At 48.0% G+C, this 57,671-nt stretch carries 47 protein-coding genes and 2 pseudogenes; 44 read left to right on the forward strand and 5 right to left on the reverse strand.

Features of this window, described 5'->3' with window-relative positions; all coding sequences use genetic code 11:
• The 14 genes and pseudogenes from DHL47_RS03645 to DHL47_RS03710 all read left to right on the forward strand — a co-directional run.
• A pseudogene (locus DHL47_RS03645) lies at nt 1-96 on the forward strand (TOBE domain-containing protein); the annotation flags it as partial.
• A 231-nt stretch (nt 97-327) separates the two neighbouring features.
• Nucleotides 328-507 carry a hypothetical protein gene (locus DHL47_RS03650; protein ID WP_209550935.1) on the forward strand — a complete coding sequence of 60 codons (180 nt, stop codon included), beginning with the start codon at nt 328-330 and terminating at the stop codon, nt 505-507.
• A gap of 726 nt (nt 508-1,233) precedes the next feature.
• On the forward strand, nt 1,234-2,445 hold the full coding sequence (locus tag DHL47_RS03655; RefSeq protein ID WP_209550936.1) for a hypothetical protein: 1,212 nt from the start codon (nt 1,234-1,236) through the stop codon (nt 2,443-2,445).
• Nucleotides 2,446-2,797: 352 nt separating this feature from the next.
• Entirely contained in the window at nt 2,798-3,262 is a 465-nt protein-coding gene (locus DHL47_RS03660) for a hypothetical protein (protein ID WP_245335535.1), read from the forward strand.
• A gap of 7 nt (nt 3,263-3,269) precedes the next feature.
• Nucleotides 3,270-6,137 carry a TraM recognition domain-containing protein gene (locus tag DHL47_RS03665; RefSeq protein WP_209550937.1) on the forward strand — a complete coding sequence of 956 codons (2,868 nt, stop codon included), beginning with the start codon at nt 3,270-3,272 and terminating at the stop codon, nt 6,135-6,137.
• A gap of 24 nt (nt 6,138-6,161) precedes the next feature.
• Nucleotides 6,162-6,914 (forward strand): hypothetical protein, encoded by a 753-nt coding sequence (locus DHL47_RS03670; protein ID WP_209550938.1) that lies wholly within the window; start codon nt 6,162-6,164, stop codon nt 6,912-6,914.
• A gap of 312 nt (nt 6,915-7,226) precedes the next feature.
• Nucleotides 7,227-8,258, forward strand: a complete 1,032-nt coding sequence (locus DHL47_RS03675; protein ID WP_209550939.1) for a coiled-coil domain-containing protein — start codon at nt 7,227-7,229, stop codon at nt 8,256-8,258.
• A gap of 35 nt (nt 8,259-8,293) precedes the next feature.
• On the forward strand, nt 8,294-8,668 hold the full coding sequence (locus DHL47_RS03680) for a DUF5592 family protein (protein WP_209550940.1): 375 nt from the start codon (nt 8,294-8,296) through the stop codon (nt 8,666-8,668).
• Nucleotides 8,665-10,602, forward strand: a complete 1,938-nt coding sequence (locus DHL47_RS03685; protein WP_209550941.1) for an AAA family ATPase — start codon at nt 8,665-8,667, stop codon at nt 10,600-10,602. Before DHL47_RS03680 ends, DHL47_RS03685 begins: the two co-directional genes overlap by 4 nt.
• A 107-nt stretch (nt 10,603-10,709) precedes the next feature.
• Nucleotides 10,710-11,033 (forward strand): TrbC/VirB2 family protein, encoded by a 324-nt coding sequence (locus tag DHL47_RS03690; RefSeq protein WP_128836812.1) that lies wholly within the window; start codon nt 10,710-10,712, stop codon nt 11,031-11,033.
• Nucleotides 11,034-11,036: 3 nt separating this feature from the next.
• The gene (locus DHL47_RS03695) at nt 11,037-12,212 is read left to right on the forward strand and encodes a hypothetical protein (protein ID WP_209550942.1); all 1,176 of its coding nucleotides are present in this window, start codon (nt 11,037-11,039) and stop codon (nt 12,210-12,212) included.
• 16 nt (nt 12,213-12,228) lie between these two features.
• Nucleotides 12,229-14,262, forward strand: a complete 2,034-nt coding sequence (locus tag DHL47_RS03700) for a pLS20_p028 family conjugation system transmembrane protein (protein WP_128836810.1) — start codon at nt 12,229-12,231, stop codon at nt 14,260-14,262.
• Between the two features lie 44 nt (nt 14,263-14,306).
• Nucleotides 14,307-15,065: a hypothetical protein gene (locus DHL47_RS03705; protein ID WP_128836809.1), complete on the forward strand. Its 759-nt coding sequence runs from the start codon at nt 14,307-14,309 to the stop codon at nt 15,063-15,065.
• A gap of 638 nt (nt 15,066-15,703) precedes the next feature.
• Nucleotides 15,704-15,862, forward strand: coding sequence for a hypothetical protein (locus DHL47_RS03710; protein WP_209550943.1), 159 nt, complete (start codon nt 15,704-15,706; stop codon nt 15,860-15,862).
• A 182-nt stretch (nt 15,863-16,044) separates the two neighbouring features.
• Here the strand turns inward: DHL47_RS03710 and DHL47_RS03715 are convergent, their stop codons facing one another.
• Nucleotides 16,045-16,353, reverse strand: a complete 309-nt coding sequence (locus DHL47_RS03715; RefSeq protein WP_209550944.1) for a hypothetical protein — start codon at nt 16,351-16,353, stop codon at nt 16,045-16,047.
• Nucleotides 16,354-17,442: 1,089 nt separating this feature from the next.
• Here DHL47_RS03715 and DHL47_RS03720 point away from each other — a divergent pair.
• From DHL47_RS03720 to DHL47_RS03765, 9 genes are all read left to right on the forward strand, one after another.
• On the forward strand, nt 17,443-18,147 hold the full coding sequence (locus DHL47_RS03720; protein WP_128836807.1) for a hypothetical protein: 705 nt from the start codon (nt 17,443-17,445) through the stop codon (nt 18,145-18,147).
• Nucleotides 18,148-18,152: 5 nt separating this feature from the next.
• The gene (locus DHL47_RS03725; protein WP_209550945.1) at nt 18,153-20,090 is read left to right on the forward strand and encodes a virulence factor; all 1,938 of its coding nucleotides are present in this window, start codon (nt 18,153-18,155) and stop codon (nt 20,088-20,090) included.
• Nucleotides 20,091-20,098: 8 nt separating this feature from the next.
• A complete protein-coding gene (locus DHL47_RS03730; RefSeq protein WP_128836806.1) occupies nt 20,099-20,767 on the forward strand; it encodes a hypothetical protein in 669 nt (222 codons plus the stop codon).
• A 172-nt stretch (nt 20,768-20,939) separates the two neighbouring features.
• A complete protein-coding gene (locus DHL47_RS03735; protein ID WP_128836805.1) occupies nt 20,940-21,281 on the forward strand; it encodes a hypothetical protein in 342 nt (113 codons plus the stop codon).
• 6 nt (nt 21,282-21,287) lie between these two features.
• Complete coding sequence (locus DHL47_RS03740; RefSeq protein ID WP_209550946.1) at nt 21,288-22,727, forward strand: glucosaminidase domain-containing protein; 1,440 nt, start codon at nt 21,288-21,290, stop codon at nt 22,725-22,727.
• Between the two features lie 180 nt (nt 22,728-22,907).
• Complete coding sequence (locus DHL47_RS03745; protein WP_245335536.1) at nt 22,908-23,507, forward strand: hypothetical protein; 600 nt, start codon at nt 22,908-22,910, stop codon at nt 23,505-23,507.
• A 209-nt stretch (nt 23,508-23,716) separates the two neighbouring features.
• Nucleotides 23,717-24,154 (forward strand): hypothetical protein, encoded by a 438-nt coding sequence (locus DHL47_RS03750; RefSeq protein WP_128836803.1) that lies wholly within the window; start codon nt 23,717-23,719, stop codon nt 24,152-24,154.
• A 1,992-nt stretch (nt 24,155-26,146) separates the two neighbouring features.
• A complete protein-coding gene (locus DHL47_RS03760; RefSeq protein WP_209550948.1) occupies nt 26,147-27,199 on the forward strand; it encodes a hypothetical protein in 1,053 nt (350 codons plus the stop codon).
• A 471-nt stretch (nt 27,200-27,670) separates the two neighbouring features.
• Entirely contained in the window at nt 27,671-27,865 is a 195-nt protein-coding gene (locus DHL47_RS03765) for a hypothetical protein (RefSeq protein ID WP_209550949.1), read from the forward strand.
• A gap of 400 nt (nt 27,866-28,265) precedes the next feature.
• Here DHL47_RS03765 and DHL47_RS03770 read toward each other — a convergent pair whose 3' ends face one another.
• Both DHL47_RS03770 and DHL47_RS03775 read right to left on the reverse strand, forming a co-directional pair.
• Nucleotides 28,266-28,844, reverse strand: a complete 579-nt coding sequence (locus tag DHL47_RS03770) for a hypothetical protein (protein ID WP_128836799.1) — start codon at nt 28,842-28,844, stop codon at nt 28,266-28,268.
• 54 nt (nt 28,845-28,898) lie between these two features.
• On the reverse strand, nt 28,899-29,090 hold the full coding sequence (locus DHL47_RS03775; protein WP_128836798.1) for a helix-turn-helix domain-containing protein: 192 nt from the start codon (nt 29,088-29,090) through the stop codon (nt 28,899-28,901).
• 221 nt (nt 29,091-29,311) lie between these two features.
• Here DHL47_RS03775 and DHL47_RS03780 point away from each other — a divergent pair, with 221 nt between their 5' ends.
• The gene (locus DHL47_RS03780; protein ID WP_209550950.1) at nt 29,312-29,761 is read left to right on the forward strand and encodes a helix-turn-helix domain-containing protein; all 450 of its coding nucleotides are present in this window, start codon (nt 29,312-29,314) and stop codon (nt 29,759-29,761) included.
• Nucleotides 29,762-30,138: 377 nt separating this feature from the next.
• Here DHL47_RS03780 and DHL47_RS03785 read toward each other — a convergent pair whose 3' ends face one another.
• Nucleotides 30,139-30,984 carry a methyltransferase domain-containing protein gene (locus tag DHL47_RS03785; RefSeq protein ID WP_209550951.1) on the reverse strand — a complete coding sequence of 282 codons (846 nt, stop codon included), beginning with the start codon at nt 30,982-30,984 and terminating at the stop codon, nt 30,139-30,141.
• Between the two features lie 348 nt (nt 30,985-31,332).
• Complete coding sequence (gene tyrS / locus DHL47_RS03790; RefSeq protein WP_209550952.1) at nt 31,333-32,589, reverse strand: tyrosine--tRNA ligase; 1,257 nt, start codon at nt 32,587-32,589, stop codon at nt 31,333-31,335.
• Nucleotides 32,590-32,714: 125 nt separating this feature from the next.
• Here tyrS and pbp1b point away from each other — a divergent pair, with 125 nt between their 5' ends.
• From pbp1b to DHL47_RS03890, 20 genes and pseudogenes are all read left to right on the forward strand, one after another.
• Nucleotides 32,715-35,090 (forward strand): penicillin-binding protein PBP1B, encoded by a 2,376-nt coding sequence (pbp1b, locus tag DHL47_RS03795; RefSeq protein ID WP_209550953.1) that lies wholly within the window; start codon nt 32,715-32,717, stop codon nt 35,088-35,090.
• Nucleotides 35,091-35,905: 815 nt separating this feature from the next.
• On the forward strand, nt 35,906-39,472 hold the full coding sequence (gene rpoB, locus DHL47_RS03800; RefSeq protein WP_209550954.1) for a DNA-directed RNA polymerase subunit beta: 3,567 nt from the start codon (nt 35,906-35,908) through the stop codon (nt 39,470-39,472).
• A gap of 39 nt (nt 39,473-39,511) precedes the next feature.
• Entirely contained in the window at nt 39,512-43,159 is a 3,648-nt protein-coding gene (rpoC, locus tag DHL47_RS03805; RefSeq protein ID WP_209550955.1) for a DNA-directed RNA polymerase subunit beta', read from the forward strand.
• Between the two features lie 503 nt (nt 43,160-43,662).
• Complete coding sequence (gene wecB, locus DHL47_RS03810; RefSeq protein ID WP_209550956.1) at nt 43,663-44,823, forward strand: non-hydrolyzing UDP-N-acetylglucosamine 2-epimerase; 1,161 nt, start codon at nt 43,663-43,665, stop codon at nt 44,821-44,823.
• Nucleotides 44,816-45,604, forward strand: a complete 789-nt coding sequence (locus DHL47_RS03815; RefSeq protein ID WP_128836791.1) for a hypothetical protein — start codon at nt 44,816-44,818, stop codon at nt 45,602-45,604. Before wecB ends, DHL47_RS03815 begins: the two co-directional genes overlap by 8 nt.
• A 9-nt stretch (nt 45,605-45,613) precedes the next feature.
• On the forward strand, nt 45,614-45,757 hold the full coding sequence (locus DHL47_RS03820) for a hypothetical protein (protein WP_128836790.1): 144 nt from the start codon (nt 45,614-45,616) through the stop codon (nt 45,755-45,757).
• Entirely contained in the window at nt 45,750-47,060 is a 1,311-nt protein-coding gene (locus DHL47_RS03825; RefSeq protein ID WP_209550957.1) for a glycosyltransferase family 2 protein, read from the forward strand. The genes DHL47_RS03820 and DHL47_RS03825 overlap by 8 nt, the downstream gene beginning before the upstream one ends.
• Before the next feature lie 8 nt (nt 47,061-47,068).
• A complete protein-coding gene (locus DHL47_RS03830) occupies nt 47,069-48,175 on the forward strand; it encodes a family 8 glycosyl hydrolase (protein WP_209550958.1) in 1,107 nt (368 codons plus the stop codon).
• 193 nt (nt 48,176-48,368) lie between these two features.
• Entirely contained in the window at nt 48,369-49,427 is a 1,059-nt protein-coding gene (locus tag DHL47_RS03835; RefSeq protein WP_209550959.1) for a zinc-dependent alcohol dehydrogenase family protein, read from the forward strand.
• Nucleotides 49,428-50,035: 608 nt separating this feature from the next.
• Nucleotides 50,036-50,410, forward strand: a complete 375-nt coding sequence (locus tag DHL47_RS03840) for a DUF1033 family protein (RefSeq protein WP_128836788.1) — start codon at nt 50,036-50,038, stop codon at nt 50,408-50,410.
• A 100-nt stretch (nt 50,411-50,510) separates the two neighbouring features.
• Complete coding sequence (gene comGA, locus DHL47_RS03845) at nt 50,511-51,452, forward strand: competence type IV pilus ATPase ComGA (RefSeq protein WP_209550960.1); 942 nt, start codon at nt 50,511-50,513, stop codon at nt 51,450-51,452.
• Nucleotides 51,382-52,416, forward strand: coding sequence for a competence type IV pilus assembly protein ComGB (comGB, locus tag DHL47_RS03850; protein WP_275945993.1), 1,035 nt, complete (start codon nt 51,382-51,384; stop codon nt 52,414-52,416). The genes comGA and comGB overlap by 71 nt, the downstream gene beginning before the upstream one ends.
• A complete protein-coding gene (comGC, locus tag DHL47_RS03855) occupies nt 52,413-52,730 on the forward strand; it encodes a competence type IV pilus major pilin ComGC (RefSeq protein ID WP_128836785.1) in 318 nt (105 codons plus the stop codon). The genes comGB and comGC overlap by 4 nt, the downstream gene beginning before the upstream one ends.
• Nucleotides 52,690-53,124, forward strand: coding sequence for a competence type IV pilus minor pilin ComGD (gene comGD / locus DHL47_RS03860; RefSeq protein WP_209550961.1), 435 nt, complete (start codon nt 52,690-52,692; stop codon nt 53,122-53,124). The genes comGC and comGD overlap by 41 nt, the downstream gene beginning before the upstream one ends.
• A complete protein-coding gene (comGE, locus tag DHL47_RS03865; protein WP_209550962.1) occupies nt 53,090-53,383 on the forward strand; it encodes a competence type IV pilus minor pilin ComGE in 294 nt (97 codons plus the stop codon). The genes comGD and comGE overlap by 35 nt, the downstream gene beginning before the upstream one ends.
• Nucleotides 53,367-53,804, forward strand: a complete 438-nt coding sequence (comGF, locus tag DHL47_RS03870) for a competence type IV pilus minor pilin ComGF (protein WP_128836783.1) — start codon at nt 53,367-53,369, stop codon at nt 53,802-53,804. The genes comGE and comGF overlap by 17 nt, the downstream gene beginning before the upstream one ends.
• Nucleotides 53,785-54,201, forward strand: coding sequence for a competence type IV pilus minor pilin ComGG (comGG, locus tag DHL47_RS03875; RefSeq protein ID WP_209550963.1), 417 nt, complete (start codon nt 53,785-53,787; stop codon nt 54,199-54,201). Before comGF ends, comGG begins: the two co-directional genes overlap by 20 nt.
• An 80-nt stretch (nt 54,202-54,281) precedes the next feature.
• On the forward strand, nt 54,282-55,247 hold the full coding sequence (locus tag DHL47_RS03880) for a class I SAM-dependent methyltransferase (RefSeq protein WP_128836782.1): 966 nt from the start codon (nt 54,282-54,284) through the stop codon (nt 55,245-55,247).
• 36 nt (nt 55,248-55,283) lie between these two features.
• The gene (locus tag DHL47_RS03885) at nt 55,284-56,477 is read left to right on the forward strand and encodes an acetate kinase (RefSeq protein WP_128836781.1); all 1,194 of its coding nucleotides are present in this window, start codon (nt 55,284-55,286) and stop codon (nt 56,475-56,477) included.
• A gap of 186 nt (nt 56,478-56,663) precedes the next feature.
• Nucleotides 56,664-57,376: pseudogene (locus tag DHL47_RS03890) on the forward strand (lysostaphin resistance A-like protein).
• Nucleotides 57,377-57,671 lie beyond the last annotated feature (295 nt).

Genomic DNA, 57,671 nt, shown 5'->3' on the forward strand with positions numbered 1-57,671 from the left:
CGGGACTACCTGCAGACCGGTGCCGGCATTGATCTGGGCTTCGACCTCAACAAGGCCCATTTCTTTGATGCAGAGACCGAGCAGGCGGTTTACTGAGGCCGATGGCAACTGATATATAGTTATTTAGGGCAGCAGATTGGCAGATAGTTATGTTATCATCTCATACTCTTTGAAAATCTAAGATGAGGCTGAGGCAAAAGTGTTTCAGCTCTGAAAGTCAGTGAGACGATGTATGGTTACTGACTTGACTCGCACCCCTTGTCATCTTTGATTTTCTTTGAGTGCCAGCAATCCGTCTGTTCTGCTTTTGTAAAAAAGGAGACGCTGATGAATACCTCTTGGTATGCACTGCTTGGTAACGATTTCGTTCGCTTGCTGATATTGGATCTTGTTTTTACCGGCTTTGTATGGATGGGTGCCCGCAAGCGGCATTTTTCCTACTGGGTACTGTTTGTTCCAACGATAGCGCTCTTTTTAGGCTATCAACTTTGGCAGATTCTTTGGTAGCCTTATGGGAAAATCCCTTCTTCCTTTGCGAAATCAAGCCGTATGGCCATCGTCTTGCTCCAACAGTCTGAGTCAAAAAATCAGAAACGAGGCAGGTGAGCTGTCCGCTAAAAAACGGAGTTTTTGTCAGCGGGATTTCATCAAGGAGAGGCTGGGCAAAAGCCCAGTCTTTTGCATCTGCATGAGAAAAAACAGATGGGCACAGTAGTTGATGGGCATCTTCGTTCACTTTTTCAAAGATATAGAAGTCTGTGGATAAGAGCAAAAGCAGGTCTTCCTGTCGGCCTTGAAACAGAGATTTTTATAGAAGTAGTTCCAGCAGGAGTGAAGGGAGTCCTTTGGAGTTTTTGACAGCATAAATGCGGAAATCTGGCCAAGATGGCGGGTTCTGCTGGATTTTCTGCTGATTTTTATGGCATATCAGGCGGTGAGACAGGCTCCACCGCCTTTTCTTTTTATCGTAAACATTAATGGCCGGCTTTTTCTATATAATAGAATTAACTCTTGTTTTTATATAGTCTTTTGGCTGGCTTTCCTTCTCAATGAAAATCATCAGCAAATGAGGCAGGAACTAAAAGGTTCCCCGAACCTTTTTACTCTCCCAGACTATGTCACTGCTGAAAGACTATACTGTGTAAAACGATTGAATTTGCCCGCCGAGCTCAGCTGCGGCATCGCCATTTTAAGGAAAATCAGTTTGCGAACAGGTCTGATAGAAAGGCTGTTATGAAAAGAATTCAGGACATTGCTTCCACCCACCCAGATGTAAAAAAAGTAGTCAAAAACGGGGTCAGCCTTGACTCCAAATATGTGGCCAGCCTGCAGGAGGGGGATTCCGACTGGCTGGAGACGGCAGAGCGGATTCCGCGCAGTTTGGAGAGCTATGCCAATGCGATTGGCAGAAACTTTAACCGCCATGATATTGGCAACAAGGCTAAGGAAACGGCGGCTTTGGCATCGGTGATTTCCTGCCGGGCTGTCGGGATGATAGATGCCGCCAAGCAGGTATCGGAAAGCACGGGACAGGTCTTTTTTGAGGATATTGTCATCTGCCAGCCGACCAAGAAGGAATATGAGAGCCTGCGTATCTATGTCCCCCAGCATATTGCCGGCTTTTATCAGCCTGCGGAGCTGCGCAGAATGATTGGACAGGTTTTTCCGGTCAAGGTGATTGATTTGAAGCAGGTGGTCTTTGCCAAACGCTACAACTCTTTTAAAAAAGGGGAGGAGCAGCAGCTGGAAAATGAATATGTAGCCTTGGGAGACATCAATATTGCTGAGTACCTGCTGAACAGTCAGGTTTTGCAGGAGCTGGAAGACGGCAGTGAGCGGTCGCCTATTCATGATGTGCAAAAGGGGATGGTCAATTATATTTCGGACAATGGTGTGTTTGTGCTGACCGCCAATCTGGAACGGGTCTTTATCCCCAACAAGGCCTTTAGCTATAAGTATTATTCACGGGTTCTACAGCCTCAGGATTATGTGGCAGCTGGTGAGCTGATTGATTTCAGATTTGTCCGCGGCCGCTATGAGCAGGCAGATGACAAGCGCAAACGTTTGGGCATTGAGGGGGCTTCACCCAATATTGTCGGCGAGCGGCTTTCGCTGGAAAAAAATCCTCAGGAGGTCATTCAGACTTTCATTGATGCCGGCCCGGGAACCGTTGCTTCCGGCTATATCACGGATTTCAACGCTATTAAGGGCCATTATTTTGAAATAGACGGAGCCTACGGCTATCCTGTCCGTCTGGTTGCCAGTGAGCGCATCAGGCCCAAGCTTTTTCAGAATCGGCAGAAAATTTCAGTGGTGCTGCGTCAGGGCAGCTATGAGTTTGCTGCGGATAAGACAGGTAAGCCTTATCTCAAAGTCCGAGCGACGGTTGTCTACAATTCGACCTACAATGAGCAGGCCGGCTTAGAGGATTTTTTTGACAGATAGGAAAAGCCGGCTGCTTTGCGCTCCTATCGTCCCTTAGTTTATCTTAGCTCCAACAGCCAGCTCCGACATGGGCAGTATTGAAACGATTATTTTCCCTACTGCTAGATTAGTGCAGGAGTGGGAGAAAGTCCTGCGGGATTTCTCGTGGCAGGAGCCGCCAGCTGCCACCCTGTCTGCTCCTGCCTAGTTTGCTGATGATTTTCATTGAGTATAAGGCGGCGGGCGGTCTGCTCCAAAGGGGAACTCGTTTGAGCATGCAGTGCGGCTGGTTGGATTTTCTTGCTGTTTTTGTATTTGGGATTCGCCAAGTCTGACTTGAGTGGTTCTGCCAGTTTTTTAGAGAGGAGCGCAGTTGGATACAGCTTTTTTTAATACAGTCATCTATTATCTGATTGTTTTTGCAGAAATCTTTCTTGGTCTGTCTATTATTGGTTCGGGCATTGTCTGGGTTATCGGCGACCAAACCAATAATGTGGAGCGAAAGCGCAAATCCGGTTTGATTTTTTTGATTTCAGTCTCTTTCTTTTATCTTTTCCGTTTTGGTTCCATTGCCATCATGGCGCTTTTATTTTCTAAGGGCGCTGTTCAGGGAGTGGAGGAGAAAAATCTGCTCTACCTGCTGCGGATTGCTCAGGTTCTGGTCTTGGCGCTGGTGCCGACTTTTTCCATTATTCAGCATTATATTTACAGGTATCAGTATTTGATTATCGAAAGAGAAGAAAGCCGGCAGCGGCAGCGGCTCTATTTTTATATTGCTTTTGTACTGACGGCCTGCATTGTCGGTCTGCTGGAACTGATGATTGGATTGGTAAAGTGAGGTTATCATGCTGTTTTTGCTTTCAAAATTACCTTATAAACTCAAGGGACACCGAAGCATTGATTATGTAATTTTTGTACTGAGAAAACTGATCTGGCTCCTCTTTCTCTTTGGGGCTGCCAGTCTGGCTGCTGTTCTTATTCTGTCCATTATCAGACAGCAGATTGGCTTTGGTCTCTTTATCTGCCTGTTTTTGGTTCTTTTTTTGTCTGTCTTTCTGTCTCTTTATCTGGGTTTTTGGCATACAAATCTGACCAGCCGCCAGCGCTATCAGCTCTTTAAAGAGAGAGGGGACTTTAGAGAGAGGGACCGCGGTCAGGCCATTAAGCGCTACATCTATCTGTCCTTCCTTTCTGCGCTGATTTCCAGTGTTGACATCATTGTTCTGACCCTTAATAATTACATCATTGCGGTCTTTAATCAGCTTTATGTATCAGTCAGCGACTTCCTCAAAAAGGGAGGGGCCTACTTTGATTATAAGACCTTATCGCCTCTGATTGGCAATCAGTTTTGGAACACCCTGCTCTTAATCGCGCCGGTCTTTCTCTTTGTCTACCTGCTCTATAATTCTTACAGCAGCGAGATTGTCGTTTATGATGACCTGATGAAGCTGTGGCTGAAAAAGCGTTTCTTTAAGCACAAGAAAGTGACGCATCTGTTTAATGATTTGGACAATGCTGGTGATGCTTTCCTGCGGTTGGGGCGCAATTCTGACATCGGCGATGATGTTATCCTGAAAACAGATGTCAGGCGGCTGCATACAGCTGGTTTTGGACCGATCGGTTCTGGTAAGTCTGTGGCCATTGCCAAGCCGGCCATTGTGCAGGATGCCCGCAATGTGACGGTGTATCTGAAAGAATATGCCAAGTTTATCAGAGAGCAGGACAAAAAGATCGAGGTCCTGCATATTACAGATGAACAGCAGCTCTTGGAAACCCAGCACGATTACTATGAAGAATGGTATGAAAAAGGGCTGGGGAAAAGACTGATTAACGGTTTCTATGTCAATGAGCCTTCGGGAGATTTAATCCATGATGCGGTGGATATTATCAGGCGGACGGGCTTTCCAGAAGATATGATCTGGCTGGTGGATCCGACCAAGGAGGATACGGACGGAATCAATATTTTTGATGCGGAGACCCATACAGCTGCCGGGCTGACTTCGGACTTGATCCGCAACTTTGCTGATGAAGGCGGCAGCGGCGGCGGGAATACATTCTTTAAAAATGCCGAGCAGGCTTATGTGCGCAATCTGGTCTTTATGCTCAAATCAACAGCCCGGATTGAAAAGAGCTATTTGGACGTCAATCTCAACGGCGGCTCTCCAACTCTGAGTGAGTTTTATGACTTGCTGGAAATTCCTTCCTTGGTTATCAAACGGCTGAAGCTCTTTAAGGTCTATAGAGATGCCAGTGAGCGGGAGTTTAAGCGGCTTTATGAGGAACCCTATCAGGAGCTCTACCGTCAGGAAAAAGAAGCTTTTGTCCGCAAGGGCGGGCTTCCTTCCCGCTTTGACTCGCATATGTCCCCTCAGCTGCGCAGGGCTTTCAATCAAAAGCGGGATGCCGAGTCTAGAAATAAGATCATCAACACGACCTATCATTACTTCGCAGATGCCTATAAGGAGGACCCGCGGACCGGTATTGAATACATTACCCACGATGCCAATATTGAGGGCATGAAAAATACCATCCGCAAGCTGGCCTCTTCGGATCTGGTACGGCGGATTTTCTTTTCTCAGTCTACCAAAGACATCGACATTCTCCTTAAAACCGGCGGCTTTCTCTTGGTCAATACAGCCCGGGGACCGGTCGATGACGACAGTTCCAGAATGATCGGCCAGATTACGGATATGATTGTCCAAAAGGGTGTGCTCAGGAGGAATTCCAGCACCATGGATCCTTTCTTTTCCATCATCGAAGATGAATACGGCTGGGTGACAACCCCCAATACGGAGCGTTTTCTCAACCAGTGCCGCAAGTACAATACGGCGGTGCTGGGACTGTATCAGAACTATGAGCAGATTGAAGCCAGTCTGGGGGCTTCTGATACGGCTGCCCTGCTTAATTCTTATCGGAATATCTTTGTCTTTCAGGGCAGTTCCAATAAGTCTGCTGAAACTATTGTTGAGCGGGCAGGGACAGAGAAAAAAGTCAGCCGCATGACCAATAAGGGCAGCGTGGATATGTTAGCTGGAAATGACAACAATGCTTCCTCTTACCGGGAGGAAATTGCCGAGGAAGAAGTGACCAGCAGCTCTGAACTCTTCCGGTTGGAAAAATTTCAGTTTGCAGGCGTTCATGTTATTGATGACGAAGAGAGCGAGCTGGTCAAGGTGACTCCGACACCTTCGTTTGATCTGCCTATTTTCAAGGATCCGCACTATAAGCCTCCCTTTGATGTGGAGCAAAATGAAGAGGACCGGCAGGCTTACGATATCTGGAAAGAGCAGGTGGAGCGCTACTATGTTGAGCGGCATTCAGAGGGAGTGATCCCCTTTGAGCGCTTTACTCCGGAAGAGCAGCGCATCATTCTGGGTTTGGATGAAGAAAGGCAGCCGCTGGAAAAACCTCGAAAAAGCGGCAGGAGAAAGGCTGCAAAGAAGGAACAGCCGGCTGTCCCGGCAGCAGCAGCCAAGCGGGCAGAGCCCGATAAAGCGGCAGCAGTCAGCGAAAGTGCCGCGGCCAGTCATGAGGAAGGGATGGCTTCTCCGTTTGCTCAGGCTGCAGAGTCTTCGGCAGCTGACCCTGCTGTGTCGGGCTTGGAACCCCCAGCGGAGCCGCAGGGCGAAAAGCCCGCGGAAGAGAAGCTGGCTGCTCCATCCTCAGCCAAAGCCAAACCTTCCAAAAAATACAATCCACTCATGGATGATTAACCGCTACTGAACAAAGGAGGTCTTATGTCTGCTGAAAGCCATTCTGTTTTTTCCCGCAAGCATGACAGCTATGTGCTGCTGGGATTTATCTGTCTCTGTCTGCTGTCTTGGTTCTTATGGCATTACCAGATCAATATAGGCCATAGGCTGATCTGGTCTTCGTCGCTTTCCCTCTCTTTTCCGGTCCTGTACCTGATTTTTGTCTGCTATTATCTGCGGGTAAGGCTTTTGCTCAGAGACGCTCCGTCTGAGGAACAGCAGGAGCGAGCACTCGGTCCTGTCGCGGATGCCCTGATCCTTCTCTCCTTTTCCCTCTTGCTGCTGACATTGATTGGTGTAGCTATGAGTTTTTTCTCTAATCAGGTCACTTACGACAAAATGATGTTTATCGAGAAAGACTCCCGACGGGCCCAGCAGGTCTTTCAGCCAGCTTCCGGAAGCTATGAAGAGCTGCTGGAGCGGATAGAGGGGCAGGACAGACAGGTGGTTTTCTTTTATAAGCTGAGCTGCAGAAAATGCCAGCGCTCCGTGCCAGCGCTTCTGTCCCGAGTGCGGGATAAGCGGAAAATCCTCTTTGTAGACGGTGCTTCAGAGGCCGGTCAAAAACTGACCCAGCACTATGGTATTGATCAAGTATCCACAGCCCTTGTCTGGGAGAAGGGGGGCTATCAGGTTTACAGTCTGGCCACCAAGGAAGATGACGGCCTGGTGACTATTCAGGAAGCGGAAATGAAGCGAATCGTCGATACCGTCAATGAGAGTGGGACGACGAACTGATACTTTTCGACAATCTCTTCCATTCACGCCAGCGTCGCCCTGCCTTACTCCGGTACAGCCTGCGGGGCTCAAACAGTTCGAGGTACTATTTGAGGCTGGAGATAAGGGAAATGCAGTTCCCAATTTTCGTCAAGTCCGGAGGACTGTCAGAGCCAACGAAGCTTGGTTTTGATTTTTGAAGAGCAGCGCTCTTCTGATTGGATTTATGTCTGTGATAGCGGGCGGAGAGTATCAGGTATTCTGATAGTCTTTCGGCCCGCTTTTCTTTTTATGATAAACTTTTTTAGCGACTTTTTCGGCTATAATACAGACATGGATAATAATCAGAAAAACAATGATGTTTTAGATGTATTCGTTGAGAAGCACATCGTGGGGAATAAGATTGTTCAGACTCTTAAACGCCGGGCGATTCTGCGGAAATTCCTGACTTTTCTTGTGCTGATTTCTGTCTGGCTTTTTCTTTTAGTCAATGCCTATCTGTCACCGCAGCGGGTTGCTTACACAGAAGCACAGCTGGCAACTACCAGAGATTTTGAAAACGAGTCGGGCCGCATCATGCTGACCAAGCAGATTTACTCAGAAAAGAACGGCATTCTGCTCTTGGAATTTGAAACGTCAGACTACACTTCCTCTATTGCCAAGGGAATCAGTGCCAAAAATCTGGAATGGATCCTCTTTGCCAAAAATCAAAGCCCCGATACCAAAATGGAGGTCATTCCCCTGGCTAATCACAAGATTGATGTCATTGTCAAGGGGGTTCCCAAAGATTTCGAGGCGATTGCTATCAATATCACCAATAAAACAGTCGTCAATGACGATGTTGATGTCGGTATTGAGGAGTACAATGATGTAACCTCCAGCGAATCGAAATATGCAACCAAGGAAAAGAAAAAGAAAGATGCTTCTGAGCTGAGCAATGAAGTGCAGTTTATGGTAGCTGAGCAGGGGGAGAAAATCAAACGCACCTACCTGCAGGACCTGTCTCGGGAAACTTTTGCCCTCAATGCTTTTGAAGAAGAAAAGAATTTCCAAAACAAGCAGATTGAAAAACTCCAAAAGGCCATTGAAAGACTGGAGGGTTCGATTGCGGAAAATAAGTCAACCTTGGCCGATTTGGAACGTTCCGGCCAGTATTTAGTCGGCAGCAATCTGACCGAAAATCAGGAAAAAATCGAAAATGTTGAAAAAGAAATCGATGGCAAACAGACGAAAATCAATCAGGCCAAGGATAATATTGTCACCCTGCAGAATGCTGTAGAGGCGCTGGAGCATTCCATGCAGGAAGTACACGACGGCACTTATCAGTTTAATGCACCAATCACCTCAGTTGAAATGGATTTTTAGACTGAGCTGCGAAGGAAAAAGTGAAGGAGTAAACAATGTCAGAAGATAATCGTACCAATTATGAAGATCGTCCCTATGGATTTCCGCGTGATCTGTTTGCATCAGTCAAGCTGTATGGCATCCGTCTGTTCAGCCTTCTGTTTGTATTTGGTGCGCCTCTTTTAGCTATGCAGTTTACAGGGAGCGGCAAAGTCTTTCCCAAGCAGCAGACGCTGGAATATATCTGTTTTGTTGTGCTGACCTTTATCATCGCTCTCTATCTCATGTTTCCCTTCAACGGCGGCAAAAACAACCTGCATGCGATTCGGATTTTTCTGACGCGCCGGCGCAAGCGATACCACTCCATTGACCGTATGAGAAACAAGGAAGCAGTTAAGAACGAAAAAAGAGGGATAGGTAGAAAAACATGATTAAGACTGAGGAACTGCAGCAAAGAGAAGAGTATCGGGAGGCGGCAGAAGGGGCCAATCTCTTAGAGGCAGACAGCCCGCTTCAGGACCTGCTGCCGCAGAGACCGCAGGAGGAAGAAAGCCCAACTCCCTATCTGGACAAATATACTGAAAATGTTACAGAAAAGATCCGTAAGAAAATAGACCATTTTACGGTTTTTGGCCGGGAAAAGGAAGTGGAGCAGGTCATCGTATCACTCCTGCGCCAGACTAAGAACTCGCCCATTCTGGTCGGTGAGGCTGGGACAGGTAAGACAGCTATTGTTGACGGTCTGGTCGTAGAGATTCTCAAGGGCAATGTGCCGGACGAGTTTAAGCATGTTACGGTCCGCTCCTTGGAATTATCCAGTATTTCCAGCAAGTCGGATGGAGAAGATATGGTGTCCCGCCTCAAGCGGATCATCGAGGAGCTCAAGGCTACCAAGGGGGAGAATATCCTCTTTATTGACGAGGTGCACACTATTGTCGGAGCTGGCGGCGACGGCAGTATGCTGGATGCCGGCAATGTCATCAAGCCGCCTCTGGCGCGTGGGGAAATCCAGATGATTTCTGCCACGACCTATGAAGAATACCAAAGTTCTATCGAAACCGACAAGGCCTTGGAGCGGCGGGTGCAGATGGTGCCGGTGGAAGAGCCGACCGCAGATCAGGCGATCTTTATCTTGGGCAATATCCGCAAGCGTTTTGAAAAGGAACGCCATATCACCATTACGGATGATGCGGTAGAACAGGCCGTTCGGCTGGCAGTCCGCTACATCCCTGAGCGTTTCCTGCCCGATAAGGCCATTGACCTGCTGGACGATGCGACGGCTCAGGCTTACTTTGAAAAGCGCAAGGTCGTGGATATTGAGGACATCGCCAGAGTCATTCAAAAAATGAAGAAAATCCCCGTGACCACCATTCTCAAGGACGATTCGGAACGGCTGATGAACTTTACTGATGAGCTCAAGAAATACGTAAAAGGACAGGATTTTGCCGTTTCTCAGGTGGCCAATACGATTTATATCTCAAAAGAAGGCTTTCAGCGGCCCAATAAACCATTGGGAAGCTTTCTCTTTCTGGGAACGACCGGGGTCGGCAAGACCGAGCTGGCCAAGGCGCTGGCCAAGATTCTCTTTGACAATGTGGAGGCCATGATTCGGATCGACTGCTCAGAGTATTCCTCTAAGGGGGATAAGGATAAGCTGATTGGCAAGAATATCGTTGGCTCCAAAGGGCTCCTGACCGAACCGGTCAAAAACAATCCTTACTCTGTGGTGCTGCTGGACGAGCTGGAAAAAGCCCATCCAGATATCTATGATATCTTGCTGCAGGTGCTGGATGAAGGCCACCTGACGACGGGAACCGGCCGTAAGATTAACTTTAAAAATACCATTGTCATTGCTACGACCAACTCAGGTGCAGATGAGATTAAAAAAACCTATGCCAACGAAGGCAATTTTGGAGATATGACCGATCTGGCCTACGACGGCTTTATGAACCGGATTGTTGAGGAGCTGAGCCTGACCTTCCGGCCGGAGTTTATCAACCGCTTTGGCAATAAGGTAGTCTTTAACATGCTGACGACGGATATTATTGAAGCCATTGTTGATTTGGCTTGGACCAAGGAAGAAAAAAGACTGGCTGAGCAGAAGGTCTACCTGCAGTATGAGGATAAGACCGAGTTTTACGATTTTCTGCGCTCCAAAGGAACCAGTGTAGAAAACGGTGCCCGGCCGCTGGAACGGCTGATTCAGGACCGGGTGACCGGGCCGATTGCCGAAAAGCTCTTCCTCCTGCAGAGGCATGGCGCTGCCTACAATGTTCTGGTCAAGGTCATCGGTGAGGCGCCGGACGGCATTTTCCACCATATTGACAAGCGGACGCTGGACTTTGAAGCCACTAAAATAGAATAGAAAGACAATCGTTTGGAAAAAACGCCCATTTCTCTTTATGATACAGCGAAACAGGCGATGGTTTAGGCTATAATAAATCATGATAAAAAAGAAAAGGAGATAGAATCTTGAAAAATCTTAAAATCAAACAAATATGGGCAGCGCTGACAGCTGCACTGACATCATTCTTGCTGACGACACCGGTCTTTGCAGCAGGAAAAGATCCTTTCTCGTCTGTTACTAGTGGAGCGGAGCAGGCACAAGGTCAATTCTCTACTCTTGGTTTTGCCATTGCAGTGACGATGCTGATTGTAGCCGGTATTGGGCTCATGCTGTCGCAAAAGATGCGTGAGTGGGCCAAGGGCCACATTATCTATGTCATCATCGGGGTAGTTGTTATCGTCCTTGCCAGTCAGGCTGTTCCCTTTATTAAAGACATGTTTGGTGGTTAATCTATGGCAGGATTTGCTTTAGGAAAAGGAGGAGTTATCAAAGACTCCTCATTTATTTATATTGAGTGGGCGGGGAAGGACTCTCCCAAGCGCAATGGCGACATCAAAGATCTGATTGAGGACTTGGACGAGGAGTATTTCCTAGACAGCGGAACTATGGGAGACAGCCTGCCCTACCTCACCTTTCTGCAGGCGGAGACCCTTTTTCATGCCCTGCGGGATCAGTTTGGTGATTTCACTCTGGCCAAGGTATCTCTGGCCAATAGTGAAAGCGGCAAGCCTTCGATTGAAGATGAGCCCAGCATCAGTCCTTTCTTGATTGACCATACCTATGACAATATTATGACGAAGCTCATGGAGGCTTCCCTGCGGGATCCCCGTTTCAAAGATTACACCTATGATGATCTGGCCCTCTATTTTACCGATAAGGAAAACGGCATTTTAAGGACTTATGCAGAAAGCCTGAATTTGTCTCAGGCTGATCTGCCTTATTTTCCTATGGAGTCCGATGTGCAAGGGGCTATAAAAAGGGCTCATCCTAAAAAGAACAGAAATAAAGGAGTATCGGAAATGGGAGAACAAAATCCGCTTCTGAGCAAGATTGCTTTGGGGCTGGGCATAGCAGGCCTGCTGATAGGCATTCTGGGCCTTGTCATTGGTATGATGGGAAATAGCAAGCGGGCTCAGCTGGAAGCCCAGACTGCCTTTCTCTATCAGGAGCAGCAAAAAATCCAAAAGCTGCAGGAGAAAGAACATGCAGCAGATGTTTTCGGACGTTTCTTTATCCCCAATTACTACTCTGGGAATAAGGAAGCGCTCAACCCCTTCCTGTCGTCAGGGGATGCCAAGTATACGCAGCCGGAACAGGCTCAAATCGTCAGCAATCTGCTGGAAAATGTCAAGCTGGAGAAAGATGATACCTTCACCCTGACCTATGTCATTACATTTTCCACGGCAGAAGGTGTGAAAACCAAACGCCTGTCCTTTGGGATTAAAGAAGACAATAAGGCCGAGTATGGTTTCCTGATCACATCAGAGCCTGTCAGCAGCATCTATATCAGTGAGAACAATAATGGCGACGAAAGCAAGCAGTCAGAGGAGCAAGGGGACAAGCAAACTGAAACGAGCAGCGGTTCAGAAGAAAACAAACAGTCTGAGTCCAGCCAAGCTCCTTCTTAAGAAGGGAGTGATATGAATGCCGACCTATAGCAGTCTTGCAGACTTAATCAGTAAGGCGAAAGATTTTAAAGATGATGTTAGTCCTACTTGGCCCTATAATGAGTCACCGACAAAAGAGACGGCTGCTTTTTATGAACAATGGTCTAATTATTTATCGTCTATTCCGCAGGTTTTTGCTTATTTCCTCAACCTTCCGGGGTGGATTACTAAATCCTTGTATTCTATCAGCATGGCCTTGGAGAATGTTTATAATAATTTATTCAAACTCTTTGGTTTCTTTGACTATCTGGATAGAAATGATACCTTTGTTGGTCAGATTTTTGATGGTCTGCAAAAGCTTGGAGTGGTTGTCTTTGTTCTATTGCTGATACTGTTTATTATTGCAAATTTTATAACCGGCTTAATGAAATACAAAGACGTTATAGGCCACTTTCTTTTGGTCACAGCTGTCTTGGCTTTTCTGCCTCAGGCAATCAAAGAATTTTCTTATGTATTGGCCAAGGACAGCCAATACATCAGTAAAATGTCTGACGACGGAGAGTCTGGCTTTGCTTCCCTGTCTGTCAAACCATATGAAGGCAACGTCGTCGACTTGTATGTTATTATTCAAAAAAATTTTGATGTCAATGTCTTAGGGATGGACAAGAGAGGCTTTTTAAATCCGCCATCTGATTCAGAAAATAAAGTCAGGCTGAACACCATAGATGACAGCAATGTCATGCAGACCGATTACAGCGCATGGTACGGAGGTACCGATAAAACGGTACTAGAGCAGTTTGAAAAGGATGGAGACGGCGGTGATGCTAACTTTAAAGGAGTAGCCCCTATTCTGAGTTCCGTTCTTAGGTCAAATGAAGAAGGGAATGTCCGTATTGATAATGTCAAACCAGGGACTTGGAGTGAACTGGAAAATGTCTTCTCGGCTGTTTACCCTCGCTACAGCGTTAACTGGATTGGTCTAATCGTTCAGCAAATCGTACTAATTGCTCTGTTGATTAGTATGTCTATCAGGTTTGTGCAGTCCGTTTTTCAGGTCATTGTGGCAGGGATGGTGGCTCCGATTGTCGGTTATACCTCTGTTGAAAACTCAGAAAAATTCAAGGAGCTGCTTCAAATGATTTTTGGGACGATTACAGGCGTCTTCTTTGAAGTGATTCTGCTGCGCGTTGCTATGAGTGTTCTGAGAGACTTCCCTGGCATGGTGGCTTCAAGTTTTACCTGGCTATCATCAGGAGGCTTCTCTTCCAATCTCAGCTATTGGGAAAATGTCATGGCTTCTATCATTGTTTACATAGGAGTTTACCTGTCTCTGATAAGCGGCAACAATGCTGTTGAACGCTGGTTAGGTGTTTCTCCGTCGCAGGGCCGCGGAGGGCAAATGGCTGGTATGGCTGGCGCCGGTCTGGCGGCTGGCGGTGCAGCCTCAAGAGCTGGCAGGAAAATGGTTAAATCAGCTCCGGGGGTTGCCAAGAGGACTGCCCGCGGTGTAGGCACCGTTGCTAAGAAAGCTTCTCAAGGTGCTCGAAGCGCGGCCCGCGGAGCGGGTACTGCGGCTAAGGGGATTGGTGCCGGTGCAGCCCGTGTTGCCGGAGGGGCCAAAGGAGCAGTTGAAGGTATCCGTCAGGCCGGCGGAGTTGGCAGAGCAGCTGCCAATCTAGGATCTCATGCCAAAGCTGGTGTCGGCAGTGCTTATGAAAGTGTCAAAAGTTCTGTTCAGTCAACAGCCGGTGGAGTCAAGGATTCTGTTAAGAGTGCCGGTCAAAAAGTGGGCGATGCTGCTAAAAGCAATTACAATGCCGGCAGAACAGGAGTTGCCAATACTCTTGCTTCCGGTGCCAATGCTAATGGTAAGACGAATACCAGTACCAAGAATGAAGCTTCTGGTGTCGGAAGCACGGCAGCCAATACCAACAAACCTAATCAAACGAAGCAAGGGATTGGCGGTGCCTCTGGTTCACAGATTTCTAGTAACAACAGTAAAACCAAAACGTCATCAGCTCCTTCAAATAATGGCGGCATTAAGAAAAAAGATTCTGGTAAAAAACCCTAGTCCAATAGATCGCCATTCAATCAATACAGAAAAAGGTATGACTAATGAAAAAACAGTATATTTCTTTCATAATAGCAATCGCAGTGGCTTTGTCTCTGGTATTCTTATCAGCCTGTAATGCTGCCAAGAATCCGTCCAATGGCGGGGGAGACTCCAGCTCTGGTACACAAAAGGCCGAAGAAGGTATTTATGAGCATTTGAAAAATGCTAAGGACAAAATATGGTATCTGACAGATGAAGTTTCTAAAGACTCTTACCCATTAGCAGTCTATGTCTTTAATAAAGGGAAGGTTAAAGGCTATACAACCTTTAATCGTGACGAGGGAAAGTCCTTTGGAGATCTGGCTAAAATGACAGATGAAGAAATCATTGAGTACTATGAGGAGCAGGAAGGAACTTTTCTAAAACACATTTATGATGTGACAGCCAGCAATGCGGAACAATTTCCTAATGATAGTCAATACAAAGAGTTAGCGGAAGCCTTACAGCCATACGGCGATGGTAAGGGTCAGCTGCCGACGGCTGATTTTCAGGTCAAACTTGTAACCAATGATACTGGAGAAGGTGTGGCCACTGAAGATATTGAGATTGATTTCTTAGATATTAGTAAGCCAGACCGAAACTTTGGAAATTTCTGGAACTATACTTTGAAACTGAAACATGTAACGAGCACTAGCAAGGTATATAACAGTACATACAATGGTTTTGAAACAGAGGATGATGTTCAGCCGCTCTTTATCACCCGCAGCAAGAGCCAATTCCAACTAGATACCCTCAAAACCAAAGGTATAGAAGTTGAATAAACACGAAAACGGAAAGAATTCTCTTTTCGTTTTTTATCTTGACAAATGGATAGAAAACGGTATAATGAATGTGTAAATTTTATTTACTGCTTTTCAGTTGAGCCTGAAGCCCTGTGGCTTCGCCTGTCTTTAAGGACTGACTTTCAGCGATGAAAGCTTATAGGCAGTGCAGGAATCCAAAGAAACAATCTGCGGAGCTGTGAGATTGGGATTCTGAAGCTTTTATGTTTCAGCTTCAATACTTGTGTTAAATTGGTAAACTTATGACTTTTCAAGCAGCTGCTTGGGGAACACTGAGAAAGTTATTTCTCAGCCGGCTAAGGTTGATTTAAAATCAACTAAAGACTGGTTTTTTCAGTGTGTCTTCATCTGCCTGAGAGGTCTTTTTTGCTGGTTTGACCTGACTGTCGGGATGGAGCTGCCTTCCATTAGGAAGAAGTTTCTGTTTTGAGGAAGTTCAAACGAAGAGCTGCTGTGCAGCTTTTTTGCTTGGATTAAGATTATGAACGAATCTGTAAGGAGGTGATTTTATGTATCTAAAAGATTGTGAGCACAATCTAAAAAAGCTCCCTCCTGAGTGTTGATCTTTAATTTGGTGATTGAAAATCAACATATCCTAAGGAAGGGAGGGGTAAACAATGAAAGAAGTGATTCTGGAGATGATTATTCATCTTGCTAAAGCAGTTCTCACTTATGTTTTATATAAGTGTTTAGATTTTTTCTTTAGCAAATCAGATAGCAGCAAGAAACAAGGCTTTCGCGGCCGCCGTTTCTTGCCACACCGCAGAAGAAAGTAATTCTGCAGCCCCGGTTCACTATACAGAACAGAAAAAAGCCCTTATCTACTGCAATAGATAAGGGCTTTGGGGTTTGTACAATGTACAAAGTAATTCTGGAACTCTATTATATTCTAAATTTTCTTTTTTGTCAACTGTTTTTTGCACTAAAATATTCAAGTTATTTATGCCGCTTATTGCTCTTAAGCTCCAGTCAGCAAGTGTCCCAGCCAGCTGATTAGGATATCGGCGACTGCCAGACCTAAGGTTATCATTCCCATGAAAATGGCAAATGTATAAGGCGCCAGCTGAAACCGTGGATTTTTCAGGTCGTTAAAGACAACGCCCAGACTCCCGCCCAAGCCGCCGCAGAGAGCAGTCATGATGAGAATGAAGGTGCGTTTGGCCCTGCTGTCAGCTAGGCTGGTATAGCTGCGCATGACCAGAAGCTGCCATATCAATAAAAGGAGCAAACTTAAAAAGGGGTGGCGGTGTATTGCATTGGAAATCAAGGCCTCACCTCTCTGATAGATTTTGCCCTTATTTTATCCTAATTACGAACCATAAGCAAGAGAAAAGTTGCCTTCTGCTTTATCATAAAGCCTTATGGAGGTTGGATGCAGTATAATGATTTTATATCGTCATTTAGTTTATCTTTTATTACGTTGTCAGCTCGCCTTGCTCCAACAGTCCAGAAGAACTGTTGGAGGCTGGAGATAAAGGCGGTGGGACAGACGCCCATGATGGCTGCGCCCTCACCCGCAAAGGGGAGTATCTTTGATAAGATACCGTATAAGAACTAAATTTTTAAAAATTTAGTTCCCTTCGCTCTTTTGCTTCTAAGCTCAGGCTGAAAAGGTCTCCCAGACCTTTTCACTCCCAGCCCGCGAGGCTCTCACAGTCCGGGTGGACTGTGAGAGGTTGGAGATAAAACAAACGCAGTTTGTGTCAAAACAGTCCGGGGGGACTGTGAGAGGTTGGAGATAAAACAAACGCAGTTTGTGTCAAAACAGTCCAGGGGACTGTGAGAGGTTGGGGATGAGGAAAACAGAGTTTTCCTCAATGTAGGAACTTTTTGGAGTCTAAAAGACGAACAAAGTTGAGACTTGCTTCGCAAGTCCTATCCGCAACCTCAAAGCAGTGCTTTGAGCAATCAGCTACCGCGTCAAGAGTTTTTTACCAAAACAAAGCGAAACTGAAGGACTTTTGTCTCAGCCTCGTCTTTCGTTCAGCCCGAACCTACCTACTTTTGAGCTTTCCTCACGGAAGCTCCAGCCACCGCCTCAAAACCCCCACTAGAGGTTTTGAGCGGCTTGCTGCCCTATCGTTCTGTATGTTACCGATAGGCTGAAACGGTCCCCCGGACAGTTTCCCTGCTAAAAGCAAACTAAAAGACTATAATACCTATACTCAATAAACATCGGAATCAGACTGGGCAGTCAGCTGCTGCGTCAAGAGTTTTTTACCAAAACAAGCGAGGCTAAAGGATTTTTGTCCCAGCCTCAGGCTCCTTATCTGCCGTCTCCAACAGCCTTTCAGGCTTAACGGCGGTTGGTTTTGCTGTTTGAAGAGTAGGAAAATTAGAGAAAAGGATAGGATTTATGGCCTTAAAAAAACCAAGTTCTTCCAAAAAAATGGGGAAAAACAAGAAAAAAGAGACAGCCGGCAACGGCAGCAGCCGAATCGGCAAGATGGCGGAGAATCAGTTCACCTATGATACCAAAGAGTTTGAGAATCGGGATTTTCTGTCAACGGTGGAGCTGCTGGATACGAAGGCGATTCTGAGCAATGTCAAGGGTCAGCCCATTGCTCTGGAAAATGGCTATTCGGGCTATCTGCAGATTATGGAAGTGAGGGGAAAGGACCTGAATTCTCTGTCGGACAATGAACGGCAGCGGACCATTCAGAATTTCCGGAAATGGAATTCAGAAATCACCTTTGACTATCTGTTTGAATCCACAACGCTTCCGACGGACACTTCTGAGCAGATCATCGAGTCCAGACGGATTTTAAATGAAGTGCGGCGTGAGATGAGCAAGACCGGTATCAGCGAAAACAGAATGGAGCAGCTCAAGGACAGAGAGAGTATCCTTATGCAGAATATCCTGTCTGAAGAAGCAGTTGAGCAAGAGCTGTACAATGCAGAATTTCTGATCTGGCTGTACGGAGATACCATTGAAGAGCTGCACAGACAGGTGCGCAAGGCTCAGACCAGCGGAAACGGTGATTTTGTTCCCGTCATCGTCTCGGCAAACAAGAAGGAGCAAATTCTCAAACAGTACAACAATCAAAATGAAAAGGTGTAGTGCGCATGTATTTGAAAAAACGCAAAGTAAAAAAATTAATGGCCCGCGGCTATGATCTGCCCTTTATCAGCCGGATTCAGCCTCAGGGCAATGTTGACTTCAAGTCAGACGATCGCTATTGGAAATCAGGCGATGGCTATCATGCCACTCTCTTTGTCACAGGCTATCCGACCGGCGGTCTGAATGACTACTGGGGGACAGAGCTGATGCAGGTGCAGGGGACACGTGCCTTTATGCACGTCACTCACCTGGATAATAAGTTGGTTCAGGAAAAAGCCTCCAAGGCTGTTGAAGAAAAGAGTTCGCGGATTGATGAAAATCAAAAGGCAACCAAGAATCAGGCCGAATTGGATGAGGTGCAGGATTTGATGCTGCTGGAGCAGGATATCCGCCACAATAACTCCGGTGTCAAGGGCATCTGGACCCGCATCTATGCTTCCGGCAATACCGAAAAAGAGCTGTTTGAAAAGATGTCCGAGATTAAAAACGGAGCCCCTAAATTCTCCATGACCTCCTTTATCGGAGAGCAGGATTTGGAGTATCATTCGCCTTTTGTTCCGCCGCTGCGGCAGAAAGATCTGCCCAATCACCGCCAGCCTCAGCCGGTGCCGGTTCGGGATTTGTCCGGTGGCTACTGGTTTAACCATACTAAGTTAGCGGACCCGCACGGGACCTACTTTGGCTATACGCCGACCAGCGGGGCGGTCAATCTGGACTTTCTGCAAAATGACGATATTCGGACCCGGCCCTTTATGTTTGTGGCAGGGGCGCCCAAGATGTACCAAAAGAAATTTGTGCTGAAACACACCGATTCGCTCTATGCCAGAGGGCATAAGATTATCAATATTGATCTGGACGGGACTTTTCACGATCTGACGAAATTTCAATACGGCAAGGTGCTCAGTATGTCCGGCGGGGCCAATAAGATTAACATCATGCAGGTCCTGCCTACCATGACCAAGGAAAACGGGGTAGAGGTGGATGAAATCGGCTCTTTCCGGCTTCATGTTGCCAAGCTGAAAAGTATCGCTCAGGTCCTCAATCAGGAAATTACTTCTGATGACCTCCTGCGCTTGGAAGACCTTATCACTGATTTCTACGTTTCTATCGGCCTCTGGCAGCACAATGCAGAGAAGAATGCAGAAAATATCCACGTCACAACCATTGTCAATGATGAGCATCCGCGCCTGTCCCAGTTTTGCTCCTTTTTGGAGCAGCGCTATCGGGCAGCGGGCAAGGCAGGGAATGACCACGATACCAGATCGGTCGGCCGCATTTCCAAGACTTTCAGCTCCCTCAATAAAAACTACGGCCCCATCTTTGACGTCTATACCAACTTTGAAGACCTGTCAGAGGAGCAGGTTGTGACGATTGATTTATCAGAACTGACCAAAACGCCTATGCTGCTCAACCTGCAGCTGACTCAGGTCCTGTCTCTGATTTCTTCTTATGTCGTCAACAACGGCAAGATTCAGCGGCAGAAGCGCAAGCAGAATCTGGCAGTCGCCCATGACCAGCTGACCCACTATGTCATTAATATTTCATCAGCTCAGATGGTCTTGGATATCCGCTACTCCCAGTCGGTGACTTTCTTGGCCGATATGATTGAGGAAATGGGGACCAATTATGCTGGTGTCGTGCTGGAGATGACCTCGCTGCAGAATGTTCTGGTAGCGAGCGGCAATACAACTCTGGACATCTACGCTTCCTCTATTCGCCGGATTTTCTCCCTCATGCAGTACCGGGTCTTTGCCAATACGGATGAAACGACCGTTCACCTGCTGGCAGATGCTTTAAGAGAATCCATGACTGAGTCAGAGCTGGAGACCCTGCCCAACTTAGTCCAAGGACAGCTTTTCCTTAATATTGCCGGACACGGCAATGTCGTCTTCAACCAAGAATTTTTGGGCAATGAATTAGAAAGATATGCCAGTGTGGATTAGGAGGTTGTATGTTTGTTTTACGGTTTAACAGCTGGTTTTACTCGACCAAAACATTAAAAACGTTCTTCTGGCTGCGCTGGATTGCGACCATAGCTTTTGGTTTGGCTTTTCTGTTTGGTTTTGGCCTGAATCTAGCCTACTTAATGACCCTGCACGGCAGCCGTCTGATTACCATGACCTTTTCTGTTTCCTTCATCATTGGCCTCCTCGTTCTGCTCTGGACAGTCATTCGGGGCAGGAGGGAAGCAATTGTGCCGGTTCTTCTCATGATTTTGCTGCCTTCGACTCTCCTGACAGAATTTGGGGTAACAGCAGACCTCTATCTGCTGCTGCTCTTCTTTGTCTGCTATTTGGAATCCAGCCACCGCCGCTTTGTCGTCAATGTTGCAGCCAAACTGAGCAAGGAGTTTTCACCGATTTACAGCAAACGTCTGGCCAATAAAAATCAGAGCCGTCTTTACCGTCATGCTTATAGGGTGCTAGGGCTTCTGAATCTGGATGATTTTAGGCTGGTCAGGGAAGTGACGAAAGTCAGTTCAGATAAGGTGCAGGGGCTGAGTGAAAAAGAGTTTATCCGCACTTTTAAAATCAAAGGACTTTTAGGCTCGACAACGATAAAAGACGAGCTCTATAGCAGTCCGCAAAAAAGCTGGTTCTTCCTGAGACGGAAATGGTAAGGTTCAGATAGAGTCCTTCAGTCCTGTTCCCCACCCCTCCAACAGTCCGGGGGACATTGGAGCAGGGCGAGTCAGCAGTTAGCGATATGCGGGCTTAAAACAGAAAGAGTATAAAATGCACAGAAAGGAAGCTAAATGAAGCCGAGATGAGCTTGATTTGGCCAGAAAACAAATGGTGAAGTACAGACTTGTTCGACCAGAGACAGAGGGTTACGAAAAAGAGGAAGCGAAAAGAGAACAGCCGCATCCCAGAAAACGGCGGATGAGAGGGCCGATTTCTGTCTACAAGGATACAGCAGCTTCTTACCGTTCCACAAAGAAAGCGGTTAGCGACTACTATCAAAGCATGGTAGATGAGCAAAAGGCTTATTATGACCATGATGATAACTGGCAGATTCGGGAGCAGTACCAGCGAAATCAGGAATTTACTAAAAAATTGCTGAAATACGGTCTGGCTGCAGCTGTTCTGATAGGACTGTATTGGCTTTTTCGGATATTCTTTCTAAAGAGGTAAAGTAGTATGTCAAGATACTCGGTTATCAATGTGGGTAAAAAAGCAATTAAAAGAGCTATTTTTCTAAAACTTTTTCTTTGGATAGGAATTCCTGTTATCCTTATTTTGCTGGTTATGTTTCTGCTGGCAGCGATTTTAGTAGGCGGAGGCGCCGATAATTCTCAAAAAGCCAGCAACTGTAAACCCGGAACCAGTCAGACGAGCCCCAACACGACGCAGGAAACTTCCTCGGGCAATAGTTCCATTGAAGAGTTTGTCAAGGAGCATGAAAAAGCTTACCTTGAATCATGGAGAGTAGGCGGTTTTCTGCCCTCTGCCTCTATCGTCCAGACCCAGATTGAGACTTCTTTTGACCAAAGCGTTCAGTCCTTTGGTCAAGCCCATAATATGGGGGGAGTTAAATGGAGCAAGGCCTCAGATTTTGCTCAGACCGTTGCTTTATACGGCTCTAGTTCAGTATCAAAAGACGGGGCAGGAACCAGTGTGGGTGATGATACCGGAGGAAAATATGTTTATTTTTCTACCTTTGATGCCGGTATTGTCGGTAAGGCTGAATTCATGAAGAATCAGACCCTCTACAAGGGAGCTATCAACAATACAGACGGTCTCAGCACCCTCAGTGCTATCGCGGACGGCGGCTGGGCGACAGATCCTTCTTATAAGAGCAAGCTGCATAGCCTATACAATAGCTTAGGAGCAAAGTTTAAATGGCTGGATGAAAAAGCTATTTCTCAGTATGGGGCCAGCCCTGTTTCAGAAACCACTTCATCCTCAGGAGGCGATTCTGACAGTGACAGCAGCGGCAGTCCTTCTTCGCCCGATAGTTCAAAGAAGAAGGACTGTAATGGCAGCGGAAAGACAGGGACTAATGGTACCAACGGGGATGCTGTTGACGGTTCCGGCAAGGTACCGGAGGATGCAACGGCCTTGCTGTATACACCGGATACTCTTCCTTCCAGTCTGAGTCCCTACCTTCTTGATCCTAGGGCTTTCGGTATGGAATATGGCGGAAAGGGGGCCAACTGGGAGCATCCTGATGAATTTTATTTGGCCGGCCAGTGTGTCAATCTGACCATCAGTTTTGGCAATATTTTGTGGGGGCATAAGGGTGTGGTTATTGGAAATGGGATCGATCAGGCGGCTGCCTGGGCGGTAATCTTCGGCAATTCGACCAAGAAAGCCCCCAAAAAAGGAGCAATATTTTCCTGTCTCAGCGACAGCGGAAACCCTGCAGGCCATACCGGGATTGTCTGCCATGTCTTTGAGGATGGCAGTATCCTGACCTGTGAGCAGAATAGCTCGGTGAGCGGTACAACTGCAGGCAAGCCCTTTACTTGGCACTATTGTGTGATTAGGCCAGCTGAGCAGGCAGAGAAGCGCTATTCTTTCGCTTACCCGGATGACAGGGAGCCAAACCTAGGCGATAAGACAGGTGCCAGCAGTTAATGCTCTGAGAGAATCAAAACTTGTATCCATACTCTTCGAAAATCACTAACTTGCTTTGGTTTCGCTTACTATTGAGGATAAATAGAGCGAATAGCAATCCGGAGGTATTAGAGCTTGCTAATGGGATAAAGACAGCCTGTGTGAAACTGTCCCCGAATTATCAGAAGAAAAGAGGTTATAATGAATCCAAGAAAGAAAAGGCGGCTGATGACAGCGCTCGTCTGTCTGGGTCTGCTGCTCCTTACAGCCATCTTTATCACAGCGTTTTTGAACAGACAGGCTAAAAAGAAGGAGAAGAAGCCGGAAATTTCACAGACAACTTCTTCCGAGTCCAGCGTTGTGTCATCTTACAGTCAGTCTGAACAGACTCCCGACGAAAAAAATTATCGGCAGGCGCGCGCGACTCTGGAGCGGCCGGAAAGCCTAGTGTCTGAGGACAAGAAAAACAAGGTGGCTGAAGCTTTAAGGATAGCTGTTGAGGATATTAAAAAGCATCCCAATACAGCAGATGTGTCGGGGACGATGGACAATCATCTGTCCTCAACATCGAGCCCCATGGTTCTGACCTTTGCGATGGCTCTGAACTTAGCTGGTTACCGCTTAGAGGACAGCCAGACAGAGGTCTTCAAGTCCTATAGTGACGATGTCCTTCAGTTTATCTGTGTCCTGAGTAAAGATGGAGAGGAAAATTCTTACTTTGTCGGCAACTATAATGACTATACCGCTCAGCTCCAAATCGCTTCCTATCATGGCGGCAATATCAGAGTGCGGGGGGATTAGCTGTTCTTGAGAGCTGTGCGGAGGCAGAACGGCAAAACAGTCTGAAGGAGTGAAAAGGTCAGGGTCTGGAAACCCGAAAGCGAGGCAGCGGATGAAGAGTTCATTCCGCCGCCAGCCGTTAAGCCCAGAAGAGTGCTTGCAAGGGCTGGTAAAACTCAGCAATTTAAGCTATACTAAAAGATAGTAAAAAAGAAAAGGAAGAAAAGTATATGCACAGTCATCTGAATGCAGCAGAGCTGGATCAGCTTATTGAGCAATGCCAGAATGGCCAGGTTCTGATTACGGACTTGGATCCCCTGCTGGTCTACGAGCTGGAACTGAGGGTCAATGAGCGTCTGGCAGAGAATCAGGAGCCTCTGATGTTCAGTTTTCATGAACTCGCCTATAATGGCTTTGTGCCAGATGCTCATGCTGTCTGGATTCGAGACCAGAGCTATGTGCAGCTCTTTGGATTTATGTTTTTCAGCATCGGCTTTCTCCTTTTGTTCTTCCTCCTTTTTACCGGAGCAGGCCCCTTTCAGCTTAAAAACATTGCCTCTGTCCTCAGTCTGCTGGTCATTTCAATCTTTACCTATGTCGTCCTCCTGCTGGTCTCTAATAAACCCGAGGATGAACTGGACAAAAAACATGAAGAAAACAGGGTTTAGCAGAACCTTGTTTTTTTGAACGGATTTTATATTCAAGGAACATCAGCAGCAGATATGGTGACAGCTAGCTGCTCAGCCTGTCACGAGAAATCCCAAGGGGCTTTTTGAACCCCTGCAGGAACTGTTTGTATCGTCATTTCGTTTATCTTTTATTCCGTTGTTAACTCGCCTTGCTCCGACAGTCCAGGAGGACTGTTGGAGGCTGGAGATAAAGGGAAGGCGGTTCCCGGCTTTCGCTCAGTCCCAGGGAGTGAGTCTGGGATAAAAATACCCAGATTCGTCTATTTCTATCGTTCGACTGCAAGACGCAGTGGTTGGGAGAGATTCTGTTGACTTTAGTCAACTAGAATCTCCCCCTGCGCAGTTCATTAGGCGCTTTAGCGCCAATGGACCACTGCTGAGCGGCTTCTAATTCGTTGATAAATCAACTCTTACAAGCCTGCTCAACTGTGCGGAGGTGGGAGTGAAACAGCCTGGGGGTATGCTGTTTCAGATCAGCAACTAGAAACTAAGACTGGCTGACAAAATCGAAGACTCCGTCTTACCGATTTTTATACGGTATCTTCCCAAAGATAGCTCCCTCTGTGGGTGCGGGTGCAGCCATCATGGGAATCTGTCCTACTCTCACTACTAAAAGCAACCTAAAAGACGATATGGAAACGGTTCCTCTTATCAGCAGAAACAGCAAGGAGGAAATGCAGGAAAACTTTTTATGATAAAAAGAAACAAGGGGGCTCCTGAGATATAATAGAAATAATCACTAACGAAAGGAATTTCTGTTATGAAAAAGAATAAAATTCTCTTGCTTTCAGCTTCGATTCTGCTTTCTGCAGGCATTGGAACCAGTCTGGCTTATGCGGACGAGCCCAATCCGGTCGTTCCGCCTGCCGATGCTCAGCCAGTCCAGCCAGTTCCGCCAAGGGATGACCAGCCGACTCCTCCGGTTAATCCTAATCCGGATGACAATAATAATCAGCCAACTCCGCCTCCTACCGATAATGGTGACAACGGCGGCAATGACAATAACCAGCCGACTCCCCCGCNGGATGACAATAATAATCAGCCAACTCCGCCTCCTACCGATAATGGTGACAACGGCGGCAATGACAATAACCAGCCGACTCCCCCACCTGCTGATGATAACGGCGGCAACAATGGCGGCAATGGGAACAATCAGCCGACCCCTCCGAGCGACGACGGTCAGCCAGTCCAGCCGACTCCTCCGGCTGATCCTAATCCGGATGACAATAATAATCAGCCAACTCCGCCTCCTACCGATAATGGTGACAACGGCGGCAATGACAATAACCAGCCGACTCCCCCGCCTGCTGATGATAACGGCGGCAACAATGGCGGCGGCAATGGGAACAATCAGCCAACCCCTCCGAGCGACGATGGTCAGCCAGTCCAGCCAACTCCTCCCCAGCCGGGTCAGCCTGACCAGCCGACTCCTCCAAGTGATGACAATCAGCCTAACAGACCGGCCAACCCTGCTGACCCAGTCACGCCGACCGATCCTTCCAGACCGGCAGACGGCAATAATCCTATTGACAAAAATAAGAGGGCTGAAGGAAATGGTGAGGGAGCCAGCATCTCTGATCCGACTATTTCGGTCCAAGGTCCTGTAGAAAACACGAATAACAATACCACAGCTGTCCCCGAAGCCGCACCGACTCCCCCGCCTGCGCCTGTGACAGTAACCGTGACAGCTCAGGATCCAGCGCTTCCGGCGACAGGAACAAGGCGGTCCCTGCTTCTGGCCGCGACTGGAGCAGCCCTTCTGTCTATGCTGGCCCTGCTCGGCATGACAGACAAGAAAAAGACTCAGTAACCTCTTTTTGACGATGAGTCATTGAGAGCTGCCGGACTCCTTTAGATGCCTGACTGCAAGGTCGGGCTTTTTTGTTTTCTCTCTTTATGATAAAGCTCTATTAAAAATATTTCCTGTATAATTTTAAGTAAGAATAATGACAAAAAGGAGGTGAAAAAGGCTTGTCCACAATCCTTAGCAAATATAAAATCAGACAGAACGAATCTGGGAAATACACCACTGTCGTTCCTTCATTTTACGATAAAGACTACTACCGGCATTTTCAGATAAAACGCCTGCCGCAGACCAACCGCTTCCCTTTTTTTCTGCAGGCAGACAATGACGGTTCAGGAAGCATCCAGCTGACAATCAGTTACCAGAGCGAAGCAGATTTTCTGCTGGTTGGCCGCCAGCTGTCGCAGCTGGAACAAAAAATTTTGGTGTTTATTGCCCGTTTCAGAAACGTCCAGAAACTCCAGATTCAAAAGGAAATAGGGAGCAGTACTGCGGGAAGCCGCCTTGAAAAAGCTCTGAAAAAACTGCATCAGTATTTTTTGATTGAGGTCTGGGAATTTCCGCGCAAGGACAAGGCCGGGGAGTCAGCCAGGGCTTACTCCATCACACGAAACGGCTTCTCTCTGCTGCGCTATTTGCAGCTTTTGGAGCAGCAAGGGTGCTATCAATGGGAGACCGCCTTTGATGCGGATCTTTACCAGCCAATCCGCAGCTGGAAAATCGTAGATACCTATCAGGTTTTTAGGCTGTCAGCCCATTACAAGGATTTCATACCTGAAAAGCAGTTTGAGCCCAAGCCCTACACGGTTAGGCAGGCAGATAGAAAAAAGAATGCTCTGGGCGAGGAAAAAGAAAGCCGGACAGAACGGCAGATTTTTTTGCGGCAGGCCAGTGTTGAGGGCGAGCTCCTTTTTGAAAATCCAAGGCTGCAGTATGTCTTTGACCTCTATCCTCTGGTTACGGAAAAAGATGTGGCAGACCTGCTGCTGCAGCACTGGTCGACTTTTGAAGATGACTACCGTTATCTGGTGCTGATTGTCGACTCTTGGGACTGGGTTGAAGAAATCAGTCAGACCTACAGTCTGCCGGATTATGCGGCTAATATTCTCTTTTTTGATTTGGACAGTGTCCAGAATGATGACCTGCTGAGCTCCCTCTATCAATTTGATCCGGACAGCAGCACTTATTCGGTTTTGCCTTTTAAATTCATGCATCCATAGGTTTCGTTGAGGATAACGGATGATTTCTTTTGCAGGCTTTCTGAATGCTCAAATGATGAGGATGCCATTCAGAAGCAGGCATAGCGGCGGAACAGAAGCCCCTCTTGAAAATTTTGGGGCTTGGCTTCAGGTTCGGTCTAAAAAGATTCCCCGAGCCTTTTTGCTCCCAGCCCAGTTCACTGCCAAAAGCGAACTAAAAAACTATAAGATTTTCTCAATGAACTTACTGAATAAAAAAATTAATTTTCGATTCAAATTTACAGGAATTTTTAAGACTTATGGTATACTCTTATAGGAGAAATATCTACCCTTGCTCAGTAAACATTTTTATTCCTGGCACCCCTTGATAGCAGCTGCTTCAAGGCCGCAAATGATATTTAGGATAAAAAGATTTACAAGTCAGACAGAAGATTCGGCGCACCGAAATAAGGCCCATACGAGATGTAGAAAATAAAAGAGGAGTCAAAATGAATGAAGCAAACAGATGATGGTAAAAAATATTTGGTCGTCCATGGAGAAAAATTAATCGAAGAAATAGCCCAAACGTTTCCTGTGACAGTCCAGGAATATGACGGAACCAAGGTCGGTCTGATAAAGTTAGAAGACCTTGATCAGATACCGGAGGAGCTGCAGGCTTTGCTAGATGACAGTATTGAGATACTATAAAACAGGCGCTGAAGACAGTGCCTGTTTTATATCGTCATTTGTTTCTCTTTTATTCCGTCATTAACTCGCCTTGCTCCAACAGTCCTTCTGGACTGTTGGAGGCTGGAGATAAAGGGAACGCAGTTCCCGGCTTTCGTTCAGTCCGGGGGAGTGAGTCTGTCCCACTGCCATCAGCCCTGCGCTTTTGAAACAGACTTCCTCACGGAAGCTTTATCCGCCGCCTCAAAACCTCCGCTGGAGGTTTTGAGCAGCTCGCAGCCCATCATTTTCTTATTTCAAAATGATAGGCTGAAACTGTCCCCCGGGCAGTTTCACTGCTAAAAGCCGACTAAAAGGCTATATCACAGAAGTCAGTCCCGGCCTCATTTAGACTTTCAAAGGGCCTGAGATGCTGGTCGGTCTAGTCGCAGACAAAGGTCAGCGGTTCCTGTGTCTTCATGTCGATATACTGTCCCTTGTAGTACATGACATTGGCTTTGCGCAGCCAAGAAGTAATCTTATCGCGGACATTGAACTCAATGCCCAGTTCAGCTTCCACCTTCTTGATCTGCTTTTGCTGCATTTCTCTGGAGAAGAATTTGGCCAAAATATCCGTATCAATCAGATGTTCAGAAATAATAACAGCAGGATCTTTCAGATAATTGATGAAATTCTGATAGGTCAGGCTTTTCAGAAAATCATTGCACTTGTCGATAAAGCGCTTGGTCATCAGCCCTTCTTCAAACTGAAGCAGGGGAAAATAGAGTAGACGATAGTAGGTTTCAAAGATTTCCTCAACATCTTTGCTGCTGAATTCCTTGGCCAGGGATTTGCTGATAGGACGCTGGCCGCCGTAGACATTGATCCCGATTTCCAGACACATATTGTAGGGGCTGTAGCCCAGCAGCATGCAGTTGATAATTTCTTGGTTTTGCTCGTCTTTGCATTGTTTTTTAAAATTTTTCAGCTTTTCTTCTAAAAATATGATTTTAATTTCCATAAAACGTTGCTCCTCTGTAAATGACTTCACCACCACTGAAAAGTTGATTTAAAATCAATCCACTTTAAGAAGTTCGTCGGTATTTACGTTGAAAATTTTGGCAAGTTTGACCAGTTTGTCACCTCTGATACTGAGTTGATTCCGCTCCATATGGGAGACGGTCATCTGAGAAACCCCCAGCAATTTTGCCAGTTGAGCCTGTGTCATTTTATTGTGGCGTGCTCTTAATTCTGCTATCGTTACCATAAAAGCCTCCTCAAATTTTATGACTAAAATTATATACCTTTTATTTTAGTTTATCAATAGCCTTGTTGATTTAAAATCATGATTTTTAAAATATAGGTTTTATTAATAGGCTTTTGAGCCGCTTATTAAACTTTCTTTACAATTTCGTTAAGAGAATATTGATAAACGATTCGGTTGCTGGTATAATTTTATTGAAATGATGAGAAAGAGAGGGTTGGCAAATGGCGACGATAGGAGAACGGATCAGACAGCTGCGGTCGTCTCAGGGCTTTACCCAGGCCCGCTTGGCGGAGGTGCTGCATGTCAGTAAGAGCGCCGTTTCTAAGTGGGAAAGCAACACCAATCTGCCTCAGGCTATGGAGCTGAAGAATATGAGCAGTCTCTTTCATGTCAGGTCTGACTATCTTCTGGGGCTTTCCAATCAGCCGGCAGCAGGTTCGGCAGGCGGAGATAAAAAACTGGCAGCGCTAACTGCCTATTTTCAGCAGCTGGAGAGGGAAGAAAGCAAGCAGCGTTGCTTAGACTTTGTTATCAGCCAGCTGAATGAGCAGGAAACAGCTAAAATGCAGGCTGAGCTGCTTCAGAAAACACTGGATGAGCCCAAAGATCACCTTCCGGATGTCAAAATTATTGTGGATGCCGATGCTGCACTGCAGGAATTAGACAAATAAGGCCGAGAGCTAAACTCGTGTGCCGCTCCTGCCGTAGATGCTCATTTCCTTTATCTTTTATAGTCTTTTCCTTTGTTTTTAGTGGTGAAACTGTCTGGGGGACAGTTTCAGCCTATCACTAAAAATATAGGACGATAGGGCAGCGAGGCACTCAAAAGCTCCAGTGGAGGTTTGGAGCTGGTGGATGGCGCTTCCGAGCTTTCGGCTTTCTAGGCTCGGCCTGGAGTCTGTCTCGGCCGCTTCAATCCCCCGAGCAAAAGCCTATAACTAACTGTTGAAACTTAAAAACTGCCGGCTTCAGATGAGGCTGGCAGTTTTTTGTGGGACAGGCGGTCTCTTTGGAGCTTGAGACTCTGCTTTAGGTCCTTTCCTAGTTATTACTTGTTCTGTTTTCTTTTTCCAACGAGGATAATGGCGGAGATAGTGACCTGTTTGAGGTCTTCCCAGTCGATTAGTTCCTGATGAACATGAAAGAGCAGGGGCGTCATCTGAATCAGAGCGGCTCTTTCCTGGGGCTGGAGCGGTTGGCAGTGTTCGACTTCCTGCTGGGACAGAATGTCAAAGTGCTCCTGAAAATGCTGGATTACCTGCTGGTTGGAATAGGTCTTTCTGCCCAGCTGTTCGACCGCCTTTTCGCGGATTTCCTGCAAGTGGCTGTCCTTGGGGACGACCTTGATGACCAATCCTTCCTTTTTCAGGACCCGCTGAAATTCCTGATAATTGGCCGGGGAAAAAATATCCAAAACAACATCCACTGCCTGCTCCTGAATGGGCAGCCGGGCCAAATCTCCGACAAACCAGTTAACTGCCAAACTCTTGTCACTCTTAGCAGCCAGCTGAATGGATTCCTTGGACAGGTCAAAGGCGTAAATCTTTTTGCGGGGCAGGGCGGCCTGAATTTCCCGGGCATAATAGCCCTCGCCGCAGCCGACATCCAAAAGGGTCGCATGCGGAGCGGTTTCCTGCAGGATCTGCAGCAGGCTGTCTAAAATGTGTCTATAAAAACCGGCTTCCAGAATCAGCTGCCGGTTCTGAAAGCTGGCTTTATCATAGTCTTTAGACTGCCTGACCTGCGGAGCCAGATGAACATAGCCAAATCGGGCGATGTCGTAGGAGTGACGCCTGGGACACTTGAGGCTGTTTTGGTCCAGCTGCAGCTGCTGGCTGCACAGCGGACAGGCAAAAGCCTGAGCCTTGGCAAATCGGGCGATGGTGGATTTCATAAGGGTTCCCCTTCTTTCTTGCTGCTTTACTGCTCCGTAAACCTTCTGCTTTAAATGCCGGCAGTGGGACAGACTCCCATGATGGCTGAGTCCTCACCCACAGAGGGATGGATCTTTTGGAAGATACCGTATAAGAGGCCCATGACGGCTGCCTTGCTCTCTGTATACAGACTTTTCGTTTGCTTTTGGCTCCCCCGGGCTGTGTAAGCTAGCAAAGCAATAAAAGATAAACTTAATGACGATAAAAGGATGGTGATGTTCCAGACCGTGACAATCAAAGAAAATCGAAGATAACAGAGTTAAGAAAAGAAGCCGGTTTTTCGGCCGGCTCCTTGCCTTGTTTTGGCATCAGTAAGTCAGAGCAAAGTATTTTTTCTTGCCGCGGCGGATGACCGTCAGCTCATTTTCCAACTTGTCTGCTTCAGTCAGGCTGTAGTTCAGATCCTGAATACGTTCGCCATTGAGATAGATGGCGCCGTTTTGGATATCTTCGCGGGCCTGTCGCTTGGAGCTGACGACACCGGCTGTGACCAAGAGCTCCACGAGAAGAAGGCTGTCCTCGGCCTGAACCTGATAGCTGGGTACGCCCGACAAACCTTGTCTCAGTTCTGTGACAGAGAGGTTTTTAATGTTTCCGGCAAAGAGCTGCTCGCTGATATTCAGAGCCTCTTGATAGGCTTTCTCGCCGTGCACCAGAGTCACGACTTCGCGGGCCAGAATTTTCTGAGCCAGACGCTCGTGCGGAGCCGCCTCAAACTGCTGGCGGATGTCCTCGATTTCTTCCAGTGAGAGGAAGGTGAAAATCTTCAGGAAGCGAACGGCATCGGCATCCATGACATTCATCCAGAACTGGTACATTTCATAAGGCGAAGTCTTGTCTGCATTGAGCCAGACAGCATTGCCTTCGGATTTGCCGAATTTTTTGCCAGTAGCGTCCGTAATGAGCGGGACGGTCATGACATGGCCGATCTTATCAGCTTTGCGGCGCAGCAGTTCGGTCCCTGCTGTCATATTGCCCCATTGATCAGAACCGCCGATTTGCAGGGTGACTCCATGTTCTTGGTTTAAGACAAAAAAGTCGTAGCCCTGCATGATTTGGTAGGCAAATTCTGTGTAGGAAATTCCTGTCTCGATCCGGCTCTTGACGGAGTCCTTGCTCATCATGTAGTTGACGGTGAAGTATTTGCCGACATCGCGCAGAAAATCAATAAAGCTGATGCTGCTGAACCAGTCGTAGTTGTTGACCATTTCAGCCTTATTTGCTCCCTTTTCAAAGTCAAGGAAGCGGGCAAGCTGTCCCTGAATGCTCTTAACCCAGCCGTTAACTGTTTCTTTTGTTTGGAGACTGCGCTCAGCATCTCTGAAAGACGGGTCCCCAATCAAGCCAGTCGCACCGCCGACGAGCGCATAGGGCTTATGACCTGCCAGCTGCAGGCGGCGGCTGGTCAAAATAGCCACCAAATGTCCCAGATGAAGGCTGTCGGCAGTCGGATCATAGCCGGTGTAATAAGAAACTTGTCCTTCTTCCAGGGCTTTGCGCAAAGCTTCTTCATCAGTTGTTTGGAAAACCAAACCACGCTCTTTTAGCTCATCAAAAATGTGCATGTGCATCTCCTTTTCAACATATAGTGTGCTCACTCTATTGTATCACAAAGCGTTTAAATAGCAATGTTTCCTTGAAATAAATCATAGTTATTTGTTATAATGGTACAATACAAGGAGAATCTGTTTTGCAACAAATAGTCGAGAAATTAAAAACACTGTGGGAAAAAGCCCGGCAGTTTTTCAAACATATCAAACTTCCAGACCTGAAGGGGTTCGGTCCTTCTGCTGATAAAGACGGCTGGTCTGTCGGTGATATAGTTGCCGTTTTTCTGCGGACCTTCAAGCTCCTGCTCAATATGGCTTTTGTCTTTATCTTTTTCGGTGTCGTTCTGGGTGCTGGTATTGGGATTGGCTATGCGGCCAGCCTCTTCAGCAATGTGGAAGTTCCTAAAGAAGAAGAGCTGGTCCAGCAGGTCAACAACATTTCCGGCATTTCTAAGCTGGTCTATTCCAATGGCAGCCTGATTTCGGAAGTGGACAATGATCTGCTGCGGATTCCGGTCGAAAGCGATGCGATTTCGGACAACATTAAAAGGGCCGTCATTGCAACAGAAGATGAAAATTTTGAAAGCCATAAGGGAGTGGTTCCCAAGGCGGTCCTGCGGGCGACGCTGGGTTCTGTTGTCGGTATCGGCTCATCCAGCGGGGGCTCGACCCTGACGCAGCAGCTGATTAAGCAGCAGGTGGTCGGCGATGCACCGACTTTCAAGCGGAAAGCAGCAGAAATTATCGATGCTTTGGCTCTGGAGCGCTATATGACCAAGGACGATATTCTGACCACTTATCTCAATGTGTCGCCTTTCGGCCGCAACAATAAAGGACAGAATATTGCTGGCGTGGAAGAAGCTGCTCAGGGGATTTTTGGTGTCTCTGCCAAGGATCTGACCATTCCGCAGTCAGCCTTTATCGCAGGCCTGCCGCAGAGTCCGATTGTCTATTCGCCTTATGCGGCGGACGGCAGCCTCAAATCAGCTGAGGACATGGCTCTGGGTCTGGCGCGGGCCAAAGATGTCTTGTACAATATGTACCGGACTGGGAAGATTACAGAAGCAGAGTATCAGGAATTTTCTGCCTATGATTTGACCAAAGATTTTAAGCCGTCTGAGAGCTCAGAAAAGAACAGCCATGACTATCTTTACTATACAGCCTTAGAAGAAGCAAAGACCGTGATGTATCAGTATCTAATCCAGCGGGACAATGTCTCCCAGCAAGAGCTGAAGAATAATGATACGGTCAAGGCTTATCAGGATTTGGCGGATAAGGAGCTGAGGGAAGGCGGCTACACTGTCACGACCACGATCAATCAGAAAATCTATGCAGCCATGCAAAATGCGGTAGCCAATTACGGCGGGGTTCTGGATGACGGGACCGGCGCCGTTGAGGTCGGCAATGTGCTGCTGGATAATAAAACCGGCGCCGTTATCGGCTTTGTCGGCGGCCGCAATTATGCCGCCAATCAAAACAATCACGCCTTTGATACAGAACGCTCTCCGGGATCAACCATTAAGCCGATTCTGGCTTATGGGATTGCCATTGATCAGGGCATGATGGGCAGTGCCAGCGTGCTGTCCAACTACCCGACCAACTTTTCAAGCGGAGACCCGATTATGCACGCAGAAAGCCGTGGGACCGCTATGATGGACCTGCAGGAAGCTCTTAATACTTCCTGGAATATTCCGGCCTACTGGACCTATCAGGCCCTGCGGCAGAAGGGAGTCAATGTCAAAGGCTATATGGAAAAAATGGGCTATTACATTGATGACTACAGCATCGAAAGCCTGCCTATGGGCGGAGGGATTGAAGTGTCAGTCGCCCAGCACACCAACGGTTTCCAAACTCTGGCCAATAACGGCAGCTATCAGGAAAAATACATGGTGGACAAAATCACTGACCGAGACGGCAATGTGATTTATCAGCACAAGGCCAATCCGACTCAGGTCTATTCGCCGGCGGCTGCGACGATTATGCAGGAGCTGATGCGGGGAGTGATCAACTCCGGTGCTACTACGACTTTTAAGTCCAGAATCAGTCAGGTCAACGGCACACTGGCCGGCGCCGACTGGATCGGCAAGACCGGAACGACCAATGTCAACGGCGATATGTGGCTGATGCTGTCTACTCCGCGAATGACTCTGGGCGGCTGGATCGGGCATGATGACAATTCCTCTATGGCTGCTCTGACCGGCTACAACAACAACGCCGCTTATATGGCTTATATGGTGGACGCCATTTATCAGGCGGATCCCAATGCCTGGGGCGTCGGTGATAAGTTCAGCCTGGATCCGAGCGTCATCAAGTCTGATGTGCTCAAATCTACGGGGGAAAAACCGGGAACGGTCAATGTGAATGGCCGTACAATCAATCTGAGCGGGCAGACTGTTACAAGCTATTGGGCTAAAAACGGAGCGCCGACCACGTCCTACCGCTTCGGTATCGGGGCATCAGACGCCGATTACCAAAAAGCCTGGGCGGCAATCCTAGGCAGCTCCGGCAACCGTTAAAAAAAGGCTGGAATGGGGAAAGGCCCTGACGGGCTGCCTATCTGCTGGCAGCGTCAGCCTTGCAATTTCCAGCCAAATAAGGTATAATGAGATTAATAATTTGTCGTGTGCTTTGATTGAAATATTGTCCAATTGAAGCCTGCAGCAGTTAAATCAAACTTTCATCAGTCCGATTTAGCTGCTCTTTTTGTGCTCATTTTTAGGTTTTTTGAAGCTTTGTCATTAAAATTTAAAAATTCTGAAAAATCAACAAAAGGCAAATTGCGAGACGGAAAAGTCTCTATTATTTCTTAATTAACTGAACTCGGCCTCAAAGCTGTGTAAAAAAGACAGATTGCCCAGTGTTTTGGAAACGCATCGTCAATCTCCTGTTTCTACTTTGCTTTTTGAGCCTTAGTATCTTAATTAACTGAACTCGAGCTAAAATCTCGGAAAAAAGATAAATCGCTTTGGCGGTGGGACAGAACTAAATTTTTAAAAATTTAGTTCCCTTCACTCTTTTGTTTCTAAGCTCAGGCTGAAAAGGTTCCCCAAACTTTTTCACTCCCAGTCCGGGGGACTGTGAGAGGTTGGAGATAAAACAAACGCAGTTTGTGCCAAAACAGTGCTTTGAGTAATCAGCTGCCGCGTCAAGAGTTTTTTACCAAAACAAAGCAAGACTGAAGGACTTTTTATACGGTATCTTCCCAAAGATCCATCCCTCTGCGAGCGAGGACACAGCCATCATGGGAGTCTGTCTCAGCCTCTTCATCGATTTCCTATTTTTCTTTCGATTTTTAAACGCTCTCGTATCTTAATCACAAAGGAGTAAAAACTTGGCAGGACATGAAGTTCGATACGGGAAACACCGTACCCGTCGTAGTTTTTCAAGAATTAAGGAAGTTCTTGATTTACCAAACTTGATTGAAATTCAGACCGATTCATTTCAGGATTTTCTGGATCATGGCTTGAAAGAAGTGTTTGAGGATGTGCTTCCTATCTCAAACTTTACCGACACCATGGAGTTGGAATTTGTCGGCTATGAAATTCGTGAGCCTAAGTACACGCTGGAAGAAGCCCGCATTCACGATGCCAGCTATTCAGCGCCGATTTTTGTAACCTTCCGTCTGATTAACAAGGAAACTGGGGAAATCAAGACACAGGAAGTCTTTTTTGGCGACTTCCCAATCATGACCGAGATGGGGACCTTCATCATCAACGGCGGTGAGCGGATTATCGTATCTCAGCTGGTGCGCTCTCCAGGGGTCTATTTCAATGACAAGGTGGATAAGAACGGCAAAGTGGGCTATGGTTCAACCGTTATCCCTAACCGCGGTGCTTGGCTGGAGCTGGAAACAGACTCCAAAGATATTGCCTACACCCGTATTGACCGGACACGGAAAATTCCGTTTACGACCCTGGTCCGTGCGCTTGGTTTCTCTGGAGATGATGAAATCTTTGACATCTTTGGGGACAGCGATTTGGTCCGCAATACCATCGAAAAAGACATTCATAAAAATCCGATGGATTCCCGTACAGATGAAGCGCTGAAAGAAATCTATGAGCGCCTGCGTCCAGGTGAGCCTAAGACGGCCGAAAGCTCTCGCTCTCTGCTGGTGGCGCGTTTCTTTGATCCGCACCGCTATGACTTGGCAGCAGTCGGCCGTTACAAGATTAACAAAAAACTGAATGTCAAGAACCGCCTGCTCAACCAGACATTGGCGGAGCCTCTGGTAGATGCAGAGACGGGAGAAATCCTGCTGGAAGCTGGTACAGTTATGACCCGCAGTGTCATTGACGGCATTGCAGAGCAGCTGGACAGCGGTCTCAATAAAATCACCTACATTCCAAATGATTCCGCTGTTTTGACTGAGCCGGTAGAGCTGCAGAAGTTCAAAGTGATTGCCCCGACTGATCCGGACCGTGTGGTGACCATCATCGGCAATGCCAATCCATCTGACCGGGTGCGGACAGTGACTCCGGCTGATATTCTGGCTGAGATGAGCTACTTCCTCAACTTGGCAGAAGGCATCGGCCGTGTGGACGATATTGACCACTTGGGGAACCGCCGGATTCGTGCAGTGGGTGAGCTTTTGGCCAATCAAGTCCGTCTGGGTCTGTCTCGGATGGAGCGCAATGTCCGCGAACGGATGAGCGTTCAGGACAATGAAGTGCTGACACCGCAGCAGATTATCAACATCCGTCCGGTGACAGCTGCTATTAAAGAATTCTTTGGTTCTTCTCAGCTGTCCCAGTTCATGGATCAGCACAATCCGCTGTCTGAACTGTCTCACAAGCGCCGTCTGTCTGCCTTGGGACCTGGCGGTCTGACCCGGGACCGCGCTGGCTATGAAGTGCGGGACGTGCACTATACCCACTACGGCCGTATGTGTCCGATTGAAACACCTGAAGGACCAAATATCGGCTTGATCAACAACCTGTCCTCTTACGGCCATCTCAACAAATACGGCTTTATTCAAACGCCTTACCGCAGGGTAGACCGCGAAGCGGGCGTGGTGACCAATGAAATCGTTTGGCTGACCGCTGATGAAGAAGATGAATTTATCGTAGCTCAGGCCAACTCTAAGCTGAATGAAGAGGGCGGCTTTGCAGAAGCGATTGTCATGGGACGCCATCAGGGGAATAACCAAGAGTTTCCATCAGATCAAGTAGACTTCATGGATGTGTCGCCGAAACAGGTAGTTGCCGTAGCGACAGCCTGCATTCCTTTCTTGGAAAATGACGACTCCAACCGGGCCCTCATGGGTGCCAACATGCAGCGTCAGGCGGTGCCTCTGATTGATCCGAAAGCGCCTTATGTCGGTACAGGTATGGAATACCAAGCAGCCCATGACTCCGGTGCGGCAGTCATTGCCCAGCATGATGGTAAGGTTACCTATGCAGATGCGGATAAGGTAGAAGTCCGCCGCGAAGATGGTTCACTGGATGTTTATCAAATCACCAAATTCCGCCGTTCCAACTCTGGTACAGCTTATAACCAGCGGACACTCGTCAAAGTCGGCGATGCCGTTGAAAAAGGCGACTTTATCGCTGACGGTCCTTCCATGGAAAATGGAGAAATGGCTCTGGGCCAAAACCCAATCGTTGCCTACATGACCTGGGAAGGGTATAACTTTGAGGATGCCGTGATTATGAGCGAGCGTCTGGTCAAGGATGATGTCTACACCTCTGTTCATTTGGAGGAGTATGAGTCAGAAACCCGCGATACCAAGCTTGGTCCTGAAGAGATTACCCGTGAAATCCCGAATGTCGGGGAAGACGCTCTGAAAAATCTGGACGAAATGGGGATTATCCGCATCGGGGCGGAAGTCAAAGAAGGCGACATCCTGGTCGGCAAGGTCACTCCGAAGGGAGAAAAAGATCTGTCTGCTGAAGAGCGTCTGCTTCATGCCATCTTCGGTGACAAGTCTCGTGAAGTTCGTGACACCTCTCTGCGTGTGCCGCACGGTGCGGACGGCGTGGTGCGTGATGTCAAGATCTTTACCCGCGCCAACGGCGATGAACTCCAGTCTGGTGTCAACATGCTGGTCCGGGTCTACATCGCTCAGAAACGGAAGATTAAGGTCGGAGATAAGATGGCCGGCCGCCACGGAAATAAGGGTGTCGTTTCCCGTATTGTACCTGTGGAAGACATGCCTTATCTGCCAGACGGAACGCCGGTCGACATCATGCTGAATCCGCTGGGTGTGCCGTCCCGGATGAATATTGGTCAGGTTATGGAGCTCCACCTTGGTATGGCAGCCCGCAACTTGGGCATTCACATTGCGACACCGGTCTTTGACGGGGCTAGCTCAGAAGATCTCTGGGATACCGTCCGCGAAGCTGGTATGGACAGCGATGCCAAGACCATTCTTTATGATGGCCGGACAGGTGAGCCCTTTGACAACCGCGTATCAGTCGGAGTCATGTACATGATCAAGCTCCACCACATGGTTGACGACAAGCTTCATGCCCGCTCTGTCGGTCCTTACTCCATGGTGACCCAGCAGCCGCTGGGAGGGAAAGCCCAATTTGGCGGACAGCGTTTCGGGGAGATGGAAGTGTGGGCTCTGGAAGCCTATGGTGCTTCGAATGTCCTGCAGGAAATCCTAACCTACAAGTCCGATGATGTCAACGGCCGTCTCAAGGCCTATGAAGCTATCACCAAAGGCAAGCCGATTCCAAAACCAGGTGTGCCGGAATCCTTCCGCGTCCTGGTCAAAGAGCTGCAGTCTCTGGGGCTGGACATGCGTGTCCTTGATGAAGATGACAATGAAGTCGAGCTGCGTGATCTGGATGAAGGGGAAGATGACGATGTCATCCATGTAGACGACCTTGAAAAAGCGCGTGAAAAGGCTGCCAAAGAAGCCAAAGAAGCCTTCGATGCAGAAGGACAAGAATAATCATTCACACTGACTAGAAAATGAAGAAAGGTAAAAATAGTGGTTGATGTAAATCGTTTTAAAAGTATGCAAATCACCCTAGCTTCTCCCAATAAGGTCCGTTCATGGTCTTATGGAGAAGTGAAGAAACCTGAAACAATCAATTACCGAACCCTGAAACCGGAACGCGAAGGTCTCTTTGACGAAGTTATTTTTGGTCCGACCAAGGACTGGGAATGTGCCTGCGGCAAGTACAAGCGCATCCGCTACAAGGGGATTGTCTGTGACCGCTGTGGTGTGGAAGTGACGCGGGCCAAGGTCCGCCGTGAGCGCATGGGCCACATCGAGCTCAAAGCACCGGTTTCTCATATTTGGTATTTCAAAGGCATCCCCAGCCGTATGGGGCTGACGCTGGATATGAGTCCCCGTGCCTTGGAGGAGGTCATTTACTTCGCTGCTTATGTGGTGATTGATCCGAAGGATACACCGCTAGAGCACAAGTCTATTATGACCGAGCGCGAATACCGTGAACGCCTGCGCGAATACGGTCCGGGCTCATTCGTAGCCAAGATGGGAGCAGAAGCCATTCAGGATCTGCTCAAGCAGGTCGATCTGGAAGCGGAGATTGCAGTTCTCAAGGAAGAGCTGAAAACAGCTTCCGGCCAAAAGCGGGTCAAGGCTGTCCGCCGTCTGGATGTACTGGATGCCTTTTACAAGTCCGGAAACAAGCCCGAGTGGATGGTGCTCAATATCCTGCCGGTTATTCCGCCGGATCTGCGTCCGATGGTTCAGCTGGACGGCGGCCGCTTTGCGGCTTCTGACCTTAACGACCTCTACCGCCGGGTCATCAACCGCAACAACCGGCTGGCCCGTCTCTTGGAACTCAATGCTCCGGGGATTATCGTGCAGAATGAAAAGCGGATGCTGCAGGAAGCCGTTGACGCGCTGATTGACAACGGCCGCCGCGGCCGTCCGATTACCGGACCGGGCAGCCGGCCGCTCAAATCCCTCAGCCACATGCTGAAAGGAAAGCAAGGCCGCTTCCGTCAAAACCTGCTCGGTAAGCGGGTTGACTTCTCCGGCCGTTCTGTTATTGCCGTTGGCCCAACATTGAAAATGTACCAGTGCGGTGTGCCGCGTGAGATGGCGATTGAGCTCTTCAAACCATTTGTCATGCGGGAAATCGTTGCCCGTGACATCGTGCAGAACGTCAAAGCAGCCAAACGCTTGGTCGAACGCGGTGATGAGCGCATCTGGGATATTTTGGAAGAAGTGATCAAGGAACACCCAGTGCTGCTGAACCGGGCACCGACCCTGCACAGACTGGGGATTCAGGCTTTTGAGCCGGTCCTGATCGACGGGAAGGCTCTGCGCCTGCATCCGCTGGTCTGTGAAGCCTACAATGCCGACTTTGACGGGGACCAAATGGCCATCCACGTGCCCTTGTCCGAAGAAGCGCAGGCGGAAGCCCGCATCCTCATGCTGGCTGCTGAGCACATCCTGAACCCGAAAGACGGAAAACCAGTTGTTACGCCGTCTCAGGACATGGTCTTGGGGAACTACTACCTGACTATGGAAGAAGCCGGCCGCGAAGGCGAAGGCATGATTTTCAAGGGTAGGGATGAAGCGGTCATGGCACTCCGCAATGGCTATGTTCACCTGCATACCCGCGTCGGTATCGCAACGGACAGTTTGGCCAAACCTTGGACGGAAAAACAAAAACACAAGATTCTGATTACAACAGTAGGGAAGATTCTCTTTAACGCCATCATGCCGGAGGAGCTGCCTTATCTGCAGGAACCAAATAATGCCAACTTAACAGAAGGCGTACCGGATCAATACTTCTTGGAGCCGGGGCAGGACATCAAGGAAGCTATCAGCAAGCTTGAGATCAATGTTCCATTTAAGAAGAAAAATCTGGGGAATATCATCGCTGAAATCTTCAAGCGTTTCCGCACAACAGAAACTTCTGCCCTGCTGGACCGTCTCAAAGACTTGGGCTATCATCATTCCACTCTGGCCGGTCTGACAGTGGGGATTGCGGATATTCCAGTCGTTGAAGACAAGGCTGAAATCATCGAAGAGTCCCACAAGCGTGTGGATCAAATCACCAAGCAGTTCCGCCGCGGTATGATTACCGACGACGAACGCTACAATGCAGTAACAGCTGAATGGCGGGCGGCTCGTGAGAAGCTGGAAAAACGTCTGGTGGCTAATCAGGATCCGAAGAATCCAATCGTTATGATGATGGACTCCGGAGCCCGCGGTAACATCTCCAACTTCTCCCAGCTGGCCGGTATGCGCGGTCTGATGGCGGCACCAAACGGCCGCATCATGGAACTGCCAATCCTGTCTAACTTCCGTGAAGGTCTGTCCGTTCTGGAAATGTTCTTCTCCACCCACGGAGCCCGTAAAGGGATGACCGATACGGCCCTCAAGACAGCTGACTCGGGCTACCTGACCCGCCGTCTGGTGGATGTGGCTCAGGATGTGATTATCCGTGAGGACGACTGCGGTACGGACCGCGGCCTGCTCATCACTTCTATCACCGAAGGCAAGGAAATGATTGAGTCGCTGGAAGAACGTCTGAACGGCCGTTACACCAAGAAGACCGTGAAGCATCCTGAAACCGGTCAGGTGATTGTCGGGGCCAATGAGCTGATTACTGAAGACAAAGCCCGCGAAATCGTTGCTGCCGGCGTGACGGAGGTCACCATTCGTTCCGTCTTTACCTGCAACACCCGCCACGGTGTCTGCCGTCACTGTTACGGTATCAACCTGGCGACCGGTGATGCAGTTGAAGTCGGTGAAGCAGTCGGAACCATCGCTGCCCAATCTATCGGGGAGCCGGGTACCCAGCTGACCATGCGGACCTTCCACACGGGCGGGGTTGCCTCTAATACCGATATCACCCAAGGTCTGCCTCGTGTCCAAGAAATCTTTGAAGCCCGCAATCCGAAAGGGGAGGCGGTCATCACGGAAGTCAAGGGTGAGGTTACCGCTATCGAAGAAGATGCATCAACCCGTACCAAGAAGGTCTATGTCAAGGGCACGACTGGTGAAGGAGAATATGTGGTGCCATTTACAGCCCGCATGAAGGTAGAGGTAGGCGACCAGGTCTCCCGCGGTGCTGCTCTGACCGAAGGGTCTATCCAGCCCAAGCACTTGCTGGCGGTTCGTGATGTCTTGTCTGTTGAGACCTATCTCCTTGCTGAGGTACAGAAAGTTTACCGCAGCCAAGGGGTAGAAATCGGCGACAAGCACATCGAGGTGATGGTCCGTCAGATGATCCGCAAGGTCCGTGTCATGGATCCAGGCGATACCGGACTGCTCATGGGAACACTGATGGACATTACCGACTTTACGGATGCGAACCGCGACGTGGTCATTTCTGGCGGTGTCCCTGCGACAGCCCGTCCGGTCCTGATGGGAATCACCAAGGCTTCCTTGGAGACCAACAGCTTCCTGTCTGCGGCTTCCTTCCAGGAAACAACGCGTGTCCTGACCGATGCAGCTATCCGCGGCAAGAAAGACCATCTGCTCGGACTCAAGGAAAATGTTATCATTGGGAAAATCATCCCAGCCGGTACCGGCATGGCCCGCTACCGCAATCTGGAGCCTCAGGCTGTCAACGAGGTTGAAATCATTGACGAAATCGTTGCCTTGTCTGAAGGTGCAGAAGCAGATGAGACTCTTATCCTGAAATAAGAACAAGACTCTCTCTCGAATTTTCGAGAGGGAGTTTTTTCTTTTTTTGCAGCCTATAAATGCTTGCATACCTCAAAATATTATCCTATAATACAAGTAGGAGGTATTATTTTTTAGGCTGTGTCGTCTCATCAGAGAACAGGAGCCGTAACAATCATTTAACATAACTCTATATATTCATAGTGAATAAAAATGAAAAATGTAAAAAAGGAAAATACAATGAAAGCAGGCAGAGCATGGGCTGGCTGCTCTAAAATCAGTAGTTTATTATTGATTATTTGCAAAAAAATAGGCAAATTTCAGAAACTTTAAGTTACAGTTAAGTTAAGAACATTAAACTAATCTTAAATAAGTTACCAACGTGTAAATCAAAATTAAGAACGTATGAAAAAGCTGGAAATGCTTTGATTATAAAATTAGTTGATGGTAAAATATTGGTGGCTTAAGGACAAACTTTTTTTAGTAAAAAGTTATCACAATTATTTGATTGTTTGGTGAGGAAAATGCAGAAAACAAAAGTAATGGTCGTATTTGGTACGCGGCCGGAGGCTATCAAGATGGCTCCGCTTGTGATCGAACTGAAAAAGCAGAACCATTTGTTTGAGACAAAGACGGTAGTGACAGCGCAGCATCGTCAGATGCTGGATCAGGTATTGGAAACGTTTGGTCTGGTGCCGGATTATGACTTAGACATTATGGGGGCCAACCAAAGCCTGTCAGATATTACTGTCAAGATATTGAATAAGCTGGACGGGATTTTAAAAGAAGAAAAGCCGGACATCATGCTGGTGCACGGTGACACGACGACGACTTTTGCGGCCGGTCTGGCAGCTTTCTACAATCAGGTACGGGTGGGGCATGTGGAAGCCGGCCTCAGAACCTGGAATAAGTACTCTCCTTTTCCAGAGGAGCTGAATCGCCAGATGACGGATTCTCTGACCGACCTTTATTTTGCACCGACTGCAGACAGCAAGGCAAATCTGCTGAAAGAAAATCATCCGGAGGATCAGATTTTTATTACCGGCAATACGGCTATTGATGCCCTCAAGCTGACGGTCAAGGAAGGCTACCAGCACGAGGTGCTGCAGGCTGTCAATCCGGCTTCTAAAATAATACTGGTCACCATGCACCGCAGGGAAAATCAGGGGCAGCCGATGCGTCGTGTCTTTGCAACCCTGCGTCAGGTCGTAGAGGAACGGGAGAATGTGGAAATCATCTACCCTGTCCATCTGAGTCCGGCCGTTCAGGAAGCGGCCAAAGATATTCTGAGCGGCCATGAGCGAATTCACCTCATTAATCCGCTGGATGTCTTGGATTTTCATAATATTGCAGCCAAGAGTTACTTTATCATGTCTGACTCGGGCGGTGTTCAGGAAGAGGCGCCTTCTCTGGGCAAGCCGGTACTGGTCCTGCGGGATACGACTGAGCGGCCGGAGGGAGTGGCAGCAGGAACTCTGAAGCTGGTCGGAACAGAAAGCGATGCAGTCCGTCAGGCAATGGAGCAGCTGCTGGATGATGAGGCACTTTACCAGCAGATGGCTCAGGCCAGCAACCCTTACGGGGACGGTCTGGCTTCGCAGCGGATTGCTCAGGCGATTGCTTATTATTTTGATCAAAGGTCGGAGCGGCCGAAAGAATTTAAAACTGGAGTAGAAAATGTTTAGAAAAAGAGCACTGGAAGGCTCCTTGCTGCTGTTGGTATTGGCAGCGGCAGCAGTCCTTGTTTACAGTTGGTTTTTTGCAACAAGTATATTTTACGTTGTGGCAGCCTTGATTTTATTAGGGATTTTTAGTGTCTTTGTCCTGTCTGATCTGTTGGTTAGCTGGATCATGATTTTAGGTATCGTTTTTACAACGGTTATCCTCATCTTTGATGTGGCCTATCTGCCGGACAATGACATCTTTCTCCTGCTCTATACTTTCTCTGTCAGCGCTTGGCTGGCCAGCCGGGTCAATCACTATCTGCATGAGCGCTTTTCTTTGGTTCAGGATGATAGTGAGGAAGCGGCGGCAGATTATGATGAGCTGGTTCAGAAGATCCATTTGCAGGAGCAGCAGTCTTTTCAGGCTCTGCTGATTCACTGGACACACAATCGCCACTTTTTCCAAATCAATACCCATGAGTACAAGCGGATGCTGAAACAGATCCACCGACTGCTCAAATGGAGTTTTCAGGATGGCGAAACGCTTTACTATGTTTCAAATGGAAATTTTCTGGTTCTGACAAGCAGGACGGAACAGAATCTCAGGAGCCATTTCCAAGAGCGGGTGCAGGCTGACTTGATTACCATGCATTTCAAAAATAAGACCAGCCGGTCGCATATCCAGTTCCAGTCGGGCTATTTGGAGATTGATGCGGACAATGTTGATCGCTTCCATCGCTTTGAGGACGCTTTGAGCAATTTAGAGCGGCAGCTGGAAACGGATATTATCATTGAATATTAGGAGGATGCCATGTCTTTAACTGATTTCTTTTTTACGATTTCCATGACTCTGAGTTTCTTTTTTGCACTCAGTTTTGTGATTCTGTTCATCTTTTACTTGGTTATTTACAATCGGGTCAATAAAAACTTTAGGGCGGTGAAGCACCATGATTAGTCAAATTGTTATGATTATCACCCTGTTTTCTATCTGGATATCGCTGGCTTGGGCCTTGGTCATTTTGGCTTCGGCAGTTCATTTCTGGATGAAACACAGTGATTTTGATGTAGACACCGGTCCTTTGGAAGACTATCCGATGGTAACGGTAGTGGTTCCGGCCCACAATGAAGATGTGGTGATTGCCCAGACCACCAAGGCCATTCTGGATCTGGAATATCCGCATGACAGAGTGGAGCTGCTCCTCTTTGCGGATAACTGCTCAGACAACACCTATCAGGAAATGCTCAAGGTGCAGGCACTGCCTGAGTATGCAGGCCGCGACATTACCATTACAGACCGTACGGGTACCGGCGGTAAGGCCGGAGTTCTCAACGATGCCCTCAAAATGGCTAAGGGGGATTACATCTGTGTCTATGATGCGGATGCCATGCCGGAAAAGAATGCTCTCTACTTCCTGGTCAAGAAGGTTTTGGAAGATCCAGAACGCCATGTAGCTTCCTTTGGGCGCAATAAAACCCGCAATGCCAATCAGAACTTCCTGACACGCTGTATCAATCAGGAGATTGTGGTTACTCAGCGGGTTTACCATGTGGGGATGTGGCATCTCTTTAAGATTGGCCGGATTCCGGGAACCAACTTTTTGATCAACACGGAGTTTGTCAAGAGTATCGGCGGCTGGAAAAACGGCGCTCTGACGGAAGATACGGAAATTTCTTTTAAAATTATGCAGAGCGGCAAGCTGATTGCTCTGGCTTACAATTCCGAAGCCTTTCAGCAGGAGCCTGAGACTCTCAAATCCTACTATATGCAGCGCAAGCGCTGGGCCAAGGGCAATTACGAGGTGGTGCTGGCCAATTTCAAGCACCTCTTTGGCCGCGGCAACTGGCGGGTCAAACTGGAAGTCTTTAACTATTCCTGTACCTTCTTCTGGTTCAATCTGGCCATTGTGCTGTCTGACTTAGTTTTCTTTGCCAATGTAGTGGCCATGCTTGTTCAGCTCTTTCACCCGAGTGTGAACATTCCCTTTGCCTTTGATGCTGATAATATCTATATTGCCCAGCTGATGCTCTTTAACTGGCTGCTGATGATTCTGCTGTATCTCTTGCAGATCAACATTGCTCTGGCCTCTCAGTTTGGTCAGGCAACGCCCAAGCAGATCTGGCTGGCCCTCGTATCTTATCTGACTTATTCGCAGCTCTTTATTGTCGTATCCTTGGATGCAGTTGGCTCCGTTGTGCTGGATAAGATTTTGAGACGGAAAGAGACGAAGTGGGTGAAAACAAAACGATTTGCAGGTTAGGAGACATTGTGAAAAGAACAAGATTAAGATTTATTTGGTTTATAGCCATCCTTGCGGCCTTAGCGGCCATCCTCCTTTATACCAGAATGAATAGTACAACCTATCTGAAAGACCGCGTTTATCATCAATGGAAGAACGCCTATGTTGTTGAAAAAAACAATCAGGCTTATGTCAAGACGACCAACAGCCAGACAGAAAATGTCGTTCTGTCAGAAGGACAGGGCTATGGAATGGTCATTGCTGTGGATGCGGCCAAGCAGGGGGATGCAGACCAGGCGGATTTTGAACAGCTCTACCAATACTATCTGGCTCAGCGCTTGGGCGATACCCAGCTCATGTCCTGGAAACAGACTGTCAAGGGGGATGAAATCAGCCATGCAGACGAAAACAATGCGACAGACGGAGATCTGTATATCGCCTATGCCCTGATTCAGGCTGCTAAGCAGTGGCCGGACAAGGCTGATGAATACAAGGCTCAGGCTCAGGCAGTGTTGGAAGATATTCTCCGCTACAATTATAATGAAAGCAATGGCGTTTTGACCGTTGGGAACTGGGCTAATGCTGAATCAGAATTTTACAATCTGATGCGGACTTCTGATACTCTGCCTCACCAGTTTGAGGCTTTCTATGAGTTGACAAACAATCAGCAGTGGCTGACCATTAAGGACAATATGCTGGGCAAGCTGGAAAAAATCAGCGCACAGACCGATACCGGTCTTCTGCCGGACTTCATGTGGGTAGAAGGCGATCAGGTTCGGGTGGCGGATGCCAATACGGTTGAGTCAGAAAATGACGGCTTTTATTCCTATAATGCCTGCCGTCTGCCATACAATCTGGCCCAGAGCAAGGATAAGAAGAGTCAGGCCCTATTGGACAAGATGATGCAGTTCTTTATGGAGCAGGATTCTATCTATGCAGGCTACAATCTCAAAGGCCAGCCCCTGAATTCGCATCAGTCAGGCAGCTTCAGTGCGCCGGTATTTTATGCGGCTAATCAGGACAGGGATTTCCGTAAGCTGGTACAGCAGAATAAGTATCTCTTCATACAGGATCTGCCGTCTGGCAACTACTACGATGCAGCGATGACAACTATGGTTGCTTTAGGTACTTTATAAGAACAAGAAAGCGGGACTGGAAACCGAAATCAGCGATTTGGGCTTCTATCCTGCTTTTTTTGTCTGCATTGTTCGTCTTTCAGATTCTAAAGGCTCCGGTTTTCTGCATCGGGAAAGCGTTTGCAATTCTTTCGGAAATAAGATAAAATAAAATCAGTAAATTCATATATAATAATATAAGAAAGGATAGCCTATGAAAGCTTATACTTATGTCAAGCCGGGGCTTGCACAATTTGTGGATGTGGATAAGCCGCTGGTCCGCAAGCCGACCGATGCCATTGTCCGTTTGGTCAAGACCACCATCTGTGGGACGGATCTCCATATCATCAAAGGCGATGTTCCGGCTGTCAAGAGCGGCACCATTCTGGGCCATGAAGGCATTGGGATTGTCGAAGAAGTGGGTGAAGGTGTGACCAACTTTAAAAAGGGTGACAAGGTCCTGATTTCCTGTGTCTGCGCCTGCGGCAAGTGCTACTACTGCAAGAAGGGGATTTATGCCCACTGCGAGGATGAGGGCGGCTGGATTTTTGGCCATTTGATTGATGGCATGCAGGCAGAGTATCTGCGCGTACCCCATGCTGATAATACCCTTTATCATACACCGGAAGGCCTGTCTGACGAAGCTTTGGTCATGCTGTCTGATATTCTGCCGACTGGCTATGAAATCGGAGTGCTGAAAGGGAAAGTGGAACCTGGCTGTTCAGTTGCTATTGTTGGTTCTGGGCCAGTTGGTCTGGCAGCTCTCTTGACGGCCCAGTTCTTCTCGCCAGCCAAGCTCATCATGGTTGACTTGGATGACCATCGTCTGGATACGGCCCTGTCTTTCGGTGCTACTCACAAGGTTAATTCTGCCGATCCAGAGAAGGCTGTTGAGAAGATCTATGAATTGACAGAAGGCCGCGGTGTAGATGTAGCCATTGAAGCAGTCGGTATTCCTGCCACCTTTGACCTCTGTCAAAAGATTATCGGCGTGGACGGTACCATTGCCAATGCCGGTGTTCACGGCTGTCCGGTTGAGTTTGACTTGGACAGACTCTGGATCCGCAACATTAATGTGACGACCGGTCTGGTATCGACCAATACCACTCCGCAGCTGCTCAAGGCCCTGGAAAGCCACAAGATTGAGCCGGAGAAATTGGTCACCCACTATTTCAAGCTCAGTGAGATTGACAAGGCCTACGAGGTCTTTGGGCAGGCGGCCGCCCACCAGACCATTAAGGTCATTATTGAGAATGACCTCTCACCCCAATAACGAGTACTTTTCGAAAGTCAAAACCAACCTTCGTTAAGCCCGGTAGAGTGAAAGGCTTTGGGGAACCTTTTCAGTCTGAGCCGAACCATTCGAAAGTGAGGCAGGGCAGCTGTGAATAAAGTCAGGCAAAGCTTGCTGTCAAAGCAGCGGTTTGTAAGGGCTGATGGTTCAACGAATAAGAAGCTGCTTAGCAGGGATTCATTGACGCTCAAGCGCTTGATGGACTGTGCAGGAGAGATTTTGGTTGACCAAAGTCAATAGAATCTCTCCCAACCGCTGCCTCTGCAACTCAAATGATAGAACTGGAGGCGGCTGGGGACTTTTTATAGGGTGTCTTCCAAAAGAAACATCCCTCTGTGACTGAGGACGCCGCTATCATGGAAGTCTTATACAGTATCTTCCCAAAGATACATCCCTCTGTGGGTGAGGACGCAGCCATCATGGGAGTCTGTCCCGGCCTCTGAATATCAGTGATTATAGAAGGTTCTTCTGACTTCGGCCGGAAGAATTTTTTGTGCAAATCAGTCAGCTTTGTAGGGTCTCTGAGCAGATTAGTTTAACTATCAAAGGATTTTTAATATAATATACGGTACAGAAAGAGGACTAGTATGTATTGTGTAATTGAAATGTATGGGGATTATGAACCTTGGTGGTTTCTGACTGGCTGGGAAGAGGACATTGTTGAAAAGAAAGAATTTGAGGATTACTATGCAGCGCTCAAGCATTACAAGCAGCGATGGCTGGAAATGGCTGAACAGTCGCCGCTTTATAACAGCCGCAGTGATTTGATGACGATTTTCTGGAATCCTGAGGACCGGCGCTGGTGCGAGGAATGCAATGAGGAGATTCAGCAGTATCACTCGCTCTTCCTGCTGGAAAATGACTGCCAGATTCCAAAAAGCAAATACCGGCCTGGCTATATTCGGCAGAGCGGCAGTGAAAAGCACCGAACCTGTCAGGTAAAATTAAAAACGATGCAATAAAGAGAGGGCCAAAGCGACAGCTAGAGACTAAGACTGAGATTTTTCTCGGTCTTTTTCTTTTTTTGAGATTCTTTTGCGAATAGTAAGGTAAGGAGGATTTATGGTTCAAGAAATTGCAAAAAGCATGATTCGTCAGGCCAGAGAGGAAGGGGCGCAGGACCTCTATCTCATTCCCAAGAGCCGCAGTTATGAGCTTTATATGCGTATCGGTGACGAGCGCCGTTTTATTCAGGCCTATGATTTTGAGCAGTTTTCTGCCCTAATCAGTCATTTTAAATTTGTAGCCGGTATGAATGTCGGCGAGAAGCGCCGCAGTCAGCTGGGCTCCTGTGATTATGACTGCGGGGATCTGACAGTGTCTCTTCGCCTGTCGACAGTAGGAGATTATCGCGGCTATGAGAGCCTGGTTATCCGCTTGCTGCACGATGAGGATCGCGAACTGCTCTTTTGGTTTGAGAACCTGCCGGAGCTGCGGGAGAAAATCCAGGCGCGCGGGCTCTATCTCTTTTCAGGTCCTGTGGGCAGCGGCAAGACCACTCTCATGTATCATCTGGCCCGGCTTGGATTTTCCGATCAGCAGGTCATGTCCATTGAAGATCCGGTCGAAATCAAGCAGGAAGCCATGCTGCAGCTGCAGCTCAATGAAACGATCGGCATGACCTATGATAACCTGATCAAGCTGTCGCTGCGTCATCGGCCGGACCTTTTGATTATCGGAGAAATCCGCGATCGGGAAACAGCCCGGGCGGTGGTAAGGGCCAGTCTGACGGGAGCGACTGTTTTCTCAACCATTCATGCCAAGAGCGTCCGCGGTGTCTATGAGCGGCTCTTAGAATTGGGGGTCAGTGAGGATGAGCTGCGGATGGTGCTGCAGGGAGTCTGTTATCAGCGTTTAATCGGGGGAGGAGGTGTCGTCGATTTTGTCAATCAAAACTATCAAGAACATAAGGCAAACCGCTGGAATCAGCAGATTGATCAGCTTTTTGCAGCGGGACATATCAGTGCTGAGCAGAGGCAGACCGAAAAGATTGTCTACGCCTAAGCAGAAGAAAGTGATAGAGCTTTTTTACAATCTGTTTTCCAGCGGCTTTCATTTAGCAGAAATAATTGACTTCTTAAGGCGGAGCGCCCTGTTGGAAGAGGCCTATGTCCGCCAGATGCAGGCAGGTTTGGCAGCCGGGCAGTCCTTTTCGCAGATTGTCAGCCGTCTGGGTTTTTCTGACAGCGTGGTGACGCAGCTTTCCCTATCAGAGCTGCATGGCAACCTGACTCTCAGTCTGGGGAAAATCGGGCATTACTTGGACAATCTGTCCAAGGTCAGAAAAAAACTGATTGAGGTGGGGACCTATCCCCTTCTGCTGCTGGGCTTTTTAGTCTTAATCATGCTGGGACTGCGCAATTATCTGCTGCCGCAGCTGGACAGGCAAAATCTGGCGACCCAGTTTATCAGCCAGCTGCCGCAGTTTTTTCTGGGCGGCAGTCTGCTTCTGCTGCTTTTGCTGACAGGAGCTTATGTCTATTACCGCAAGGCTGCTCCAATCGCTTTCTTCAGCCGGCTGGCCCGGCTGCCTTTTGCTGGCAGTCTGCTTCGGGCTTATTTAACAGCCTATTATGCCCGGGAATGGGGCAATATGATTGGCCAAGGCTTGGAGCTGAGTCAGATTTTCGCCGTTATGCAGGAGCAGCCGTCCCGCCTTTTTCAGGAAGTGGGCAAAGATATGACTGCTGCTCTTGAGGCCGGACAGGCTTATGCGGATAAGGTCAGCAGCTATCCCTTCTTTAAAAAGGAATTGGCTCTGATGATTGAATACGGCGAAGTCAAATCCAAGCTGGGCAGTGAATTGGAGGTTTATGCCGAGAAGACCTGGGAAGAGTTTTTCCTGCGCATCAATCGGGCCATGAATCTGATTCAGCCTCTGGTCTTCGTCTTTGTAGCCCTTGTTATCGTTTTACTTTATGCGGCAATGCTCTTGCCCATCTATCAGAATATGGAGGTATCCCTATGAAAAGATTCAAAACTTTGAACGTTCAGGCTTTTACGCTGATTGAAATGCTGATTGTGCTCTTGGTTATCAGCGTGCTCCTGCTGCTCTTTGTGCCCAATCTGAGCAAGCAGAAAGATGCGGTTGCAGACACTGGAAATGCGGCTGTTGTCAAGGTCGTTGAGAGCCAGGCGGAGCTGTATGAGCTGAAGAATAGCAATGATAAGGCAACGCTGAGCAAGCTGGTCAGTGCCGGCAGCATCAGCCAGAAACAGGCTGACTCGTATAAGGCTTATTATGGAAAGCACAGCAGTGAGACTCAGACAGTTGCCAATTAAGGCTTTTACCCTGCTGGAAAGCCTCTTGGTGCTCTTTGCAGTCAGTCTGGTTCTGCTGAGCCTGTCGGGTTCTGTGCAGGCCGGCTTTCGGCAGGTTCAGGAGCAGCTCTTTTTTCTGGAATTTGAGCAGCTGTATCGGGAAACGCAGCAGCTGAGTGCAGCCGGACATGAAAAGATGTCTCTGACAATATCAGAAAGGGCTGTCTCGAATGTCTATCAGGAGCTGGTCTTTCCTCAAACCCTTCAGGAGCACGAGCAGCAGGCCATCCACTTTGATCAGGCGGGCGGCAATTCATCGCTCAGCAAAATCATTTTTCAGACGGAGGAGAGGACAGTTGTTTACCAGCTTTATATGGGCAATGGGAAGTTTAAAAAGACAGAAAATCAGCGCTAGCATCCTTTTGGAAGCCTTGACGGCAATGGCTGTCTTTGCTGCCATCGTCAGCCTGCTTTTGGGACAGATCCGCCAGTCGCGCAAAGAGCAAAGCCGGCTTTTGCGGGAGGGGGAAATCTTGCGTCTGGCTAAGATGGCTCTGCAGACTGGGCAGGACACCCTCAGTGCCAACGGCATCACGGTCCGCCAAGTCAAGACAGACCGGGAACTGACAGTTTATCATGAGGGAGAGGTGGTGCTCAATGTTCAGAAACGTTAAGATTCGGGCCTTTACGCTGCTGGAAACCTTGGTGGCACTCCTGGCCCTCAGCGGCGGCTTTCTGGTCTTTCAGGCCATGACGCAGCTGTTAGCGTCCGAACTGCGCCAGCAGCAGAACAATGAGCAGCAGGAGTGGCTCTTATTTTCCGAGCAGCTGGAAAATGAACTGTCGCGCAGCCGGTTTGACAAGGTTGAAAATGATAAAATCTATATCCGGCAGGATGGGAAAGACTTGGCTCTGGGCAAGTCCAGAAGCGATGACTTTCGCAAGACGGATAAAAGCGGCCGCGGTTACCAGCCTATGATTTATGGGCTTAAGTCGGCTCAGATCGCTCAGGAAGGAGAGTTTGTCCGCTTTCATTTTATTTTTGAAAAAGGCTTAGAAAGGGAACTTGTTTATCGTGTTCAGGAGGAAGGTTAAGGCCGGTGTGCTGCTTTATGCGGTCTTTATGGCGGCTGTTTTCAGTATGCTGCTGCAGTTTTACCTCAACCGTCAGGTCGCCGGTCAGCGCCTGCAGCTGCTGAATCGGGAAAAGACGGTAGCTTATGCTATGGCGGTATGGACAAAGGAGTCAGTCAAAGATGCTGAAGGCCGGCTGGAATTTGACCAAGGCAGTGCCAGTTACAGCCGTCAGGGAGATAAGCTGGACATCACCAGCCAGCTCCGCAATGGGCATTCTTATAACTTTGGCTTTTCCCTTGCCCGCCCGGAGAAAGAGCAAGAAGGCGGGGAGGCAAAAAAAGAGCAAGAGACGGCCCAGAAGGAGGCAGAGGCAGCCGATTCAGAGCGTCTAAAAGAGGAGCAAAACGAGGACTAATATAACTGTAAAATCTTTGTAACTTGATAAGGCTTGGAAAGGAGCGCTAATTTTGGTATGATAGGGAAACGGAGGATACCATGAAATTTGAAAAAATAGAAACAGCCTATACTCTGATTCTCGAAAATGTACAAAATATCCAAAATGCTCTTTCCACGAATTTTTACGATGCTCTTATTGAGCAGAACGGCATTTATCTGGATGGAGATACAGATTTGAAAGAAGTGCTGGCCAATGACGAAAAAATCCGGTCACTGCATCTGACTAAGGAAGAATGGCGCCGGGCCTACCAATTTATATTTATGAAGGCGGGGCAGACAGAACCCCTGCAGGCCAATCATCAGTTTACACCGGATTCTATCGGCCTCCTGATAACCTTTCTTCTGGATCAATTAGCCCGAAATGAAGAAGCAGATGTCTTGGAAATCGGCAGCGGGACGGGGAATTTAGCTGAGACGATTCTCAATCATACCCAAAAGAAGGTGGATTATCTGGGGCTGGAATTGGATGACCTTCTGATTGACCTGTCGGCCAGCATTGCCGAAGTGATGAACTCTAAGGCTCATTTTGCTCAGGGGGATGCGGTCCGCCCGCAGGTTCTGAAAGAAAGCGATCTGATCATCAGCGACCTGCCGGTCGGCTACTACCCAGATGACAGTATTGCAGCCCGCTATGAGGTGGCCAGTCGGGATGAGCATACCTATGCTCATCATCTCTTGATGGAGCAGTCACTCAAATATTTGAAGCCGGGCGGTTATGCAATCTTTTTGGCCCCTAATGATTTGCTGACCAGCGATCAGAGCCCCCTGCTAAAAAAATGGCTGCTGTCCAAAGCTCAGTTTATCGCGATGATTACCCTGCCTGAGTCTATTTTCTCCAGCAGCAAGTATGCTAAGACCCTCTTTGTTTTGAGGAAACAGGAAGAAAACAACATCCAGCCTTTTATCTATCCGCTGCGTGATTTGCAGAATCAGGAAGAGATGTTTAAATTCCGTCAAAGTTTTCAAAACTGGTACAAAGATAGTGAAATTCAAACAAATTTCTGATATAATGTTTCTGAAAACGCTTAAAGAGGTGAAGAAATGTCTAAAACAATTTCGATTAATGCAGGAAGTTCCAGTCTCAAATGGCAGCTCTATCTGATGCCGCAGGAACAGGTGCTGGCTAAAGGTTTGATTGAGCGGATTGGTCTCAAGGATTCCATTTCAACAGTCAAGTTTGACGGCCGGTCAGAGCAGCAAATTCTTGATATTACGGACCATACGCAGGCAGTCAGAATTTTGCTGGATGACCTGAAGCGCTTTGACATTATCCAGTCTTATGATGAAATTACCGGTGTCGGCCACCGTGTCGTAGCCGGCGGCGAACATTTTAAAGATTCAGCTCTGGTGACGGAGGAAGTGATTCAGCAGGTGGAAGAACTGTCCCTGCTGGCTCCGCTGCATAATCCGGCTAACGCTGCCGGTATTCGGGCTTTCAGAGAAATTCTGCCGGATATTACCAGCGTGCTGGTCTTCGATACATCATTTCATACCAGTATGCCGGAAAAAGCTTACCGCTATCCTCTGCCGAGCAAGTATTACACGGAAAATAAAGTGCGGAAATATGGCGCTCACGGCACCAGCCATGAGTATGTGGCACAGGAAGCTGCCAAAGTCCTGGGCAAGCCGATTGAAGAACTGAAGCTGATTACCTGCCATATTGGCAACGGCGCTTCTATCACAGCGGTTGACAAGGGTCTTTCAGTAGATACATCTATGGGCTTCACTCCGCTGGGCGGTGTCATGATGGGGACACGGACGGGCGATATTGATCCTGCTATCATTCCTTACCTCATGCTGCATACAGATGATTTCAGCAGTCCGGAAGATATCAGCCATGTCCTCAACCGTGAGTCCGGTCTCAAGGGAGTTTCCGGCAATTCCAGCGACATGCGGGATATTGAGAGTGCTATGGAAGCAGGGGATCATGACGCGACACTGGCTTTTGATATTTTTGTAGACCGTATTCAGAAATATATCGGTCAGTACTTTGCCGTCTTAAACGGTGCTGATGCTATTATTTTTACAGCCGGTATTGGGGAAAATTCTGACCTTGTCCGCGAGGCTGTGATTTCTGGACTTTCATGGTTTGGCTGTGATATTGAGCCTGCTAAGAATGTTCGCGGAGCAGAAGGGGTTATCTCCACCCCGGAAGCCAAGGTGAAGGTTTTAGTGATTCCGACCGACGAAGAGTTGGTCATTGCGCGTGAAGTCGAGCGCTTTAAAAATCAATAATATCAGATAATGCTTCGTCTTTTAGTTTGCTTTTAGTGCTAGGCAGCGGGCTGCAGACAGTCCTGATTTAGGGCAAAGCGAAATAACGAAGTAATAAAAGATAAACGAAAGGACGATAAAAGCTCAGTTTGACTGGGCTTTTTGACTGCTGGAAGAGCTCCCATTCATAAAAATCTGCTATACAAAATGGGAAATTTCCGTTATACTGGAAAAAGGAGGAAAATATGAAAGCAATTCTGAAAAAAGCAGAATATATCCTGCTGATTCTCTTTGTCTTATTTCTAAGCCAGCTGCCCTTTCTATTTATCCGGCAGGTGACTGCTTCTGCGAAGAATTTTTCAGCTGGACAGACCTTATCTGTCTTGGTGGTTTATTTCCTGATTGTCTTTTTTGTCCTGCGAATGGCCAAGCAAGAGGAGCTGCTGAGCTTTGATTTTAGCTTTTTCAAATGGTCGTCGCTGGGCTGGCTGGCGGTTTCTTTTGTGGCCATGATTGGTGCCAGCATGCTGGGAATGATCATCATGATGCTGGAGGGCCATGCTGTAAGCACAGCCAATCAGGATGCCTTGAATGCTTTGTTTAAAAATGTTCCCAATATTTTGCTGGTAGCAGGAGCCGTGTTTCAGGCGCCTGTTTTAGAGGAAGTGGTCTTTCGCGGCTTGATTCCCCAGAAGATTTTTGCCAAGCATTATGTCTGGGGCTTGTCTGTAGGGGTGATTCTTTTCGGCCTCGTCCACGGTCCGACCGATATAGGCAGTTTTGTTGTGTATGCGGGCATGGGGGCGGTCTTAGCTGCGGTGGCCTATATGACCAAGCGTTTGGAAATGGCTATTTTGGCCCACATGCTGCGAAATGGCGTTGCGGTACTCATTATGATTCTGATGAATTCTGTTGGATAGTCAGGGGCCTTTTATAGGGTATCTTCCAAAAGATCCATCCCTCTGCGGGTGAGGACACAGCCATCATGGGGATCTGTCCCAGCCTCTTTCTCTTGCAGCAAATTCTCCGGAAATGTTGTGTTTTTTGTCTTATTGGGGCTGGACTTGGCATTCTTATCTGCTGCGTCCTATTTTCCAGCGTTTGGAGCTGGCAATGCTGATTCCTATGCTTCAAAATGCCAGACTCCTCAGTCTTTAGCTCTTTTGCTTTTAAAAAGTATTTTCTTAAATAGAAGAATTATGGTAAAATGGTAAC

Source organism: Streptococcus panodentis (assembly GCF_017884005.1).
In the GTDB taxonomy this organism is placed as follows: Bacteria; Bacillota; Bacilli; order Lactobacillales; family Streptococcaceae; genus Streptococcus; species Streptococcus panodentis.

What these genes read in the sequence shown, in the direction of transcription:
- DHL47_RS03835 (WP_209550959.1), top strand. Translation starts at nt 48,369, where the DNA reads ATGAAAGCTTATACTTATGTCAAGCCGGGGCTTGCACAATTTGTGGAT.
- DHL47_RS03710 (WP_209550943.1), top strand. Translation starts at nt 15,704, where the DNA reads ATGAAAGAAGTGATTCTGGAGATGATTATTCATCTTGCTAAAGCAGTT.
- wecB (WP_209550956.1), top strand. Translation starts at nt 43,663, where the DNA reads ATGCAGAAAACAAAAGTAATGGTCGTATTTGGTACGCGGCCGGAGGCT.
- DHL47_RS03840 (WP_128836788.1), top strand. Translation starts at nt 50,036, where the DNA reads ATGTATTGTGTAATTGAAATGTATGGGGATTATGAACCTTGGTGGTTT.
- comGE (WP_209550962.1), top strand. Translation starts at nt 53,090, where the DNA reads ATGGGAAGTTTAAAAAGACAGAAAATCAGCGCTAGCATCCTTTTGGAA.
- DHL47_RS03825 (WP_209550957.1), top strand. Translation starts at nt 45,750, where the DNA reads ATGATTAGTCAAATTGTTATGATTATCACCCTGTTTTCTATCTGGATA.
- DHL47_RS03655 (WP_209550936.1), top strand. Translation starts at nt 1,234, where the DNA reads ATGAAAAGAATTCAGGACATTGCTTCCACCCACCCAGATGTAAAAAAA.
- DHL47_RS03735 (WP_128836805.1), top strand. Translation starts at nt 20,940, where the DNA reads ATGGTGAAGTACAGACTTGTTCGACCAGAGACAGAGGGTTACGAAAAA.
- DHL47_RS03885 (WP_128836781.1), top strand. Translation starts at nt 55,284, where the DNA reads ATGTCTAAAACAATTTCGATTAATGCAGGAAGTTCCAGTCTCAAATGG.
- comGD (WP_209550961.1), top strand. Translation starts at nt 52,690, where the DNA reads ATGGAAAGCACAGCAGTGAGACTCAGACAGTTGCCAATTAAGGCTTTT.
- comGF (WP_128836783.1), top strand. Translation starts at nt 53,367, where the DNA reads ATGTTCAGAAACGTTAAGATTCGGGCCTTTACGCTGCTGGAAACCTTG.
- DHL47_RS03815 (WP_128836791.1), top strand. Translation starts at nt 44,816, where the DNA reads ATGTTTAGAAAAAGAGCACTGGAAGGCTCCTTGCTGCTGTTGGTATTG.
- DHL47_RS03685 (WP_209550941.1), top strand. Translation starts at nt 8,665, where the DNA reads ATGATTAAGACTGAGGAACTGCAGCAAAGAGAAGAGTATCGGGAGGCG.
- DHL47_RS03820 (WP_128836790.1), top strand. Translation starts at nt 45,614, where the DNA reads ATGTCTTTAACTGATTTCTTTTTTACGATTTCCATGACTCTGAGTTTC.
- comGC (WP_128836785.1), top strand. Translation starts at nt 52,413, where the DNA reads ATGAAAAGATTCAAAACTTTGAACGTTCAGGCTTTTACGCTGATTGAA.
- DHL47_RS03740 (WP_209550946.1), top strand. Translation starts at nt 21,288, where the DNA reads ATGTCAAGATACTCGGTTATCAATGTGGGTAAAAAAGCAATTAAAAGA.
- DHL47_RS03675 (WP_209550939.1), top strand. Translation starts at nt 7,227, where the DNA reads ATGGATAATAATCAGAAAAACAATGATGTTTTAGATGTATTCGTTGAG.
- DHL47_RS03665 (WP_209550937.1), top strand. Translation starts at nt 3,270, where the DNA reads ATGCTGTTTTTGCTTTCAAAATTACCTTATAAACTCAAGGGACACCGA.
- DHL47_RS03745 (WP_245335536.1), top strand. Translation starts at nt 22,908, where the DNA reads ATGAATCCAAGAAAGAAAAGGCGGCTGATGACAGCGCTCGTCTGTCTG.
- tyrS (WP_209550952.1), bottom strand. Translation starts at nt 32,589, where the DNA reads ATGCACATTTTTGATGAGCTAAAAGAGCGTGGTTTGGTTTTCCAAACA.
- DHL47_RS03720 (WP_128836807.1), top strand. Translation starts at nt 17,443, where the DNA reads ATGGCCTTAAAAAAACCAAGTTCTTCCAAAAAAATGGGGAAAAACAAG.
- DHL47_RS03770 (WP_128836799.1), bottom strand. Translation starts at nt 28,844, where the DNA reads ATGGAAATTAAAATCATATTTTTAGAAGAAAAGCTGAAAAATTTTAAA.
- DHL47_RS03670 (WP_209550938.1), top strand. Translation starts at nt 6,162, where the DNA reads ATGTCTGCTGAAAGCCATTCTGTTTTTTCCCGCAAGCATGACAGCTAT.
- DHL47_RS03765 (WP_209550949.1), top strand. Translation starts at nt 27,671, where the DNA reads ATGAAGCAAACAGATGATGGTAAAAAATATTTGGTCGTCCATGGAGAA.
- DHL47_RS03680 (WP_209550940.1), top strand. Translation starts at nt 8,294, where the DNA reads ATGTCAGAAGATAATCGTACCAATTATGAAGATCGTCCCTATGGATTT.
- DHL47_RS03705 (WP_128836809.1), top strand. Translation starts at nt 14,307, where the DNA reads ATGAAAAAACAGTATATTTCTTTCATAATAGCAATCGCAGTGGCTTTG.
- DHL47_RS03700 (WP_128836810.1), top strand. Translation starts at nt 12,229, where the DNA reads ATGCCGACCTATAGCAGTCTTGCAGACTTAATCAGTAAGGCGAAAGAT.
- DHL47_RS03725 (WP_209550945.1), top strand. Translation starts at nt 18,153, where the DNA reads ATGTATTTGAAAAAACGCAAAGTAAAAAAATTAATGGCCCGCGGCTAT.
- DHL47_RS03750 (WP_128836803.1), top strand. Translation starts at nt 23,717, where the DNA reads ATGCACAGTCATCTGAATGCAGCAGAGCTGGATCAGCTTATTGAGCAA.
- DHL47_RS03650 (WP_209550935.1), top strand. Translation starts at nt 328, where the DNA reads ATGAATACCTCTTGGTATGCACTGCTTGGTAACGATTTCGTTCGCTTG.
- DHL47_RS03695 (WP_209550942.1), top strand. Translation starts at nt 11,037, where the DNA reads ATGGCAGGATTTGCTTTAGGAAAAGGAGGAGTTATCAAAGACTCCTCA.
- DHL47_RS03730 (WP_128836806.1), top strand. Translation starts at nt 20,099, where the DNA reads ATGTTTGTTTTACGGTTTAACAGCTGGTTTTACTCGACCAAAACATTA.
- DHL47_RS03880 (WP_128836782.1), top strand. Translation starts at nt 54,282, where the DNA reads ATGAAATTTGAAAAAATAGAAACAGCCTATACTCTGATTCTCGAAAAT.
- DHL47_RS03775 (WP_128836798.1), bottom strand. Translation starts at nt 29,090, where the DNA reads ATGGTAACGATAGCAGAATTAAGAGCACGCCACAATAAAATGACACAG.
- DHL47_RS03780 (WP_209550950.1), top strand. Translation starts at nt 29,312, where the DNA reads ATGGCGACGATAGGAGAACGGATCAGACAGCTGCGGTCGTCTCAGGGC.
- comGA (WP_209550960.1), top strand. Translation starts at nt 50,511, where the DNA reads ATGGTTCAAGAAATTGCAAAAAGCATGATTCGTCAGGCCAGAGAGGAA.
- DHL47_RS03785 (WP_209550951.1), bottom strand. Translation starts at nt 30,984, where the DNA reads ATGAAATCCACCATCGCCCGATTTGCCAAGGCTCAGGCTTTTGCCTGT.